Raw genomic sequence first — 57,671 nt, forward strand, 5'->3', positions numbered from 1 at the left:
CTACCGGTCGCCGGTAGCTATGGAGAAACTGGCGGCATGAAACCGTAACTGGTGTCCAAAATTAGTTGACCAGTTCAGACCGCCACCTGGAGACGCTGCTCAATGCGTCCATGTCGACGTTGGAAAGACGACGGCGAGGGCAAAAGAACCTTGATCCTGTCGCCTCCGAGCGTTTGGACCGAATTGCTACGGTCAGTCACTTGGCCGAGGAGATATTTGAGACACCAGTGACTGCCACAGATTGGATGTCGACACCGAACACAGCGCTCGGTGGGGATGCACCGATCATGCTCTGCGAAACGGAGCTAGGAGGCAAACAAGTTCGCCGTGTCCTTCAATCCCTTGAGTGGGGAGGCCCAGCCTGATGAGGGGCTGGCGCGGCACACACTCACAGCGAGCTTATGTCTTTCACGACTGACCGGAAATGGCCGTTAGCACAGGCCAAGCAAAAAGGTGGCGATCCGTGATCGCAGGACACAATGCTGTAAAGAATACGGCGCGAGCGGCTTCCCTATGGGCAGTGTTTTGTCGTTGTCTGGCGTCTAGTATGCTTCCCTGGTGGTTAATCATGACCACGGGAGGTAAGTGATGAGGATTAAAGAAAAGAGAGAAGTCGAGATCGTCAGCGACATCCTGTGCGATGTCTGCCTCGATAGTACCCGCGTCAGGGGTAATGGCCTTCAATATGCCTTATTGCAGGCTCAGTGGGGATATGGCTCGGCTCACGATGGCGAGCGCTATGAGATACACCTGTGTGAGCACTGTTTTTTCCAGACCATCGCTAGCCTCAAGCAAGAACGGCGTATCCGAACGATGTTCAGTGAAAATGACAAGGGTAAACTCACTGACAATTTCGGCATGGTTGCGACAGACGATTTTTTTAACGACGGCGGAAGCTCGACAGAGAAACCGTGAACGAGACAAAAGCTCACTGACCGATCAGGGCACTAACGACTGGCTCCTTTTGGCTGGGGATTCAACCGGTCGATGCAACACAACTAAATTCTGTGTAACGCAGAGGGAGTGTTACAGATACAGCCAGTTTCAAATTAGCGATTAACAGAGTCGAATGTAAAAGTCTGGGTCGATGAGGAGTTTCTCGGCGAATACGAGAAAGATGTTTTGCTATTGGGGGAGGGAGATATTTTTATTGCGTATAGGGCCTTAAATGCGAAAAAAGGTTGAATTTGAACCTGTCCTGCACTCTGGAAAAGTTGTCTATTCGCAAGGGCCTAAGGTCAAGCAAAAGGGTAACTATACCCGTTTCATTTATCCCGACGGCAATATAGTGGCTGACGGAAGTACCAAACCTAGCTTCGAAAAGTTGCAGACCATTCGGCTGGGGCGCAAGCCATGAGTGCCCGAACGTTGTCCTTGCTGACTGTCAGGCTGGGCCTTGCACTAGCCCTGACGGGGTGCAGCTCGCGCTACGAACTGACGCCGCCGCCCGGCAGCCCACAAGTGACCGTGGCGATCCAGGCGCCCGAGGGCGCCTCGGTCAAGGCCATCGAGGCGGAGTACCTGTCCGATCATTGCTTCCCGCCGCAGCGCGGTCCGCTCAATAGCTACGGCTCCGAAGTACTCAAGGTAAAGCCCGAGCGCCAGGGCGATAGCGACATCTATCAGGCTCGGCTGGACGTGGATGGCGGCAGTATCTGCCACTGGCGGCTGGTGTACTTCAAGGTAGGCGTCAAGTACTGGCGGGCGGGCAAGCTCGATCTGACCGGCACGGTGCGCCAGGACGTCACGGCTACCTTCCACGTTGACCGCAAGATCGACAGCGATGAAAAGCTGTCCGAGGCCGAGCGCACTGGCAAGGACGTGCTGCTACGCCCATCTACTACCCCTACGTAAACGGTGTGGGCTCGGGCAGCGCGGTGATCGAGTTCGTCGACAGCGGCGCAACCTATGCCCGAGCGCCGACGGCCGAACACTTAGTGTTTACCTGATGATGGCGCGGCCGGAGAAGGTCGATGCGACCTTCCTGACCAAGGTGCTGACCCGCGAGCAACCCTCTCGTCCTGATGTAGCACCGGGCCTCTGGCAAGGTTTGTCGCCAGGTCTTTGGGCTTTCTACGCACAACACCTGGCAACACACCCCGACTGGCGTATCGAAACCAAGCCCACCCTGGTGGCACAAGCCCGACAGGTATTGCTAGGGCAACTGGGGCGGCGCAACGGCGTGGCCAGCCTTTACCAGCAGGTGATCGATCAGGCGAGCAACAACTACGCCGACCTGACACTGATGGACATGGTCGGCGAAACTTATGCCTCGATGCTGTTCGATACGCCCAATAGCGTACCCGGCATGTTCACCCGCCAGGCCTGGGAAGGGCAGGTGAGCAAGGTGATCGAGGAGATGGCGGAGACGCGCCGGGAGGAGATTGACTGGGTGCAGAGCGACCAGCACAGCACCATCGACAGCGAACTGACGCCTGAGGTGCTCAAGGCCCAACTCGTGTGCGTCTGAAGTTGCAGCAGGTCAACAACGCCCCCAATCCCCGGGCAAGCACTCACCTGTGCCGCCACCTCAGCGTAACAGGCTGCTCATTCCGTTCATCGGACTGGTGCTGCTGCTCATTACGCTGCTAGCGGCCGGAAGCTATTGGTGGTTGAAAAAACACAGAGTGGCCGATGCTCCGCTGACGTCGTTAATGGGTCCAAGCGAATCGATTCGGTTGGATGAGCATCTATCGTTTGCGCCTGGCAGCGCCGACCTCAGGCCGGAGGCCACTAGGGTTCTGGTCAGCGCGCTGGCCCAACTTACCCCTAGGACCGACTGACTGGTGGTCATCACAGGGCATTCGGACAGTTCCGGGGATGACCAACAGAATCTGGAGTTGTCTCGCGCTCGGGCGGTGGCGGTCAAAGACTGGATACAGCAAACTCTGCCCAATAGCTGCTTCGTTGTACGCGGAGCCGGTGCTACTCAGCCCATTGCCGGAAACAGTACAGGGGAAGAGCGCGCCGCGAATCGTCGGGTAGATATCCAACTGGTCCAGCGCGTAGACAGAAAGGACCAGATGATGTCACCACTCGATTGACCGATACGCTATGCAGCACATCCTGAACTCTTCAAGGAACTGTTGATTCAGGAGGCTGACAGATACTTGTAATTGTATTTTGGGGAGGGAGCGGAGAGAACAAGTAATTGTTGCTTTGGCTTAGATGCTCGAAGCTCCCAGTTTCACCCAGCCACTCGCCAATGGTAAATAGGCTTACCAGTACAGTTTACTTGGCCTTCGAGATGAAGCTTATTATAAGTACTGTTGCGACAAGCTCGATCGCTGCGACAGCCGTTAAGCCTAGGGTGTACTGCCCCGTATTACTCTTGAAGTAAGCAAGCAGTTGTGGGGAAAAATACCCGGCAAGGTTTGCAGCAGAGTTAATGAATGCGATGCCTACAACCAGTGCGCCGGCTGAAAGATAGCGGCTTGGAATCTGCCAGTAGATTGGTAGCGATCCCATGGTTCCGGCTGAGGCTATGGACAACGATATAACCACGCCGGCTGCACTTCCTTGCTCTAGAAAGTGAGCTGTTAGTAATAAGCCAAAGGCGCCGAGTGCAGTAGTCATCGCGATGTTCCATTTTACTCCACATCCACGATCAGAAAAGTAACCACCCCCAACCATGCCAAGCCAACCCCAGGCATAGACTCCCGCCATGACCCAACCCAGTGTTCTGACGTCAGTTACTCCGACTTCACGCACAATGCTAGGGCCGTAGTAAACGAGTGTTGTATTGCTCGCAACGATGCAAAATAGAATCAACGTCAAAATCCAAAATCTGGCGTTGGCTATCGATGCGAAGAAGCGGTGCTCACGAGGTCCAAAATTCTGGGTTTCCTCTGCCAACTCAGTTTCGATGTGAGCTTTCTGTCTGGCGTTCAACCATCGAGCTTTCGAAGGTGAGTCGCAAAGGATAAAGTAAGCTGCGATGCCTGCCATGACAGACGGAAAGCCTTCAACGATAAAGAGCCACTGCCAACCCGAAAGTCCACCAGTGCCATTCAATGTCTCCATCAAATAGGCTGCGATTGGACTGCCGAACATAAGGGAAAGCGCGGAAGCTGACATGAACACTCCTAGCGCTTTACCGCGACGATGCGCCGGCAGCCAATAAGTTAAATAAAGAATTACTCCTGGCTGCAGGCCCGCTTCAAATACTCCCATCAAAAAACGGAGAATATAGAATTCCAGCGGAGAAGTCACCCAAGCCATAAGCACACATATAGCGCCCCAGCCGATGGTGATTCGCATTATGGTTTTTTTGGCCCCAATCTTCTGTAACAAAAGATTGCTTGGTACTTCGAATAGGAAATAGCCGATGAAAAAAATCCCGGCACCCACCCCATAAATAGTATCGGACCACTGTAAATCACTTATCATCGTCAGCTTTGCGAAGCTCACACTTACTCGGTCGATCCAAGCAAGAAACCAAACAAACATTAAAAATGGTATCAATCGCCAGATTACCCGGCTGAACGTACGGTCCCGCTCGGCAATTGTGCTTGTTTGCAATTCTAACTGGGAAGATGAGATTCTAGAGTTCATTCAGTATTCCTCAATCCGTAGAGGCGTGAATTCCAAAAAGTCGAGCCGGGCACGGCAACCATGAAAGCCCAGTGTCAACCATATGAAAACTTCAATTTATGCCCTATTGGTAAGTCTGGCGACGCTGGCTGTCCTAAGGCGTGCTTGGTGCGGAATTAATTATTTAATCCATTAGAAATTTAGAGGCACCACCTGATTTTCTGTTTGTAAATTATAAATATCATTGAGAATTGTCTCAAAAATTGGACGAGCTCAGCGAAAGGGAAAAAGTCCACATCTTCGGCGCGTAAATGCGTCGCCAATCGACCACTTACCTTAATCAGCTGGCGCTCATCATTCTGATCGAATCACCTTTGCCGAGCTGGCCGAGAATGTCGACAGAGAACGGTAAAGTAAATAGGCAATGCCTTCAATGGCCGTATTGGGCCTTCAGCTCTTGAGGTGCAATATCTCAACCACCGCAAAGGCGGCTAGGACTTCACTCGCTTACCTTTCGCTCCTCTGTTCGCCCGGTCCATCTAACGAGTTGACGTGGCAACAGCTGTTCTCTGTCGAGGAATAATGAGACGGAAGGTCCATAAAATGGACAAAAACGACCAATTTCTGAAGCTTTTTTATGCCGCTTTTGACCCGAAAAATGACAAAAATGACATTTTTAAATGACCAATTTTTTCTGAAAAATTCATGAAAATTAAGGGGGTAGATTAATCCAAACTTTCGGAAAATTGCCCTATCCCCCCTACTTTTGTACTCATTCCACAATTACTGGGTCAGCCAAGACTCAACGGTCGCGGAGCCGTGTTCTGCTTTCCATTCTTTCAACGTTTTGTGATTGCCGCCTTTGGTTTCGACGACTTCGCCGGTATGAGGATTCTTGTAAACCTTCACTTGGCGTGGCTTACGGGTGCCAACCTTGGAATCGACGGCGGAAGCGCGACGGCTCGATTGAGGATCTAGCAGGTTGATCACGTTTGGTAGGCTGTAGCCGTACTCGGCCAGCAGTGCACGCAGTTTGGTCTCGAACTCGATTTCTTTCTTGAGGCCTACGTCACCTTTCAGGGCTTCCAGTGCTTGGAGTTGTTCAGCCAAATGCTTTTCAAGCTGACGAAATTCTGCGAGTTTTGACATGTTAATTCTCTATGTTGTTAGTCAACTAACAATACACCAAAAACTACAATTTGAATCTAGGGTCAGGGAGCCCCACGTATGCGAGTCCAGTATCGCGGCCATGTTTGTTCACCCACCAGCGATGTATTGAGGTAAACATCAATCTAATCGACCAGCGCAATGATGCGGGCGACAAGGCGCGTATCTACAGGAAGCATTCATGTCAGCCGCCAAGATTAAGAGATTTAAAGATAGGGAAGGATGAGCCAATAGCAGACGTTGAAAGCTCAGTGCGCACCAACCTGAAATGACATCGCGGTTTAGCATTGATGCCCAGAGACTTTCACTTAGATGGATGCTGGTGGTCACAAGCAGTAAGCTCCCCAACGATCGGCAGCGCAGCATCAATGAGATATTCTTCGGAATCTCGTTCGGCTACGTCGATCAAGCTGCAGCGGCCAATGACCTAGTGGTCGGTCGTATTCCGGTTTCGGGTACCGATACTTGCTTGTAAGCTCCTGAATACCACTTTGTAAATAGGAAAACCTTATGACTATGCCTCACGAGCGTACTAGGGCGGTGATTGCCGCCGGAGTGTTTTTGCGAGAAATTTCGCAAGACAGCACTCTGAACTCTGAGTTGCGTGATATGGCAGATCAAATACTTCGCCACTACCCCAGCAGGAGCGAGGTTTTGATGCAAGGACAATTCGAAGCAGGCTATCCGGAGACATTTGGGGTGTCGCCATTCTTCAGCCCAAGCGCAAGGCTGAAATAGCTACCTAGACGTCTTTCACGAGCCTTCGAAAATGAACATTCGTGGGCGTGAGTGTCGGTTGATGACTATAGGCAATAAGGGCAGATTCCGGCCGATTCCGTTGAAAAAGTCGGCTTCGGTTTCCACGGCAGAAAAGTACGCACCTGAGATTGAAATCTGAGTTTTTGGTAGAAGGTTCAGGACTCAGATTTCACGTAGCAGCGTGCAAAAGAGGTGTTTTCACCCATCAATGTTCGAGCGTTTTGGGAAAACCGACTTTTTCAACAGAATCGGCCGACTGCTGCCCGTCACGAAGGGCAACAACCGACCCACTGCAACGGCAATCAACCACGAATCAAAAGTAATACCCAATATTGATATTGGTCCGGTAGTACCACTGATTACTGCCGACCGAACTTGTATTGGTAAACCCTGTACCGTTTTCCGCGCCGCCATAGGGGTTGGCGTTTTTCGCCCAGGTCAGATCGACCCACGCCATGATCGGCATCGCCAGGAACTGTGCGCCCACGGTGTACATTTGCGAGTCGTCCCAACTGCTCTCGTCCTTCATCATGCGGCTGTAGTCGTTGTACAGCTTGATTTTCTTCAAGGGTCCCAGTTTCGGCGTAGGGATGTCGTAGCTGACGTTCAGCGAAGCGATGGTGGCTTTGGCGGCAATCAGGTAAGCGGACGTCAGCCCGTTGCTGCCCATCAGAATTGAATTGTCACTGATGCCGGCCGGGTTTTTCGGGTCGTACTCGTAGCGAATGCCCTGGGTGCTGACGGTCCACTGGCCGGCGTTGATGATGGCGTGGACCCCGCCGGCCCAATAGTCGCCGTCGTCCTTGGTGGTGGCGTTATAGAGCTGGGCGGTGGCCAGCGATGCGCCGATTTCGGTTTTCCAGCCATCGTTGACAAAGGTCCGCGCGACGCGGGCGTTGAGCTGGTTGTGCTTCTCGTTATCCTGGCGCGACTGGGTGAAGGGAATGGCATTGTCCTTGAGGTCTGCGTAGCGCCCGACTTCCGGCGAGTAGCGAATGTCGGACGGCAACATGCGCGGGAAGTAGCCCAGTTGCAGGTCCCAGTCCTTGTCCTTGTAGCTGTATTTCAAACCGGTACCGGCGCTGACGCCGTAACCCATGAAGAAGGGCAGGTGATAGCTCCAGCCAAATTGCGGGTAGGGTTCCAGCCCGAACGGTTTGAACGGCGCACCCACTTGCAGATTGGAATTGCTGTTCAGGCGATAGCCAACGAAGCCGCGATCGATAGAGCGTTTACCGTCGTCCTGGAACCAGTAGCCGACATCACTGTAGAGGTTCTTGTAAGTCGCTTGCACATCGATACGGAAGGTGTCAAACAGAAACCGGCCGTTGTTTTCAGTGGTGTCCCAGTGCTCGTCGCGGTAATTGGTGCGCAAGGCGCCGCCAATGTCCAGGCTGCTTTGGCCGTCTTCGCTACGCCAGGCGATATGCGGAAACGGCTTCTTGCCGGTGGTCGAAGTCACGGGGGCGGCAGGACCGGGTTCGCCTGCGAAGCTGAGGCAACTGCTCATCATCAGTCCCAGACCTATAACGTAATTCTTCATGCTGACTTCCCCTGCGATGTTGAGCGCTACAAAGTGATCGGCAACACTTTCCCGCTTGCCTTGGAAGGGGCAACAAAAGGAAGGCCTCATGTGTTGCTGTTATGCAGTGCGATTTTGTTTTGATTGTTTCGTAGGTAATACGGCGTCTGACCTATGTATCTGATAGGGATAGAGCAGAAAACATGCCAGTCCGCACTTGCGCTGCTGGTCGGTAATAAATCCAGTAAAAACAATTGTTTATATGGGAAACGCATTTTTGCGTATAGCCTGCGAAACAGGGCAGTCAGGGGGTAACGAAACTGCACATTATCTGTGCGGCCTTACTTCACGCGCATAAAAAAGGCCGACTAATAAGTCGGCCTGTTTAATGGATGAAATAGAGCAAAGTGTCACAGATCGAGTACCAAACGCCGACTCTTGCATCCCGATACACATACCATCATGGATTTATTCGCGGCACGTTCGGCTTTTGTCAGCACCCCGTCACGATGGTCTATATCACCTTCCAGGACGCGTGTTTCGCACGAACCGCACACACCCTCGCGACAGCTGTGCTCAATGTCACACCCCGCCTCAAGCAGCACATCGAGCAAGCTCAGTCCCGGCTCGATGGACATTGTCTTGCCGGACTTTTTCAACTCGACGATGTAACTGCTCTGCGCGTCTTCGGACGGCGGCAGTTCAGCCGCGGCAAAACGTTCGATATGCGCATGGGGATAGCCGAGGCCTTCGCAGGTGCTTTCGAAGGCATCGAGCATCGGCGTCGGACCGCAGCAATAAAAGTGCGTATCGTCGGGCTGGCCGGCCAGATAGGTGCTCAGGTCCGGCGGCATACCTTTTTCGTCGTTGAAGTGGTAGACGACTTTGGCGCTCAGGCCGCTGAGTTCTTCCACCAGCGCGGCTTCCTGACGCGAACGGGCGCAATAGATCAACTCGGCGGATTTTCCCTGTGCCAGCAGTTGGCGGAACATGCAATAGATCGGCGTGATGCCGATACCGCCGGCCACCAGCACGCTGTGCCTGGCGCTAAGGTCGAGCTGGAAATTGTTGCGCGGCGACGAGATCGGCAGTTGCATGCCGACCCGCAATTGCCCGTGCACATATTCCGATCCGCCACGGCTGTTGCGATCACGCAGGATGCCGACCACATAGCGGTCACGATCGCTCGGCGAGTTGAGCAGCGAGTAGCTGCGTACCTGGCCGTTGGGCAGATGCAGATCGATATGCGAGCCGGCCTCGAACGGGGCGAACACGGTGTCGCCATAGGGCCGTAACTCGACGCTGATGATGCCTTCGGCTTCGTAGCGCAAGGTGTGCACGAGCGCGGTGATGGGGGAGGAATGGGACATCGGTCACCTCTTTTCGACAGTTCGCAAATCGACACACACGTCGGCCTGAACAGGATGCACGATCAGGTTCATGACAACTGCTTCGCGTCGATCAGCTCCAGTTGGGCCTTGGCTGCGTTTTTCAGGTAGCGACGCAGGCGCACCACACCGAGGTCATGCTGGTAGAGGTTTTCCCGCTGGTTGGCGTCAGGTTCCATGAATTCGAGCAGCACCCGATCCTGTTCCAGCACTGCCCAGTGACGGGCTTCCAGACGGTTCTTGTAGAGGAAGCGCCAGGTGTCGCGCTGCCAGCCGATCAGTGGCCGGCAACGCCAGTGAAACACGGCCGACAGGGAAGTGCTGCTCGGCGTGTAGCTGCCGATGATGGTGAAGTTGCCGCCCGGGCCGCCGGTTTTCGGATAGGGGATTTCCAGGCGTAGCCAGTGGCAGCTGTCGTCCATGAATTCGGTCCAGTCGAAGTTCACCCCGCGCTGGCCTTCCTTCTCGAAGAAGAAACCTTTGTCGGTGTCGCGGGTGACGAACTTGGCGGTAGCTTCGCCTTCGCTCATGGAGTGCGACATCTTGTGCAGGTAGGTGCCGTGCATTGGGTCCATGACATTGTCGATGACGTAGCGGTAGTCGCCTTTCCACTCGGCGTAGCAAACGAAGCTGCTCCACTCAGGCGACGTCAGTTGCTCGGGCAGCACCAGTTCCGGTGGATTTTCAACGTGCGGTTCGGCAGCGTTGTAGAGAAAGATCGCGCCGGCGGCTTCACGGGTGTGGAACATCCGGGTCGGGCGGCTGCCTTCGAGTTTGCAACCGGGGCTGCCGGGAACCTTGGTGACCGTTCCGTCGCAGCGCACTTCGACGCCGTGATAAGGGCATTGCAGACGATCGCCCAATACCGGGCCCTGGGATAGCGGCGCGCCGCGATGAGGACAATGATCTTCCAGGGCATGCACGCTGCCGTCATTGTCACGCCACAAGGCAATCTTGTAGCCCAGTCGACGGATCGACACCGGCTTCTCGCCCAGTTGGTCACTAGGCAGGACTGGGAACCAAAAGTTCTTCAAGCCATTTGCCAGGAGGTTTTCTACAGGATCGACGGTTGTGTTCATGTTCATTTCTTATTTACCTCCGGCGGGTCATTCGCCCAGCCGAGCCATCAGGGTTTTATAAGCGTCTGGTGTCCACTCACCGGTGGTCAGCGGGCAGGGCGGCCCGACCAGGTTCAGGTGCGCGAGCAACTCGGGCAACTCGGTGACGCCATTGCCAAAGGCGCGCTCGATGGAGTCGCCGAGCAAATCCTCGAACTGGGTGTTGGGGCGTTTACGGGCCTGATGAGGCTCCAGGTAGGGTTCGTTTTTTCTCATCTCATTGACCTCCATTGCGTACCCGTTCGCGGATCATTTCGCGCACGGGAATAAAGTCGTATGTCGGGAACACTTCAGTGCTGAACACACCCCAGGCCGAGCGTTCGAGCTCGACGTTGAGGGTCGGCAGCAGGCTGGGTGGCAAGCGCAGGGTGCCGATCTGGCCCAGGCCCATGGCCACGGTCCAGGACACCACTTCGACGCCCTGCGGGGGAAACCGCTCCCACCAATCCTGCTGCTTCATGTGCCGCTGAATATCTCCCAGGTTCTTCGATTGGTCGTGCTTGAGCAGTACGGTGACCAGCAAGGATTCGCTCATGCTCAAGCCACGTTCGGCATGGGCACGGCCCAGGCGTCATAGCCGTAGACCCAGTCGGCGTTGCCGCCATCCTTGAGCCATTGATTGCCGCGCGAACCGATCTGGATCTGACTGGTGCGCTGCAACCGAGCCTGCTCATAAGCCTGCAGGGCATCGGCAATCTCGGCAGTCCGGGTCAGGTCTTGCAGCTGACGTGCAAGCACCACGGCGTCCTCGATCGCCTGGCCAGCGCCTTGTGCCATGAACGGCATCATTGGGTGGCAGGCGTCGCCCAACAGTGTCATTGCACCCTTGGACCAGAACGGCAACGGATCGCGCTCGTACAGCGCCGTCTTGAGCACCTCGCTGCAGGCATCGAGCAGTGCCCGGGCATCCGCATGGAAATCCTGATAGTGACTGCGCAATTCATCGGCATCGCCCGCGCTGGTCCAGGATTCTTCGTGCCAGCTGTCCTGGGCGGTGGTGGCGAAAATGAAGATGTCCCGGCCCTGATTCAGCGGAAAAGTGACGATCTGGCTTTGTGGCGTCGGGCCCCACCATTTGGTAAATGCCTGGATGTTCGGCACGTGCGCCACGCGCTCAGTCGGTACGACCGCACGGTAGGCGACCACGCCGGTAAAGCGCGGCTGCTCGTCTCTGAACAGCGCGTTGCGCACCACCGAATGAATGCCGTCGGCGCCGATCAACAGATCGGTCACGTGGCGGCTGCCATCCTTGAAGCTCAGTTCGATTCCGTCGGTGGTTTGCAACACCCGTTCCGCGCGCTTACCAAACTGCACCTGGGCTTGGGGGAACACCACCGCCAGGGCTGCCAGCAAGTCGGCGCGGTGAATGGTCAGTTGCGGCGCGCCGTACTTCTGCTCGGCGGCGTCGGACATTTCCAGGCGCGAAGTTTCCTCGCCGCTGTCCCACATCCGGCTGATTCGGTGGGTCGGGCGAGCAGCGGGAATGCGCACCGCGGCACCTACGCCCAAACCGTCCAGGGCACGCACGGCGTTCGGCGTCAGGTTGATGTCGGCACCCACCCGCAGGAAGGCTTTCGACTGTTCGAACAGGGTAACGTTATGGCCCGCACGGTGCAGGGCGATGGCGGCGGTCAGGCCACCGATGCCGGCGCCGGCAATGGCGATATTCAACGAAGACATGGACGACTCCTGCTCAGGGTTTTGGCTTGTCGGTGAGGAATTTGCCTTGCGGCGCTTCCACGTTGTGCTGGCGTCGAGTGTTGCCATCGATGCCGCCGGCGATCGCCCATTCGGCGAAGACCGTGGGGCCAGGTTCGAAGGTGCGTGGCTCCCATTCGCCGGTCAGTTGATCCTCGTCGGCGTAATACTCGACCAGCGCGCCGGCAGGGTTCTTGAAGTACCAAAAGAACGCCGAAGACACAGGGTGCCGACCAGGGCCGATTTCCGTGGCCCAGCCACTGCGGGAAATGTGCATGCCACCGCCGAACACCTCGTGCACATCGCGCACAGTGAAGGCGACGTGGTTCAGGCCGGCGCGAGGGGCGGGCAGTTGCAACATGAACAGGTCGTGGTGACCACCTTCTTCGGCAGTGCGCAGAAATGCGCCACGATCCGGATAGCGATCCGAGGCCTGGAAACCGAAGCGCTCGTGATAGAACGCTTCACAGGCATTCACGTCCTTGACGAAAAACACCACATGCCCGACCTCTATGGGTGTGGCGCGTTCGTAGACGGGCGCAGCCTTGTTGATCCGGCCTTTGGTTTGCCAGGTGTTATGGCCGCTGCACTCGATCTGCAATTCGCGCTTGCGGGTCACTTGCAGGCGGATCGCCAGGCCATTGGGGTCGGTGCAACCGATACGGCCGTTCACTTCGATGAAGTCCGGATCGTTGGCGATACGCTCGCTGTAAAGCTTCAGGTCAGCGTCGCTTTCGACGCCCCAGACCACTTCGCGAACGGTCGAACCGGGTTCGATGGCCGGCGGCAGGCCAGCCTTGTTGATGTCGGCGAGCACCACGCGGCAGCCATTGAGGGTTTCGAAGATCACCTCGTCAGGTTGTTCACTGACTTTGCTCAGACCCCAGTCGCTGAAAAACCGCGTGCTGGTCTCGAGATCCTCGACACCGTAGGTGACTTCATCAATGCCTAAAACGCTCATAACCCTACCTCTCGTTGCACTCCGGCCCAGGCCAGTGGCTGTTCATTCGTGCCCCAATAGAGGCTTTTCTGTTCCATGTACTGCAGGATGCCAAGGCGACCTTTTTCGCGGCCCAGGCCGCTGTCGCGCCAGCCACCGAACGGGGTGGAAATCGAGAACTGTTTGTAAGTGTTGATCCACACCGTACCGGCCTGGATTCTTCGACCCAGCGCCCAGGCGCGTTTGTAGTCGCGGGTCCAGATACCGGCGGCGAGGGCGTACAAGCTGTCGTTGGCCTGTTCCAGCAATTGCGCTTCGTCGTCGAACGGCATGGCCACCAGCACCGGACCGAAGATTTCTTCCTGACACACCTGCTGGCGGTTGTTCAAACCTTCGAGGATGGTCGGCGGATAGTAGTAACCCTGGTCGTAGACACCGCCGTTTGGACGCTGGCCACCGAGCAGCAGACGTCCGCCTTCGGCCAGCCCGAGTGCCACATAGCGCTCCACCGACTCACGGTGAGCGGCGCTGATCAGCGGGCCCATTTGCGTACTCTCGTCCGCCGGATCACCGACACGCAGTTCGGCTGCTGCTGCCACCAGGCGTGCCATGAACGGCTCGTACAGTGCGCGGGCGACGAACAGCCGCGAGCCGGCGATGCAGGCTTCGCCCGAAGAACTGAAAATGCCGTACAACACACCGGCCACCGCGTGGTCGAGGTCGGCGTCTTCCAGAACGATGGTCGGCGATTTACCGCCCAGTTCCAGCGACACGGGCATCATCTTGTCGGCCGCGATGTGGGCAATGTGTTTGCCGGTTTTGGTGCCGCCGGTGAACGACACGCGCTTGACCAGCGGGTGACGGGTCAGTGCATCGCCGAGCAGCGAACCCTTGCCCGGCAGCACGCTGAGCAAGCCTTTTGGCAACCCGGCGTCTTCGCAGATGCGTGCCAGTTGCAAGGCCATCAGCGGCGTAATTTCCGCCGGCTTGATCACAACCGCGTTGCCAGCAGCCAGCGCTGGAGCGACCTTCTGCGCTTCGCTTGCTATCGGCGAGTTCCAAGGGGTAATCGCGGCAATCACGCCCATCGGCTCGTAAACGCTCATGCTGACGAAGTCACCACGGGACGGCGTGATGGTTTCTTCGAGGGTTTCACAGGCCGAGGCGAAGAACTGGAACGTGCCGGCGGCGCTGGCGACCAGGGCGCGAGTTTCATTGATCGGTTTGCCATTGTCCTGGCGCTGCAACTGCGCCAGTTCTTCGCTGCGCACGCGGATCAGCTCGGCAATGCGGTACAGCACGGTGGCGCGTTCATGGGGTTTGCGTTGCGCCCAGCCGCTGTGCAAAAACGCCTGATGCGCGCCTTGCACGGCGTCTTCAACGTCTTCGACGCTGGCGGCATTGAGCCAGGCAACCGTTTCACCAGTGGCGGGGTAGCGGGTGGCATAGCGCTCGCCGCGACCCAGGCGCCAGTCGCCGGCAATGCAGATCGGTAAAGTCTGTTCGAGAGTCATGGGCTGTCCCTTAAATCGAAATCGCGTGAGCGTGGTTGCCCAAGGCGCGGACCACGCTGTAAACGGTCAGCGCCGACGTTTTCGGGTTGGCCAGCAGCGGTTTGCCACGCAGGCTCAGTTCGAACCCGCCAAAGGCGCCACGGGCTTCGAAGTGATGGACGTTCTCCTCGCTCAGCGGGTCGGCGATCAGGGTCACATGGGTGCGATCCAGGCCGAGACCGGCCAGCGACAAGGTTGCCGCTACGTTGGCGTTCTTCGGGTAGAGGTGCGCCGCTTCACGGGCACTGCCCTGAAAAATCACCGTGGCTTCGGTGATGCTGTCCAGGTCACAGACCAGCTCACCGGGAGTGTTTTTCCAGGCGCGAGCCGGTTTGCGTCCGGTGTAATTGACCGAATCGAGCCCCCCGACCTTGGCCGCCGACAACGCATCGATGCCGCCGATGGCGCCGGGCAGCAATTCGATACGGGTCTGGCCGCGTTCGGCTGCCGCTTCCAGGCGTTCCACCAGGCCGACTTCGGACAGCGCGCCGACCGATACGATCAGACAGGCAATGCCACGTTCCAGCGCCGGCAACACATGCTCTTCGATGGCTTTGTGACCAGCACACTCGACCAGCAGGTCGGGGCGCGCGTCGGCCGGTAGCGTCGTCAGCACTTGCGGTGGCTGTTTGAAACTGGCCAGCCGCTGGCGTACCAGCTCTTCGGAACCGGCCGAGACGATGACGTAGTCGACGCGCAGCTGCGGGTCTTTCTCCAGCAACTCAAGCACGCCGACGCCAATCGCGCCGCAGCCGATCATGGTGATATGCAACATGACGAAGTCCTCAGGCGGTGGCTTTCTGCGCTTTGGTTTCGCTGTTGGGCGGACCGGCAAACTGGGTGGCGAAGCTGCCAACACTGAGCATGTCGACTTCCAGCAGGAACGGTCCGGGTTGCGCCAGCGCGCCGTCGACGACCTTGCCGAAATCCTTCAGGTCGGTGACCAGGCCGTGGCGCAGGTTCAGCGATTCGGCAAGTTTGGAATAATCCGGGGTGTGCAGGTCGACGTAGCAGTGACGGCTGCCGTACACCGCGTCCTGGATGTTGCGGATCACGCCGTAGCGCTGATCGTTCATCAGCAGGATCACTACGTTGGCGTTCTCTTGCACCAGCGTCGCCAGTTCACCGAGGTTGAGAATGAAACCGCCGTCACCGGCCAGGGCGAACACCTTGCGCTCAGGCGCGGTTTCCGCCGCCGCGACTGCCGCGCCGATACCCATCGACAAACCCTGGCCAATGCCACCGCCCAATGCATGCACGCCTGCACGCGGGTGGAACAGCGTCAGCAGGCGATTACCCCAGATGCTGTTGGACAGCGTGACGTCGCGCACCCAGGAGAAATTGCGCCCTGTGAGGGCTTGCAGCTGTTCGACCATGGCCGAGTACGGACCGAGATCGGCAATCAGTTGCGTGCGGGATTTTTCACGCACTTGCTTGAGCTCGGCGAGGAACGTCGGGTCGATTTGCAGACGACCTTCCAGACGATTCGCCAGACCTTCCAGCGCCAGTGCCGAATCACCGCAGATGAACAATTCGCTGTTGTAGCTGCGACCTTCGATGGCCGGGTTGGCGTCGATGCGCAAGGTGTTGCGGGGCAGCTTCAGCGCGTATTTGAACGTCTCGTTGCTGCGCAGACGGGAGCCGGCGATCAGCAGGGCGTCGCAGCGTTGCAGGAATTGTTCGACCAGTTTGTTTTGTGAGAATGCACCGAGGCAGCGCTCGTCATCTTCGTTGACCACGCCGCGACCTTGGGTCGAGGTGATCACACCGACGCCCATGTCCAGCAGGCGTTTGACTTGCGGGCCAGCGTGGCGCGCGCCGCCGCCGAGCCACAACAGGGGACGGGTGGCCGTGGCCAGTCGCTCGGCCACCAGGTCCAGCGCTTCAGGTGCGGGCACGGCAACTGGAACCGGCAGCGGAGAGAGGTCGCTCGGCATTGGGATGAAGGTCGACTGGATGTCGATCGGGATTTCCACGCTGACCGGCCCGGTCGGTGCGGTCAAAGCGGTTTGCACCGCCAGCTTCATGGTGCTGAGTGCGGTTTCGACGCTGCGCACGCGGAACGCCGCCTTCGACACAGCCTTAAGCATGGTCAGCTGATCGCGGGCTTCGTGAATGTAAGCGAATTCCTGATCCAGGTACGGCGTTTCGATTTGCCCGGTAATGTGCAGCAGCGGCGTGCCAGCGGTCAGCGCTTCGACCATCGCGCCGGCGGCGTTACCGGCTGCGGTGCCGGTGGATGTCAGGCAAACGCCCAGGCCACCGGTGGTGCGGGCATAGGCGTCAGCCATGTTGGTGGCGCCAGCCTCACCGCGGGCCATGACGAAACGGATGTTGCCGCGCACGGCGAACGCATCGAGGATCGGCATGTTGTGGATCGAAATCACGCCGAACGCGGCTTTGACGTCGCACTGTTCTAGAAACGCGGTGATGGCAGCGCCAACGGTGACAGTATTTTCATTACGCATGGCGGGACAGGCCTCCAGAAACATCGATATGGCTGCCCGTGGTGTAAGCCGACAGAGGCGAGGCCAGAAACAGGATCGCGCGGGCCGCTTCAATCGGCAGGCCGAGGCGCCCCAAGGGAATGTGTTTGCGTTGTGCGAGTTGGGTGGTCCATTGGCTCCAGTCCAGGTCACGCTCTTCGCGGGCTTCGAAACGGCGGCGCCATTGCCCGGACTCGACCAGGCCAATGAGAATGCCATTGACCCGAATGCCGTCATCGGCAAATTCGGTGGCCATCGAGCGCACCAGGTTCATCACCCCTGCACGGGCGGCTGAAGTGGCGACCATGTGCGGTTCCGGCTGGCTGGCCAGCAATGAGTTGACGCAGACGATGGCCGCATTCCGTTCACCTTGCAGCTGTGCCTTGAAGGCGCGGACCGGATTGATCACCGAGAAGAATTTCAGGTTCAGCTCTTCGGTCCAGGCGCTGTCCGTGGTGTCTGCGAATGTCGAGACCCGACCTTGCCCGGCGTTGTTGATCAGCACGCTGGCCGGCCCCAATGCAGCAAGGCTGGCGGCGGCAAAGGCGTTGACCGAGTCGGCGTCAAGGACGTTGCAGACCTGAGCCAGCAACCGCGCCTCGGGAAAACGTCGACGTAACTTGTCTTCAGCGCTGCGCAGACGGTCTTCGTCGCGACCGCAGAAGGCCACGGCTGCGCCGGCTTCGAGCAACAGCTCAACACAGGCCAGGCCAATCCCCGAAGAACCACCGGTAACAATCGCGGTATTGTTTTGCAGTTGATAGAGACTCATCTCAATCCCTCATCAGAGCCGTAACGCGGTTTTGTCCGTCGTGGCTGGCAGCACTGTTGTAGTCGAGCAACCGCGACAGTTCGTCGGCGCTGCGACGTACTTGCAGGAGCATTTCGTTGAAGTTGATGTGCACGATCTGAGTGGTAGGAATCGTCACACCCAGAGCGGCAACGATTTTTCCGGATTGATCGCGCACCGGCGCAGCGATGGTCGATATGGTCGACTCGAAGAAGCCTTCACTGCTGACAAAGCCGCGCTGACGATCGGCCTGAACCATGTCAAACAGCTCCAGCACGGTTTTCGGTGTACCGGGAGAGAACTGTTCCAGGTGATCTTCCGGGTACAGCTCACGCAATTCGGCGAGCGACAGGTCTTCTAGCAGGATGCGCCCCAGGACGGTGGCGTGGGCGGGCAGGCGAGTGCCGACAGTCACGGCGCTGGAGAACACCGACGGGGGCGAGACTTTGGCCACGTAGACGATCGAGCGACCATCACGTACCACCAGATTGCTCGGGTAGTTGAGGCGGTCGCACAAGCGGGCCAGCAACGGCTGACCGAGTTCGGTCAGTTCCAGCGAGGCCAGATATTCGAAGCCCAGGCGCAGCACCGACATGCCGAGGCGGTATTCATTGCCGTTGCGGGTGACGAAGCCCATGGTTTCCAGCGTGGTCAGGAGACGAAAAATCGTCGAACGCGGTAGCGCCAGACGTCGTGCCAGCTCCGGTGCGGTCAGCGTACGGTTGCGCCGGCTGAACTCGCAAAGCAGTAGCAGGCCGCGCTCCAGGCCCGGCACGATGTATTTGTCCTGAGCGTCCTTCAGCAGATCTGAATCGGTCATAGCGATGCACCTGTCAGGGAATCTTTGATAGCGAAGGCCAGACGGCCCGCTACTACACAAGGTTGTTCGATGGGGCTGGCGTGCCCGGCATCGGCAATAAGGTTGAATGTGCCGCCCAGAGCGTTGGCCAGAGTCAGGCAGCTTTCGGGTGAGGTGATGCCGTCGGCTTCACCGCAATGCACTTCGCAAGGCATCGACAGCGGCGCATGCCGCAGCAAGTCTTCGCCGCACAGCAGTTCTATGGCCTGGCGGTAGCCGTCGGTGTTGAGCCGCGCCATGTTCCACTGCACCCAGGCCTGAGCTTTCGGGCTGGCTGCAGGGGAGAGCATGTAGGGGCTGCGTTGTTCGGCCATGTGATGAATGCCCAGCTGTTCCAGGGCGTGCAGACGTTTGCTGCGCACTTCCTGGCGCTGCGAGGCGCGCGATGGATGACCGTAGCCTTGCGTCGGGCTGATCAATACCAGCCGACTGATTCGCTGTTGCTGCACGCCGCTGGCGAACGCGACGGCGGTGATGGCCCCGAGCGAGTGCCCCACCAGCACGCAGCGCTGGATACCCAGGGCGTCAAGCATCTGCAGCAGCCGCTCGGCATAATCCGAAGCATCCGGAGCCAGGGCTCGCAGCGGCGAGGAGTCGCCGTAGCCGGGCGCGTCCCAGGCGATCACCCGGGCGCTGCGGCCAAGCTCCTGCGCCAACTCCAGCCACGACGCCGAGCCAGAGCCGATCCCGTGCAACAACACGATGGCCGGCCCGCTTCCGCATTCGCGAAAGGCCTGGCGCGCACCTGCGATCTCAAGCAGGCGCTGCGGGAAGTGCAGAGTCAGCTGTGCCTGAAGATCGGCGGTGAGCGACGGAGCGCGATTATCGATGGCGTGCGACATGGGCTTATCCGCGCTTGATTGAGGCCAGGGGGTGTTCTGGCGGGTAGGTCGGAGTCAGGGGTTTTTTCGCACCGAGCATCACGCACATCAGTGCGTCCTCATCGCCGATGTTGATCTCTTCGCGGTATACGCCGGGCGGCACGGAAATCACATCGCGGTCGGTGAGGATGGTTTCGAAACGCTCGCCGTCCTTTTCGATAATCACTTTGAGTTTGCCGCGCAGTACGAAGAACACTTCTTCAACGTCGGTGTGCAGGTGCGGCGGACCTTCATGACCGGCCGGAATCACCATGGTCGAAAACGTGAAATTCTCCGACGGGATAGTATTCATGTCCGAGGTCACGCCGGTGCCACCGGTGCCGATGTAGCGCATTTGCGCGCGGCGGAATTTCGGGTCGTAGTCGGCCTGGAATTTCAAGGCGTTCCAGTCGTACTTGCGGGTTTCATAGCGGGCGATGCGGGTTTTCATCCAGCTTTCGAGATCGCTGCCGGCAGGCTGCTCCCAGCTTTTCGGGGTGTCTTGCTGTGCATTCAGGTTTGCAGAAAGGTCGGTCATGGCAGTCTCCAGTATCAAGGCATGACGAACCCGCCGTTGACCGGCAAGGTTTGTCCAGTAATAAAGCGGGCGAGGTCGGACAGCGCGAACAGCACGGCACCGCTGACGTCTTCGGGAAGTTGCGGGCGTTGAATGGCGCGTTGATCGTTGTACAAACGGTGACGGGCTTCAGGCACATACGCCGTGGCCTCGACCAGCACCAGGCCAGGTGCGATAGCGTTGACCGTGATGTTGTCAGTCCCCAGTTCGCGAGCCAGGCTGCGGGTCATGGCGATGATTGCGCCCTTGCTCGCGACATACGCCAGCAGGTTCGGCGCGCCCCACAGTGGCGTGTCGGAGGCCAGGTTGACGATGGCGCCATGATCGCTGGCGCGCAGGGCCGGCAGACAGGCCTTGGTCATCAACCAGGTGCCGCGCACGTTGACCTGCATCACCTGATCCCAGGTGTCCAGGCTCAGCTCTTCGCAGGTCTTGCCGCCGGAATTGGTGATCGAGGCATTGTTCACCAGTCCGTCGAGCCCGCCGAGCAAACGGAGGGTTTGCGCAATGCAGGTGTCAATTGAATCCGGTTGCGCCAGGTCGACCGTCACGCCATGCACGGTCAGGCCTTCAGCGATCAGTTCGGCGGCCGATTGCTGCACGCGTTCAGCGAGAATGTCGGCGATGACCACGCGGGCACCGGCCCGGCCGATGGCCTGGGCAAAGGCGTAGCCCAATCCACGGGCGCCACCGGTGACCAGCACGCGACGGCCTTCGAGCAAGCGATTGAAGGTCGTCATCATTGGGTGCTCAGCATGGCTTTGGGCAGGTAGTGCAGGACGCGTTTTTCGGTCCAGACCACCGCGCCGTAAGCGAGTACACCGATCAGCGTGAGCATGACAATGGCCACGAACACGCCAGCGGTATTGCCCTGGCCTTCGGCATCGACCAGCAGGAAACCCAGCCCCTGGTTGCCGCCAACCAGTTCACCGACGGTGACGCCGATGACGGCCAGGGTCGAAGCAATGCGCAGACCGGAGAACAGCGCGGCCATGGCCGAGGGAAATTCCACCAGGCGAAAGATCTGCCAGCGGCTGGCGTTCATGGTTCGCACGAGGTTGATCATGTCCGGGTCAACGGTGCGGATGGCCGACAGCACGTTGATCATTACCGGGAAGAACACGATCAGGATGGCGATCAGGATCTTCGGGTAAATGGTGTAGCCCAGCCACATGACAAACAGCGGAGCAAAGGCGACTTTCGGGGCAATCTGCAACGAGAGGATGTACGGCGACAGCATGGCCTCGGCGGCGGGCGAAAGCCCCAGTGACACACCGATCATTACGCCGAGCAGTGCGCCCAGGCCGAAGCCGACAATGATTTCGAAAGCGGTAATCAGGGTGTGTTGCCACAGGTTGCCGGAGTGCCACATCACCAGGCTTTCCTGGGCCACGCGGCTCAGTGGCGGCATGACGAATTCAGGCATGCCAAGCAATCCAGGACCCCACTGCCAGAGCACCAGGAACAGGATCAGCAGGGCGACGCTGCCGAGCATGGAGTTATTGAGGTTTTTCATCGTGTCGTTACCTTGTTGTCACTGGCCGTCATTGCGCGGCTGTTTGGGTGTCGATGAACTGGTTGGTGTACAGGTCGTCGAGCTTGGGCTCCTGGGTCACGATGCCTTCGCTGACATAGAACTGACGGACCGCTTCGAGTCGCGCCGGATCGATGCGGCCCAATACGGTCTGGTTGGCGTAGACATGCTCGACGTAGAGCTTGAAGATTTTCTCCAGCGAATCTTCCTTGCCGGCATAGGCGGGAACGGCCTTGGCAAAGGTCACTGCGGCAGCTCGAGGGTCGGCAATGATGTCGCGCATGCCCTGCAGCGTTGCCTGGACCGCGCCGCGAACGATAGCCGGGTGGTTCTTGATGGCGTCATCGGAGGCGAGGATCGACTGGGCCATGCTTTCGAAAATCTGCGATTGCGGTATCAGCTTGATCTTCAACCCGGCTTCTTCGGCGTTGACCACCCAATCCGGCACACCGGCCATCGCCTCGGCTTTGTTGGCCGAGAACAATTGCCAGACACCCGATGGGCCGGCCGCCTGGATATTCACATCGTTTTTGCTCAGGCCGGCTTTACGCAGCGAGGCGAGCAGGGCGTAGTAGGTGGTGTCCGAGTAGGACATCACCGTCATGGTTTTGCCCTTGAGATCGCTGATCGAATTGATGTTTTGCGCCGCATTGGTGGCAATCATGGTCACGCCGCCGGCACCGAGCACTGCCACCGCGCGCACCGGAATCCCGTTGGCCCGCACCACGATAGGGGTATCACCGAGGGCACCGCCGAGCATGGCGTTACCGGCGCCGATCTGTTTTGCCACGTCCACGCCGCCCTTGGCGGCGATGAAGGTCATGTTCAGGTTTTGCGCGGCGTAGTAGCCCTTCTGCTGCGCAATGATCCATGGAGCGAACGCCGGCAGGTTCGGTGGTGCCGGCAGCAGGTAAGTCACGTCGGTCGACTGCGCCTGGGCTGCGAAAGCCATGCCCAGGCCGAGCGCGATGCCGGTGACCTGGCTGAAGCGTTGAAACAGGGACTTGAACATGCGTACTCCTCAATCGGTTGCTGGCTACACAGGCGTGATCAATGCAGTTCGGTGTTTTCGCTGACTTGCAGCAACTCCATCAGGCGACCGACCAGCGGGCCGATCTCAGGCAGCTTGCGGCGCTCCAGCGGGTTGTCGCGAAACGGCAGGTCAATGTTGATTTCTTCGATGATGGTGCCGGGGCGGGCGCTCATGACCAACAGCCGGTCAGACATGGCGATGCCTTCGATCAGGTCATGGGTAATGAACAGCGCGGTTTTCTTTTCATCGAACAGCATTCGCGCCATGTCCTGTTGCAGGATCATCTTGGTCTGCGCATCCAGCGCCGAGAACGGCTCGTCGAGGAACAGCACTTGCGGGTCGATTGCCAAGGTCCTGGCCAACGCAGCGCGCTGACGCATACCTCCCGATAGCTGGAACGGGTAATGGTCGGCAAAGCCTTGCAGGTGGCAACGATCAAGCAGATCTTTGGCCACGGCCTGACGTTTGGCGGCCGCTACACCTTGTATTTCCAGGCCAAGTTCAACGTTGCGGCGAATACTGCGCCAAGGCATCAACAGGTCTTTTTGCAGCATGAATGCGACCTGACGGACTGGCCCGGTGACCGCTTCACCGCCGACGAACACTTCGCCTTCAGAAGGGCGGTAGAGGCCGGAACCCATATTGAGGATGGTGCTTTTGCCGCAACCGGAAGGGCCGATGATCGACACCACTTCACCACGGCGAATCTTGAAGTTGACCCCGCGAATGGCGAACGGCGCTTCGGGCTTGCCCTTGGCCGGGAAACATTTACCGACATTGCGAAATTCAATTTCAGTTGGCTCCAGGTCTTCCTTGGGAGCGGGCTTGTTCCATTGAGGGGCGAGGGCGTACATCTCTTTCACAGCCATTGGGAAGGGTCTCTGGTCTGTTTTATAGGTGATACGGTGTTTAGTGCATGAACAATGCCAGCGCGTGATCAGGTCGCAACATTGTTTGAAAGTCTTTTAAAATTAATAAGTTAAGTAATACGTTCAAATTTAGTGGCGTTTTATATATGAAACGTTATTTCTTATATGGCACGAAATTGCACATCGATCGTGCGAGGCTCAGGAATTTACAAGAAGGCGGGGCTGTTTCAGGTAACGCTGAGGGCGGGAAAATGACGAATTTGTTTCAAATGTGGAACGAAGTCTGCTGGAGGAAAAAACGGGGCCCCGTCAGGCGCCCGCAATTGGCCGAGAGTGTGTAAAAACGTCTGCGCGAACCCTTGCTATGATTTCTGAGGATTTCATCGCAGGGATCGCCCATGGAGGGCGTTATCCAAGGTGAAAGTCGAGGCCAAGGCACCTTGCTTCCCCAGAGCCTCGAAGATTACGTCAGCGATACCAATCCGGTGCCTGTAGTCGACGTCTTTGTCGACGAACCCGGCCTGGTCAATCTGGGTTGTGAAGGTTCCATTGGAGCGATACTGGCCGGCCTGCTTACCACCCCGCGATCTTGCTGAAGATCTACATCTACAGCTATCTCAACCGCCTCCAGTCGAGCCGACGTTTGGAGCGAGAAGCTCGACGCAACGTCGAGTTGATGTGGTTGACCGGGCGCTTGATGGCGGATTCAAGACCATCGCCAACTTCCGAAAAGACAACAGCAAGGCCATCCGAGGCTTCTGTCGCCAGTTCGTCGTGCGGTGTCAGCAGTTGGGGCTGTTTGGAGAAAATCTCTCCATCGCGAAGGCATCCTGTACCCGGCCCCCGGCAGCTTTCTGCATTCCTCAATATTCAAGATTAATCCTAATCTGACAGGTCTTTTTCTTGTGTGTGACGTTAGTGAATTACTCTGGGATTGAATGGAATCACCAAGCGCCGGGCGCAGCACCAAGCTGCACAAGTCAACTGGCTCCAGGGCACGCTCGACGCATTATCGGCGCCGGCGACCGAGAATTGAGCGTACTGGCGGCCTGTCAGGGCAATGCCTAAGAAGTCTCTACACCGAGGTGAAAAAGAGCGACCGGAAAGGATTCGCCAACATCCAGTGGCCGACTGCAATCGACCTTTGCAACCCGGAATCCTAAACGCAAAAGATAAAAACCTGACGCAGTATGTCAAGTTTCAATGTGAGGCGGATTGCATACTCAGTCCTCCCTTCCGGTGCGAATAGCGTAGATAAGCGCATTCTGATGTAACGAATCGTTGGTAGCGAACCGAAGCCCAAGCATTTTTCGCACAGCGGATTTGGAAAAGGCAAACGCTCTTCTACAAGCGCCGGCAGGCAACTTCAAAAAAACAAAGAAACTTGAGGGTCACGATGAAAGATCTGATGATGGCGGATCAATTGAGTATCGCCATGATGATGCATCACGCAGAACAGATCGCTGCGGATGTAGAAATTGTTTCGGTGCTCAGCAACGGCTCTAGACATCGTTATACCTATGCGCAAGCGTTTGCCCGCAGCCGCCAGCTAGCCAATGCCCTTGATCGGCTGGATGTATCTGCGGGGGATCGAGTAGGAACCCTGGCCTGGAACGACTACCGTCACTTTGAGTTGTATTACGCCATTCCGTGTTCCGGGCGTGTGTGCCATACGATTAATCCGCGACTTTTTGCGGAACAGATCATCTTCATAATTAATGACGCTCAAGACAGGGTTCTGTTCGTCGACCCTCAGTTTGTACCGTTGCTGGAAAGTATTCAGACCCAGATATCAGGCGTGCGCAATTTTATCGTTTTGTGCGACGAAGCCGAACTGCCGGCGTCGACCCTGCCAAATTTAAGCAGCTATGAAAGACTGCTTGCCGCTGAATCCAGCGACTATGAATGGCCAATGCTGGATGAACGTACACCCAGCAGTCTTTGCTACACATCGGGCACGACGGGCAATCCTAAAGGGGTGCTTTACAGTCACCGCAGCACGGTGCTGCACAGCCTGGCAGGCAACTTGGGCGAAGCAACCAATTTGTGCGCGCAAGATGTAGTGATGCCGATCGTGCCTATGTTCCATGTCAACGCATGGGGTGTACCGTACAGCGCGGCGATGGTCGGGGCAAAGCTGGTATTGCCGGGGCCTAAAGCCGGTGATGGTGCCACGCTGGAGAGCTTGATCAATAATGAACGGGTCTCCTATGCGTTGGGTGTTCCGACCGTTTGGCTGGCGCTCGTCAATTATCTGGAAAGCACCGGCTTGCAGATCGCGAGCCTCAAGCGTGCAGTGTCAGGCGGGTCGGCATGTCCGCTTGCATTGATCGAGAATATGGCTCGCCATGGAGTGCGTCTCGAGGTTGGTTGGGGGATGACAGAAACCAGTCCATTGGGTGCTTATAACCGTCATCAACCTTGGTACGAAACGCTGAGTCCGCAGGACCAGGCTCGTCAGAAGGTCATGGCTGGACGGCAGGTATTTGGAGTGAGTCTGCGGCTTGTTGACGACAAGGGAAATATTCTGCCGCGCGACGGCAAATCCTCGGGAAGTTTGCAGGTTAGAGGCCCTTGGGTTTGCAGCGGATATTTTGGTGGGGAAGCGACTGATGGCTGGTTCGATACGGGGGATGTCGCGATCCTGGATGCTCGTGGTTATTTGCAGATTACTGACCGCACCAAGGATGTGATCAAGTCAGGCGGGGAGTGGATCAGTTCCATTGAAATCGAGAATGCGGTGATGGCGCATCCTGGTGTGGCAGAGGCCGCGGTGATCGGCGTTTATCACCCAACCTGGGGAGAGCGGCCGTTGCTATTGGTGGTGCCACGTTCGGGGCATTCTCCAACGTCTCCCGAGCTCATCACGTTTCTGGTTGGAAAAATCGCGAAGTGGTGGTTACCTGACGCATGCGAATCAATGCCGGAGCTACCGCACACTGCCACGGGTAAAGTGAGCAAGAAAGACCTGCGCGAGCGCTTTGTAGATTACCAATGGCCCAGCATTAAATGAGAACTGTCACTTAAGCCTCGGTTTGAGGCAGTTGAAAGGGCCTGCCAGCCTGGTCTGGCGGGCTGCTGTCATTTGAAGTGAATTCAGGCAATCGGCCGACTCCCCCTCAAAAAATGCGTTCAACGCACCCTCGACAACTATTCCTGAAGAGCTTGCGACGATAAGCCGTTCCCGCGTGTTGATCCGAGGCCATCGTATGCAACACGGCAATTGTTCAGCGCCAGGAAGGTTAAACACCCGCTTGAACCTTCCGAAGATCGTTGCCCTTGGTGTCGCTAAATGTCAAGTGCGTGGCACTTGTCGTCAAGAATAGTTGGGGCAGGCAACGCAAGATGTAAGTGCTCGCGCAAACCGGTGAGCTCAAGTGAACACTGGTCAGGCCGTGTTGACACTCCTTAAACAGCCCCAGATACGTTGCCTGGACGCGGTCGTGTTGGGTCCGATCATTTGAAAAACCGATTGCTTCATACAGCCATCCGGATAGAGCGCCGAAGGACGACGCCTACGTGCATTGAACTCATGAAAAGCTTTCGTGAATCACAGAGAAGGTGAGCAAGTTAGATGAATAAAAATAATAAGATCTGTCATCCAAATCTGCGACGCGGATTGCTGGCATCAGCGGTATTAACCGGGCTCGGGATGACGCCTGTGCAGGCGTTCGAAATCGATACGGGGAATGAGGATGTTTCGGTCCGTTTCGACAACACCTTGAAGTTCAACTATGCCCAAAGGGTCGAGGCCCCTAATAGTAAGTTGGCGAATTCGTGGAACAACAACGACGGCGATCGTAATTTTTCATCTGGCAGCCCCGTAGCCCAACGCGTTGACGTGTTGTCTGAGCTGGATGTGGTTTACAAAAAACAGCTGGGTTTGCGGGTCAGTGCCAATAGCTGGTACGACCATGCCTATGACGATGTTGGCAGTTTCAACCCTTCGACCAACCAGCTCAACAATGGTAAGCCCGACTCGAATCATCAGAGTGGCTATGCGGACCGTTATTACAACGGCCCGTCTTCGGAAATTCTCGATGCCTTTGTATTCGGCAGTACGGAAATTGGTGACCAGTCATTGCTCAGTGGCAAGGCCGGCAAGCACACCCTTTATTGGGGGGAAAGTGTATTGGCCTTTGCTCATGGCAACAGTTATGGACAGTCGGGTCTGGACTTGTCCAAAGCGCTCGCTGTTCCGGGCACCGAAGCCAAAGAGCTCTTCATGCCGCGCAACCAGTTGTCCGCCAGCTTCACCGTTAACCCTGAGTTGACCCTGGCCGCCCAGTATTTTCTGGACTGGAATGCCTCCCGACTGCCTGAATCCGGCACGTACCTGGGGTTTAACGACGGTCTGCAGAATGGCGGCCACAATCTGTCGCTCGTCGCGGCACGGAACCCTTTTTTCGGCACACCGGGTCCCTTGGGTGTCCATCAGTTTTTACGCCTGAGTAATGGCCATACCTACACGCCAGACAATCGTGGCGATTTTGGCTTGATGGCCAAGTGGAGCCCGGAATGGCTCGACGGTACATTGGGCCTTTACTACCGGAAAACCGCGGATACCTTGCCCAACGTGGTCTTGCAACCGGTCGCCGTCGGCGCAACCCAGTTGGCTTCTGGTAACGTCGGCAGCTACAACCAGTTCTACGTGGACGACATTGATGTCTACGGCATTAGTCTTTCCAAAAACATCGAAGGAGTGAGCGTCGGTTTCGACCTCAACTATCGCCACAACATGCCCCTGGCGAGCGTGGCGGCCACTGTCAATCCAATCCTGGGCGCAGCGCAGGCTCCCGGCTTCATCAGCAGCTTCGATGGCGAAAACGGCGTGGCGCGCGGCAATACCTTGCATGCGGTACTCAACGGCCTGGCCACGTTCGCCGAAACACCGGTCTGGGACGGCGCGTCGTTGCTGGTTGAGGTCGGTTATAGCCGCTGGCTGGATGTGACCGACAACAAACAACTGTTCAAGGGCGAGGACTGGTATCACGGTGTTGACAAGGTCACCAAGGACAACTACGTGCTCGGCGTGAACTTCAACCCGGTTTGGTATCAAGTGTTTCCCGGTATCGATATGTACCTTCCAGCCACCTACAACGTAGGTCTTGCGGGTCAATCCTCCGTGCAACTGGGTGGTAACAAAGGCTCGGGCAGTTACTCGGTGGGCGTCGGAATGGACGTTCAAAACCAATACCGTTTCGACCTGAAATACGTCGACAACTTCGGCGATTTCGATACCTGCGGGACTGCGGGCAACGCGTCGACACACGGGGACGGTGCCGCTCCCGGCGCCAACGGCCAATACAACTGCGTTCCAGGCCAGACCACTGCATTTGCCGGGACACAGCCCCAGCTCAAGGATCGCGGCATGGTCACTCTTACTTTTAAAACCACCCTCTGATCTTCGAGTCGTGAGTTAACTGGAGGCACCCCATGAATTTCGTAAAATCACTATTGACCACTGCCGTGGCGTTGACGATCGCAAGCTCCGCGTATGCAGCGGTCAACACCGAACAGGCCGCGAAACTGGGCACCAGCCTGACTGCCATAGGCGCAGAAAAAGCCGCCAATGCTGATGGAAGTATTCCTGCCTATACAGGAAGTCTAATCGCGCCTCCGGCCGATTTTAAACCCGGCGACTCGTTCCGCCCCGACCCATTCGCCAATGACAAGCCGCGCATGGTTATCACGGGTAAAAACGCTGCGGAGAATGCGGACAAAATGTCTGCTTCTACATTGGAACTGCTCAAGCGCTACCCGACTTATCGCGTGGATGTTTATCCAACTCACCGTTCTGTGGTGTTGCCGCGCAACGTGTTGGAAAACAGTGTGGCAAACGCTGTGGGAGCAACAACGGGTGAGGGCGGCTTGACGCTGGAAAATGCTCTGCCGGGTGTGCCGTTCCCAATTCCTTCCAATGGCAATGAAGCCATGTGGAACCACCTTTTGCATTATCAGGGGGTGGCCATGAGTAATAAATACGATACCTGGCTTGGCGATAGCTCTGGCGCCGTAAACCTCAGTTCCACGGGTGTCATCGATATCGAATTCCCTCTGTTCGATCCCAAGCGTCCAGCAGGTCCGGCTGCCATCGATGAAGCTATCTACAAGGTCAAGTTGCAATACACCGGGCCGGCTCGCCGTGTCGGTGAAGCACTCTTGCTCATCGACTCAGTCAATCCTATGAAGCAGCCACGCCGTGCCTGGCAATACCTGCCAGGGCAGCGTCGAGTGAAGCTGGCGCCTGACCTGGCGTACGACACGCCGAATCCAGGCACCTCCGGAGTCATGACTTATGACGACGCGTTCCTGTTCAACGGCGCCATGGACCGTTATGACTTCAAACTGGTTGGCAAGAAGGAAATGTATGTTCCGTACAACACCTACAAGCTGAACTATCACAAGAACGCTGCCGAGGTTGTTACCGCGCACCATTTGAACCCTGATCTGCTGCGCTGGGAGCAGCATCGCGTATGGGTGGTCGAGGCAACATTGAAGCCCGGCAAGCGCCACATCTATAGCAAACGTACTTTCTATCTGGACGAGGACAGTTGGACTATTTTGGCCTCGGATGAATATGACGCGCGTGGACAGTTGTACCGGGGAGGTTTTACTCACTTGGCTTATAGCTATGACGTGCAGGCGCCGGACACGATCAACCACATGATCTATGACTTTGTCGCCGGCTCCTACAGCCTGAGTGGCTTTTACGGCCCTTATGGCGGCCTGAAATACACCGATCCATTGTCCAAGGCACAGTGGTCCGCCGAGTCTTTGGCCGGCAGCGGCATCCGCTAGCACCCGCGATCCCTCTGTAGGAGCTGCCGCAGGCTGCGATCTTTTGATGTTTTAAAGATCAATAGATCGCAGCCTCGTTTCTCTCGACAGCTCCCGCAGGGCACCCGAGATAAGAATAATGACGATGATCAAATGGTTTCTGCTCGCCACACTGGCGGCTGCCATGGCGGTGCCGTTTACCCGACCGGTGATTGCCGGAGAAATTGCCGATGTGCTCGATACGCCGGCACTGCGCAGCGAGCTGGCCGTCAACTCACTGATGACCGGGGTCACTCGAGCCGGCGATCGGCTGGTTGCCGTGGGCCAACGGGGGCACATTCTGTACTCCGATGACACTGGCCAGCACTGGCAACAGGCCGAAGTACCAGTCAGTTCCGATCTGGTGGCCGTGTACTTTTCGACCCCGGAACGGGGTTGGGCCGTAGGTCACGACGGCGTGGTTCTGCACAGCAGCGATCGTGGTCAGACCTGGAACCGCCAACTGGATGGGCGCCAGGTCGGCCCGATCATGCTCGCCTATTACCAACACCAACTCGATAGCCATCCGGATGACGCTGTCCTTAGGACGCGGGTCGCCGAGGCGCAGCGCATGGTCGATGAGGGGGCCGACAAACCGTTCCTGGATGTCTGGTTCGAAAACGAGCGGGTCGGCTACATCGTCGGCGCATTCAACCTGATTTTCCGTACGGACGATGGAGGCCTGCGCTGGACGCCGTTGCTTGATCTGACCGAGAACCCTGGCGCCCTGAATCTGTACGCGTTGCGCTCGGTGGGTGGCGAGTTGTTCATCGTCGGCGAGCAGGGCCTAGTGATGAAGCTCGATCGCGTCAGCGGTCGTTTCGAAGCGCTGCCAACGCCGTACAACGGCAGCTTCTTCGGTGTCACCGGAACACCCGGCGCCGCGTTGGTGTTTGGCCTGCGCGGCAATGTGTTTCGCAGCACCGACGGTGGGGAAAGCTGGAACAAGGTCAACCTTGGCCTGCCGCTGAGCATCACCGCCAGCAGCGTCACCGTCGATGGGCGCATCGTCCTGGTCAGTCAGGCCGGTCATGTGCTGGTCAGCGCCGATGACGGCGCCAGTTTTCAACTCCAGCCCAACACAACACCTGCTCCAGTCGCCGCGGCACAGGTGGCTAGCGACGGCTCATTGGTACTGGCGGGCACTCGTGGCCTGCGGCAACTGCCCCTCGACTGAGCCCGGCTTCACAAAGAGAACAACATGATGGGTCACTACGAACTCCAAACAATGCCGGTGGTGCGCGAGCTCAAGAGCTTTGATCCGTGCTCCGGAAACCTGTTGGAACGGCTGATTTTCAATAACCGCCTGTGGGTGGTGCTGGCCTGCCTGATGGTCACGCTGACGCTGAGCTACTTTGCTGCTACGCGGCTGACGCTCAACGCCAGCTTCGAAAAAATGATCCCGCTAAGCCAGCCCTTCATTAAAAACTATCTGGAAAACCGCCAGGCTTTGCGTGGCCTGGGCAACGCGGTACGGGTAGTGGTGGAGAGCGGTAACGGTGATATTTTCGATCCGCATTACCTCGATGTCTTGAAGGAAATCAACGACGAGCTATTCGTGACCCCGGGCGTGGACCGTGCCTGGATGAAGTCACTGTGGACCCCGGCCGTGCGCTGGGCCGAGGTGACCGAAGAGGGCTTCCAGGGCGGACCGGTGATGCCCGACTCCTATGATGGCTCGACGCAGAGCGTGCAGCAGTTGCGGCAGAACATTGCCCGTTCGGGAATTGTCGGCAGCCTGGTCGGCAACAACTTCAAGTCGAGCATGATCTTCGTACCGCTGCTGGAGAAAGACCCGGTTACCGGCCTGGGCATTGACTACCACCAGTTCTCGAAAACCCTCGAAGAGAAGCTGCGCGACAAGTACGAGTTCGAAAGCAGCGTTCGCGTCGCGGGAGAAGAGGGCAAAGGCCCGATCAAGATCCGCGTGATCGGTTTCGCCAAGCTGGTGGGTGACCTGATCGACGGTCTGATGCAGGTGATGTTGTATTTCGGCGCTGCCGCGCTGATCGCCACTGCCATCATTTTTTACTTCACCCGTTGTGTGCGCAGCACAGTTTTGGTGATTCTCTGTTCAGTAGTCGCCGTTGTCTGGCAATTGGGATTGGTGGCACTGTTCGGTTTCGCGCTTGATCCATTCTCGATCCTGGTGCCGTTCCTGGTGTTCGCCATCGGCGTGTCCCACGGGGCGCAGAAGATGAACGGGATCATGCAGGACGTCGGGCGCGGCACCCATCAATTGGTCGCTGCACGTTATACATTCCGTCGCTTGTTTCTTGCGGGCCTCACAGCATTGCTGGCTGATGCCGTTGGCTTTGCAGTGTTGATGCTCATCGATATCCCTGTTATTCAGGATTTGGCGATGACTGCTAGCCTGGGTGTCGCGGTGCTGATCTTCACCAACCTGGTGTTGCTGCCAGTACTTCTGTCCTATTGGGGCGTCAGTCACAAGGCCGCCGAGCGCAGCCTGCGGGCTGAGAACAAAGAGTCGCACGGTAAGGGCATGGGGGCGATCTGGATTTTTCTCGACAAGTTCACCGAGCGCAACTGGGCCACCTTCGCCATCATCATCGCAGTAGTGTTGGCGGCAGGTGCGACGGTCGTCAGCCATCAGTTGAAGATCGGCGACCTCGATCCCGGCGCTCCGGAGTTGCGCGCCGATTCGCGTTACAACCGCGACAACGCCTACATCACCGCTAATTATTCGCTGTCCAGCGACCAGTTCGCGATCATGCTCAAGACGCCGAGCGAAGGCTGCCTGAGATACGAAAGCCTGGTGGAAGCCGATCGCCTGGGCTGGCTGTTGCAGCAGCAACCGGGTGTCCAGACCACCGTGTCGCTGGTCGACGCCGTGCGACAGATCACTGCGGGTTCCTATGAAGGCAATCCAAAAATGCTGACCATCTCGCGCAACCAGAACGTGCTCAACTACGGCGCGCAACAGGCGTCGGTCAGCAGCCCGGACCTGTTCAACAACGATTGCTCGATGATGCCAATCATCGCGTACCTGTCGGACCACAAGGCCGAAACCCTCGACCGTGTGGTGCAGGTGGCCGAAACCTTCGCCCGTGAGCACAGCAATGGCGAACGTCAGTTCATGCTGGCTGCCGGCAGTGCCGGGATCGAAGCGGCGACCAATATCGTCGTGCGCGAGGCTAATCGAACCATGTTGTTATACGTGTACGGCGCGGTGATCGTGTTGTGCTTCATCACCTTCCGTAGCTGGCGCGCGGTGGTGGTGGCGGTGCTGCCGTTGATGCTGACTTCGATCATGTGCGAGGCGCTGATGGTCTGGCTGGGGATGGGCGTGAAAGTCGCGACCTTGCCAGTGATCGCATTGGGTGTGGGGATTGGCGTGGATTACGCGCTGTACCTGCTGAGCGTGCAATTGGCGCAGCAGCGTGCCGGGCTGTCATTGACTGAGGCTTATCGCAATGCCGTGGCGTTTACTGGCAAAGTGGTGGCATTGGTCGGCATTACCTTGGCGGCCGGCGTGATCACCTGGGCCTGGTCACCGATCAAATTCCAGGCGGACATGGGCATCCTGCTCACCTTCATGTTTATCTGGAACATGCTTGGGGCACTGGTACTCATTCCTGCGCTGTCGCACTTTCTGCTCAAGAATTTCACGGGAAAAGAGGTTCCTGAGACTCTGGATGGGAAGGTAAGCGTTTGCTAGACCTTTATTAGGATTTCTTATCGGTTTTAGGACAGACGCTATCGATACCAGGGTGAGTCTTCAGCAGAAAAAAAAACGGGCACTGTACAGTGCCCGTTTTGATTTATGACCCTTGATCAGAATTGTGATTTCCTCAATAAAATCGCGATAAAACAATGCTTTATGTAAATTTGTAACCGCTATCAAAGGTGTTTTTTACTCACGACAGGTCTCACTTCCCGTTAATATTCATACGTGGATGAGCCTATATTGAGCCTTTGCAGAGACCTTGAACGGAGTCGTTAACCAAAGGACCTGACAGGTAAAATGGGATCGCGTCATTCTGTGAAAGTTGACAGAATGCGTCTACGAGTAGTCAATTACTGCCAAGAAGGCGCGAATGATGGTTCGACGACATTAGCCTGATGGATATCAAACAAGATGATCCCTGCAACCGATTTCGTACGCGCTTCTGCCTTACATGGGCTTGCCGAGTTCGCCGCCACCCAGAACCTGTGCGCGCAGGATCTTATAAAAGAGGTGGGCCTTCCAGATGACGTGCTTGAGCATCCAGAGAGTCTCGTTCCTTATCGCAAGTTTGCGGCACTGCTGGCGCTTGGCACACAGCGCTCAGGCAATCCGCTTTTCAGCATGCGATTCGGTATGCATCAAGGCGTCAGTTCTTTGGGGCCTCTGCTTTATCTCATCCGAAACGCAGGTAGCGTGGGTGTCGCTATCAACGAGTTAAGCCACTATTTCCATTTGCATGCGAGCGTCGCACAAATACGACTGGAGGTAGAGGGTGACCACGCGCTGTTTCACTATGACTCAGCTGACGTCAAGGATGTTGTCAGCCATCGATTGACGGTGGAACTGGTCGTGGGCGCCGCCATGCAGCTGATGCGTACCTTGCTGGGTAGTCGCTGGCAGCCGCGAGCTTTGATGCTGCGGGCGGCACCGCTGTGCGATACGCAGGCCTATACAAGGTTGATCGGGCTGACACCGCAGTTCAATGCCCCGTGTAATGCCTGGCTTTTTGATGCCAAACTCCTGGACACGCCTTTGAGCTCCGGTGATCAGGAGTTGTACAGGTTGATTCAGCACCACCTGGATGCGCTGGATCAAATGTCGGTACAGGAGTTACCGGCCTATGTTCGCCAATTATTGCGTAACCTGCTTCCCAGCGGTCGCACTACGATTGAGCAGATCGCAGGCTTTATGGACCTGAATCATCGTACGCTGCAACGCTATCTGGCAGAGGAGGGTACCTCTTTTCAAGTGCTGCTGGATGAGACGCGTCAATCGATGGCTCAGCGCTATCTGGGAGACTCGACCATCAATCTGACCCAACTGGCTGCCATGTTGGGGTACTCGGAGTTGAGCGCGTTTTCCCGTGCCTTTCAACGGTGGTTTGGTTGCAGCCCGCGGGAGTGGCGGGCGCAACAACACCCGACTGGTAAATCCCGGCAACGACTGCGTGTGCATCTGCAGCGTCGCCGATCACCAGAGGTTTGAGCGTTCAGGGTGTCAGATTTTCCCTGACACCCTGGCTGCCGCCCAAGGTCTCAATCCAGTCGACGACTTGCTGGGCATGACCTTGCCAGCCTGGCTCCCCTAATAGCCAGTGACCCTGTACTGGGTATTCGCGATACTCGAGCTGGTTGCCGTACCAGCGTGACATTCGACGGCTCACCGAGCGGGGAATAATTCGATCTTTCCCCCCTGCCAAGGCCAACATTGGGCAACCGATTTGCTCCTTTTGGACCCGGTTGGTACGCGCCAGGTTGAGTACACCAAACCCCACTTCGTAGGCCACTTTTCCGGACTCAGCAATTAGCAGTTTGCGGTAACCCGCCCGTTCTCCCTGAGGCACCCGATTGAATATAAGGTAGTCCGCTTCCCAGGCAGATAAACGGAACGTCTTTCTCCATAACGCCCATTTGCAGAAGTGCCGAAACAACCCGGGCAGCATGCGCAGGCGCATCGGAAATATCTGGGCGGGTGCCGCGCTGTTGATCAGTATCAACCCGGCAAGGTCCAGATGTTGGGCAGCCAGTTGGCCAATGAGTCCTCCTAGGGAATGGCCGATCAATACCGGTCGTTTCTTGCCGTCCGCCGCTTTGACCACTGCATCGACGTAACTATTGAGTGCAACTCTCGCAAGCGACGTATCCGAGCCATGTTCCACGTGGCCCGGAAGATCAAGCATCAAACAATTAAGGCCCCGAGCCCTGAAGAAAATTTCCCAATCACGCCACACCGTATGACGTGACCACATACCATGGATAAAGATAATGTCTGGATTCAATTGTTGACCGTCCGCCTGGCAGCTCAAAAGAAACCCGTCGCGACGAGCATTGACGAGACGACGGGCCATGGTTCGAAAAAGGGGCGGGGAGCCCCTTCTGTTCGCTTCAAGCGCTTCTGAATTCCAGACTTGGGTCTACGACTGATTGCTTGAGTAGCATCACTTGGTCGCTTTCAAAGTTATGCAGTACGCGCCAGGGCAGTTGGCGTCCTTGGCGCGGTAGTACTGCTGCCGAGCGTTGGATGTAGCCTGACTGCATCGAGCCGAGGACCGTCTCGTCAGCTTGCATTTCTCCAGTGGGGGCTCGGGGAATCACCACGCCGATGTTGTTCTGTTTCATATGATTGAAAAGACGGCACAAATAGCTGGCGGTCATGTCGACCTTAAGCGTCCAGGGTGCGTTGGTATAACCGAAGACAAACCCCATGTTCGGAACGTCCTGAAGCATGGAGCCCTTGTAAGTCATCAGCTCGTTAAGCTGTTTCTGCTTACCATCCACCACTAGATCCATGCCCCCGCATGTTTGAAGTTTCAAGCCAGTGGCCGTGATGATGATGTCCGCCGGTAGTTCCTGACCTGACTTGAGCTTGATGCCGGTCTCCGTGAAGCTTTCGATCTGGTCGGTGACCACGGACGCCTTGCCAGCCTTCAGGGCTTTAAACAGATCTGCGTCCGGGACCGCGCAGATGCGTTCGTCCCAAGGTTGATAGCGTGGAGTGAAGTGGCGCATGTCGACGTGTTCGCCAACCTGCTTGCGCACACCAGAAAGCAGCCAGGAGCGTACGAGTCCGGGCCAACGTTTGGACATCTTGTAGATAAAGCGCTGCAAGACAATGTTGCGCTTGCGAGCTAAGGCAAACACCGCTCGCTTTGGCAGGAATCGTTGTAGCACTTCAGACAAACGATCATGGCCGGGTACGCTGAATACATAGCTGGGTGAGCGCTGTAGCATCGTTACGTGCTCAGCGTCAGGTGCCATTGCTGGCACCAGCGTTACCGCAGTCGCGCCGCTGCCAATGACAACCACACGCTTGCCGCGATAGTCCAGGTCTTCTGGCCAATGTTGTGGATGCACGCGCTTGCCCTTGAAGCGCTCCTCTCCTGGAAAATCGGGTAGATAGCCTGCGTCGTAGTCGTAGTAACCGGTGCAACTGATCAAATACTTGCAACTAAAGGTATCGGTTTTGCCGCTGGCTTCTTCCAGGCAACTCACGGTCCAGCGTTGCTTTTCACTGCACCAGGAGGCGTCGGTCGTTTTAAGGCCGAACAGAACTTTTTTATCGACCCCGTACTCGCGGGCGGTCTCGGTGACATAGCGACGAATTGACGGTCCATCGGCAAGGACTTTCAAATCGTGCCATGGGCGGAACGAGTAGCCGAAGCTGAACATGTCCGAGTCAGATCGGATACCAGGGTAGCGGAACAGGTCCCATGTCCCGCCGATTGCTTCACGGCGCTCAATTAGCCCGACTTTGGCGCCGGGCATTTCCATAGCCATGCGGCAGGCAGTACCAATTCCCGAAAGACCGGCACCAATGATCAAGACGTCGTATTGATTCTGCATGGAACACTCTCATTGCTATTATTCTGAGCTCAGGAGTATTGCGAAGTGCAGGTATACATAACCTGACCAAATATGACTTGCAGTTGACATTTTGCGACAAGTTGAACGACAGTCTTCTATTGCGTGAGATCGCGAACTATCGCTTTGCGGACTGTCGTTTTATGTCAAGTAATGGTCTGGAAATGTCCATCACTTCGATGAGCACCAGGCGATACTCTGCTGGTAGCACACACCGATGCTGTATATGCCGGCCACGCACCTGCACATTCAGCATCGGTGTCTCCCGACTTTTCGAAACCGCCGGGATTGCCTGCGCGGTTACAGGCTGCTGACCAGATGCCCTCCATCTACTGCCAGCACCTCACCTGTCATGAATGATCCAGCTTCGCTGGCGAGTAACAGGAAAGGTCCTTCTAACTCCTCAAGGCAACCCAGGCGGCGCATCGGAACAGCATTGCGGATGTAGGATTGTCCGTTGTCCCCGTCAAAGTAGGCGTCGTTCATTTCCGTCTTGAAGTAACCGGGAGCGATGGCGTTGACGCGGATCTGGTAGCGTGCAAATTCCAGTGCCAATGACTTGCTCAGTTGCACAACACCAGCCTTCGCTGCGCAGTAGTGGCTGTAACCCGTACCAACACGCAGCCCGAGTATCGACGCGACATTGACGATGCTGCCACCACGACCGGCCTTGACCAATCGTTGTGCAGCGCACTGGGCAACGCGCCAGACACCGTCGAGGTTGGTCGACAGCATGTTGCGCCATTGTTCTTCGCTTATGTTCAGCGCACCCATAGCGTTGCCGATTCCGGCATTGTTGAGCACGACGTCGACTACACCGAAATGCACTTCGGCCGTATCGAAGGCAGCTTCGACACTGGCCCGGTCGGTAACATCGAGAGCAACGACCAGCGCCTCGCCACCGAGCCACCGAATGTCCTGAGCGAGTTGTTCCAAGCGCTCAATGCGACGTGCCCCAATCACCACGTGTGCTCCCGCCAGGCTCGCAAGCCGAGCCAGGTGGGCACCAATTCCGCTGGAGGCACCCGTGACCAGTATGGTTTTACCGGAGAGCGAAAATATCGACCGGACGTCCATCAGAGCACCTCGAACAACCCGGCGGCGCCCATGCCGCCACCAACGCACATGGTGACCACCACGAATCTGACACCCCGACGCTGACCTTCCAGAAGGGCATGACCAACCATGCGAGCACCACTCATGCCGTAGGGATGTCCGATCGAGATGGCGCCTCCGTTGACGTTTAGCCTCGCCGGGTCGATACCGAGTTTCTCGGCGCAATAAAGGACCTGGCAGGCGAAGGCCTCGTTGAGTTCCCACAGGCCGATGTCCTCGACAGTCAGGCCGTGCTGCTTGAGCAATTTTGGTACGGCAAGCACCGGACCGATACCCATTTCCTCCGGTGCCAGACCGACCACGCTGATGCCACGGTACAAGCCCAGTGGTTCGAGGTTGCGTTTTTCAGCCAGTTGCGCATCCATCATCACGCAAGCACTCGCGCCATCGGACAGTTGGCTGGCGTTACCGGCAGTGATACAGCCGCCTTCAATCACTGGCTTGAGTTTGGTCAGGTCCTCCAGCACGGTACACGGCCGGTTGCCTTCGTCGCTATCAAGAGTCACATCGATGAAGCTGGCCAAGCCGGTTTCCTTGTCGACCACTTTCCTGGACGCAGTGACCGGCACGATTTCATTGTTGAACAACCCTGCGGCCTGGGCGCTTGCGGTACGCTGCTGCGATTGAAGAGAGTAGGCGTCTTGCGCTTCGCGGCTGATGTTGTAGCGTTGGGCAACGATCTCTGCTGTCTGCAGCATCGGCATGTAGGCATGTTGCGCATGGCCAATGACCATGGGGTCTTTCTCGGTCATCGCCCACTCAAGATAATGGCCCTGCACCAGGCTGATATGCTCTTGGCCGGCACCGACAGTAACTTTCATACCGTCGACCATGATCTGCTTGGCAGCGGTGGCAATTGCCATGAGCCCCGAGGCGCATTGGCGGTCGATGGTTTGCCCGCTCACGCTCAGCGGTAGCCCGGCAGCCAGTGCGCTCATGCGGCCGAGGTTCCAGCCGGCCGTGCCACCTGCCATGCCGGTGCCCATGACCAGATCCTCAATTTCCGTGGTCTCGATACCCGCGCGTTCCACAGCTGCGCGTATCGCATAGCTGGCCATGCTCGGCGAACTCAAGTTGTTGAATGCTCCGCGGAATGCCTTGGCAATCGGGGTGCGAGCAGTTGAGAGAATGACGGCTTCTTTCATGGTGTCGATGTCCTGTCTTTGGTCTTCGGGAGGGAATGCCCCATTGGGGACACCCTCCTTTTCTATGGGTCAGAGTTTTTCGATGCGGGTCTTGCCAGCAGCGACAAGGCGTTCGAGCATCGGTGCGGGTTGGAACCACATCTCACCGTGCGAGCCCAGCGCTTGGCGGTAGTGTTCAAGGCGTGACAGCAAATGACTCAGCCCGATGCATTCGGCCTCATGCATCGGACCGCCTCGCCAGGCAGGGAAGCCGTAGCCATTGATGAACACCAGATCGATGTCGCTACTGCTTAAGGCGATGCCTTCGTCGAGTAACTGGATGCCTTCATTGATCAGACTGAACAAGCACCGCTCAAGGATTTCCTGATCCGGAATATGCCGACGTTGAATGTCCAGTTCATTCGCAAGTCGCGCGGCGAGTGAAATGACTTCGGGATCATCCTGACGGTCTCGTTCTTCATAGCGATAAAGCCCGGCGCCAGTCTTCTGTCCGTAGCGGCCCAACGCGTAGAGTTCGTCTCCCAATTTGCAGTAGCTAGGGTCGTGACTGATTTCGCTGCGACGTGATTCGCGGATCAAGTAGCCGATATCAATGCCGGCGAGGTCCTGCACCGCCAGCATGCCCATGGCTAAACCGTGATTGGTGAGTACTTTGTCAATTTGAGAGGGGGTAGCGCCCTCCAGCACCAGGCGGTAGGCCTCACGGCCATAAGGCTCGAACATGCGATTGCCGATGAAACCGAAACACACCCCCGACACCACCGCAATTTTACCGATCTGGCGTGCCAGCTTCAGTGTGGTCAACAGCACATCAGGTGCAGTCTCTCGGGCACGCACCACCTCGAGCAGACGCATGACATTGGCCGGGCTGAAGAAGTGCAGGCCAATAACATCCTGGGGGCGCCGGGTGACGGCAGCGATGGCGTCAACATCCAGTGTCGACGTGTTGCTGGCAAGAATGGCGCCTGGTTTGCAAACCTTGTCCAGCGTACGGAATACTTTCTGTTTGATCTCGAGTGATTCATATACAGCTTCGATCACCAGATCGGCATCGATCAGATAGCCATAATCAAGCGTGCCCTGGATTCGCTCCATTCGCCGCTCAAGCTGCAAGTGGGTCATCTTTCCACGCTGTACGCTGATCTCGTAGTTGTGGCGGATCTGCATCAGTCCACGGTCCAGCGCATCAGCCCTGGCTTCCAGCAAGATGACCGGGATACCGGCGTTGGCGAAGTTCATCGCAATGCCTCCACCCATGGTGCCAGCACCGATGATTGCCACTTGGGAGACCTTCCGCAGCGTGGTGGTGGCGTCTATTCCTGGAATCTTTCCCGCTTCGCGTTCGGCGAAGAATACATGACGCAGCGCGCTGGATTCGGCCGAGGCTTCAGCCTCTTTAAATAGCTCGCTTTCGCGAATTAGCCCTTCGTTGAGCGGCAGTTCGCAAGCCGCCTGGACTGCAGCAACAACGCGTTGCGGGGCTTGGCGCCCCTTCCAGCGCGAGGCGTTTTTTGCTTGGAAATCCTTGAAGAAATCGACTTCGAGATGTTTCCCCGGTGCAGCGTTCGGATCGATCGGACGCACAGGAGCGCCGGATTCGAGCAGTTCGCGGGCAAAGGCAAAGGCATCTTCCAGCAAGCTGGAGGGAGCCTTGGATAAACGATCGAGAATGCCGAGGCTTGCAGCTTTGTCTGCGGTGATTGATTGTCCTGAGATGATGAGATCCAGGGCTGCTTTGGCGCCAATCAGGCGCGGCAGTCGTTGGGTGCCTCCTGCTCCCGGGAGCAATCCAAGGTTGATTTCCGGCAGGCCGACGCGTGCATCAGGCGTTGCAATTCGATAAGCGCAGGCCAGGGCTAGCTCAAGGCCGCCACCGAGTGCAGCGCCTCCAATTGCTGCAATCAGCGGCTTGTCGATTTGACTCAAACGTACCAGCATGTCAGGCAAGGAAGGATCGGCATGACTGGCAGCGCTGCCAAACTCGCTGATGTCTGCACCGGCGCTGAATGGCGTACCGTGCAGGATAATCGCCCGTACGGTCGGGTCGGCGACAGCACGCTCGCAGGCCTCGTTCAAGGCGGCACGAAGCGCTTGGCCCAAGGCATTGACCGAGGGGCGATTCAGGCCGATCAGGGCCAGGCCGTCGTCGCATTGGTAGTGGATGAGGTCGCTCATAAAATTCCTTTTGGTTATGTCGTGGGGTAGGGGAGGGTCAGAACCAATCGTTCTGCATGTCGAAGCAGACGCGGTTGCCAGTGCTGAGCAATCGTGCTTGGCCTTGTAAACCGGCCAGTTCCCACTCCATGAAGTAACGCGCTGCATGGAGCTTGCCTTTGTAAAAGTCGGCTTCGCTGCCCACGGCACCGGATGTCAGCGCACGGCTGGCGGCAAGTGCCTGACGCAGCCAGATCCAGCCGACGACCAGCTTGCCGAACATATCGAGATAGGCAGTGGCATTGCTCAGGCCAAGAGCGGGGTTGGCGGATACCCTGATCTGCATTTCGATCGTGACTCTTTCGATGACCTGCATTGCTGTGCGCAGTGCAGTGGCGAGCGAGGCGCAGTCGTGGCGTGCATGCCCCTCGTTCAGGCTGGCCTTGAGACGTGTGAGGAACAATGCAAAACCGTCCCCACCCTGTGGGCCCAGCTTGCGTGCGAGCAAATCAATGGCCTGAATGCCTTCAGTGCCCTCGTGTATCGGGTTGAGGCGATTGTCCCGATAAAACTGTTCAAGCTGGTATTCACGGGTGTAACCGGAACCTCCGAGCACCTGAATACCAATCTCGGACGCCAGCAGGCCGTACCGTGAAGGCCATGATTTGACCACGGGCGTGAGCAGGTCGAGCATCTCGGCGGCCTGATGGCGTTGGTCTGCGTCTGGTGCGGTGTGGCTATCTTCGACCAGGGTGCTGGCATACAGACACAACGCCATGCTGCCTTCGGCGTACACCTTCTGTTGCAGCAGCATTCGCCGAACGTCGGCGTGCTCGACAATGCGTACCTGCGGGGTTAGCGGATCCTTATTGCCAGGAAGACGTCCCTGTGGCCGGTTGCGGGCATAGTCGAGTGCATGGATGTAGCTTTGATACCCAAGGCTTGCGGCACCAAGGCCGACCCCGATGCGGGCCTCGTTCATCATCTGAAACATGTAGCCAAGGCCCTTATTGGCTTCACCCACGAGATACCCGACGGCCCCGTCTTTTTCACCGAAGTTGAGCACCGTGGACGTGGCGTTGCGATAGCCCATCTTGTGTAACAAACCCGCCAAGGCCACATCATTGCGCCCTCCGACGCTGCCATCGGCATTGACCAGGTACTTGGGCACGAGAAACAACGAAATGCCTTTCACGCCGGCAGGTGCACCTTCAATGCGGGCCAGCACCAGGTGCACGATGTTTTCGGTCAGTTCGTGATCGCCGCCGGAAATGAACATCTTGCTGCCGCTGATGCGATAGCTGCCGTCTTCGGCCGCACGAGCGCTGGTGCGCAGATCCCCAAGCGCCGAGCCCTGACCTGGTTCGGTCATCGCCATGGTGCCACTGAAACGCCCCTCTAGCATCGGCGGCAGGAAGCGCTGGCGCAGCTCGGTACTGGCAAAGGTTTTTATAAGGTTGGCAGCGCCAATACTTAGAAACGAATAGCCAAGGGTCGCAATATTGGCTGCATTGAAATAGGCCATACAGGTGCGCAGTACCACTTCCGGCAACTGCTGCCCACCGTCTTCGAAGTCGTGGTGAGCGGCGAGAAAACCTGCCGAGGCAAAAGCGTCCCAGGCAGCTTTGGTTTCTGGAATGAGGGTGACCTTCTCGCCATCGAAGGTAGGCTCGTTAGCATCACCTTTCTGGTTGTGAGGTGCGAAGTACTGGGCGGCAACGTCGCGTGCCGTCTGCAGTGTTGCATCAAGTACTGTCAGGTCCAGCTCCGCGTAACGGGGCCTTTTCAGGAGACCCTCGGTGTCTAGTATTTCAAAGAGCTGGAAGCGAAGGTCGCGGTCGTTGAGCAACTGGTCGGTCATAGCGTTCTCGTTTGGCGGAATAAACCAGGCGGTTTTGTAACAAAGACCGATGACCATGCGCGCCCAACCACGGGTGGAAATTGGGGTGGAGCAAGGTGGGGAAAAAACGGGGAGGGTGGAGCGAAGCTCCGAAGCGCCTCAGTTCAACAGTTTTGTCTCTCGCACCACTTGAAGTGCGCCTTTGCGATCGACCACATCGAGTTTGCGGAACAGATTATTGATGTGGCTTTTCACTGTACTGAGGCTGATGTACAGGCTGTCGGCAATCTGCTGATTGCTTTGGCAATTGACCATGCGCTGGAGTACGTCTTGTTCACGGCGAGTCAACGGGTCGAGTAATGGTTGGTAGGACTGACTCTTTGGCGTCAATCCTTGCAATAGCTGTGCGAGTTGCGCGCGCGAGGGTAATGAAGCTTCGATACCGTGTTGACGGCGGATCTGAGGAGAGATCAGTTGGCGGAACAGTTCAAGTAGCTGACGCCCCTCCAAGTGCAGCAAGTTAGTAAAACCGTGCTTCGCTGCCTGCTGCAACGCCGCATCCAGGCTGCGCAGGGCTGCTGTGTGATTCGCAGCGTCCAGATACAGGCTGGCATCGAGCAAATGCAGGTCGATGCTGAGTTGGAGATTGTCCTCAGTCATGGATTGCGACCATAGGTAGTGGGAGATGCTCGTTGCCGATGCGCGTTGGCCCAGATGACGTTGAACCCAGGCATAAGCCTGCCATTCTTCAGGCATCAGGTTCGTACCGTAAAGGCGATTGCACCAGCGCCATTCCTTGAGCCAATCATCAATGAAGCCCTGATCGTGTTCGCGAACGGCCAGGCGCACGCGAGAGGCGCCAGCCAGACGATAGAGGGTGAATAGTTTCAATTGACGGGCGATTTTGCGTGCTTCATCCCAGCGCTCTCGTGCGCAAGAAAGCCGACCTTGGGCAGCAAGGCAAAGCGCTTGATAATGCAGTACCCAAGGCAGACCGGCGCTGTGGGTAATGTCGAAGGCAATGGTCTTGGCATGAGCAAGATGCTCTGCCGCTGATTGCAATTTGTTTTGCTGCAACAGCAAGACGCCTTTGCCCAGGTATTGGAAAAGGTCGTAAAATCCGTGCGACGCCCCTGTGGCACGATTTTGAATCATCTGGGTAAAGCGCTCCTCAGCCTTGAGGGGGTGACCTTGAGCCAGTTCGATCATGCCCAGTTGTAAATGAAGCAGGTTGGTGTAGCCACTGAAGTTCATGGCAGTGAGTTCGCAAAGTGCCTGCTCTGTGTCATGTCGGGCCCGATGCAGCTGGCCCAGCGCAAACAAGCAGCTGGCTCGATTGAACAACAGCACGGTAGTGGCGGCATTCATCTGCGGGTATCGCCGCAGCGCCTCATCGACAAGGGCGATACCGTGATTGAAATTGCCGCCGAGAAATGCCAGCCGGCTACGCAGGAAAGCGAACGTCTGATGTGATCGCTCGTTACGCTGTTCGGGCGTCTTTTGGTCTCTTGACAGGCGTTGAAGTCGACGCAGGCACTCCGCAGCGCGGTCAATATCGTTAGTGACGATGACGGTGCTGGCTTCGGTAATTGCCAGGGTGAAATGATCTTCCATGCTTTGCCCAGGCATATCGGCAAGAAAGTCGACCATCGCGTTGACCTGGCCTTCCCGTAGCAGATCAAAACTGTGCCGGTCGATGGCAGCCAGCAGGGCGTCAAAGTCCAGGGCGCGCCCGAGCTGGTACACAGCCTCGGCGTAACATTGCTTTTGAAGCAGATGCTTACCTGCCTTTTGATGCAATTGCGTCAGGGCACCGGGAGTGCGCAGGCGTAGCTGTTGATAGAGTGCCTGCCGCATTTGTTTATGAAGCCTGTAATGCAATTGTTCATCGTCGCATTGCTGGACAAACAGGTGCTTTCGCACCAGTCGGTCGAGGAGCGTCGCGGCGTCGGAGCGCCCCGTCAAGCAGGTGGCGAGTTCGACATTGAAGGTGTTGACCACGGACAGCTGTTCAAGGAAGCGCAAAATCTCGTGAGGCAATGAACCTAAAATTTCTTCATTGAAAAATTGTGCGGTGAGAGCATGAAAACGTCTGGCGGTAGCGGCTGAAATCTGTGTGTCAGAAGACGACAAAGTCGGCTGCTCGGTCTGTGCGCTGAGACCCAGCAATACGCTGCTGATCCAGCCCTCGCTGTTGGCACGCAGCAGGTACGCCGCATCATCGCTGAGTTTCACTCCGCGAGCAGACGCAAGTGTCTTTATCTCGCTACTGTCCAATGCCAAGCAGTGCGTGTCCAATAATTGCAAACGTCCATCCCGGCGTAGATGGCTGAGCCGGAGTGCTGGCAGGCCCTCGCTGGCGGCAATAATGTGCAGATTCTCGGGAGCGTGGCGCAGCAGTTCGTCGAAGTAACGGCAGGCGGCCGGTGCGCGTAAGCAATGCAAGTCATCGATGATCAGGGTGTAGGGAGTCTTTCGTTTTTCCAACCCGTCGATGATCGCAGCCCACAGCGTTTCTTCGTTGACCGTGTTTAAACCGGGTACTGGCGTAGCTAGGCCCATTGCTTGATGCAAATGCATGAGCAGAATCAGGGGCCGGTTGTCGCCACTATCACAACGGAGCCAGGCCCAGGGTGTCCTGAGGTTTGCGACGTACTGGGCCAGTAAGATGCTTTTGCCATAACCAACTGGGGTGCTGAGCAGGCTCAGCAAGCAATCCCGTTCGGTTGCCTCGTTTAGCATCTGCAAAAGCTGTGGTCGAGAAATGGCCGTAGTTGGTATGGCAGGTGGGCGCAACTTGCTCGGTTTTAGCGTCGGATAATGCATAACGGCTGACGGCTTCTCTTTTCGCACATTGGCATTAAGCAGTGTTACGGGATGGAGGGTCGGAGTTCGAACGCATAACGAGTCAGAGCCGTTGTGTCAGGCGAAGCGAGCGGCCAACTTCATGCCGATTGTCACCAGCGGTTGGTAGAGAACCGGCAGCAGACGCAGCATCAGATCAATGCTCCGAGCGTCCGATCCGATCAGAATGCGTCGATGGTTGCGTTGCACACCGCGCAGAATGACTTCGGCGGCTTTCTCCGCCGTGGTTCGCAGCAGCTTGTCGTTGAATCTACTGCGGGCGTCGTCCGCATCCTGCCCTGTGATGCTGGCCATGCTCTGGTTCATGCGGGCGTGTGCAGCAATTCCGGTCTTGATCCCACCTGGATGCACGCAACTGGCAGATACACCGCAATTCTCCAGGTCCAGTTCCTGACGCAAAGACTCAGTGAAGCCGCGGACGGCAAATTTGGTGGCGTTGTAGGCGCTCATGCCAGGTTGGGCAAACAGGCCGAAGATGCTGGAGATATTTACAATGTGTCCATCGCCAGAAGTTTTGAGGTGCGGCAGGAATGCCTTGGTGCCGTGTACCACCCCCCACCAATTGATGTCGGTTATCCAGACATACTCTTCATAGCTGCTGCCTTCGACGGTGCCAGCGTGTGCGACACCCGCATTGTTAATGATCAGGTTGACCTTGCCATGTTCCTCAGCAACCCGATTTGCCCAGGCGTGCATCTGCTCGCGATTGGCGACGTCCACTACCGAAGTGGAAACGCTAACGCCGGTGAGTTCCAGTGCCTGCCGTGTGCGTTCCAGCCCTTGCGCGTTGACATCGGATAGTGCCAGGTGACAACCCCGCTCGGCCAAGGCCAATGCAAGTGCGCGCCCAATACCTGATCCAGCTCCCGTAATGGCTGCAACTTTGTCTGTGAAGGATTTCATGCCGTGCACTCCGGATAGCGGCTAAATGCTTCGACGAGACTAGTGAAATTGTCAGCGAATTAATTGACATTCCGCGACATGAACAAGACCTTTAACGTCGTCATGCTGAGCAGAACGCCAACAAGCACAACAGCAAAGAAAAGTCTTGGTTGCGGGCGACGCGCTTCCTTTGGCAATGCGCATGCAAACCTGTTGATGCTGGCTCTATCGCCGCGATCGCTCGCCAGTTGGGCTGCGACGACATTCTCATTTGATCAGGCAACGACATCAGTGGCGGCGAACAAGGCCGCAACTGCGGGCCGCATCACCTGCGGAGCGTGGGCATTCCCTCCGTCTACAAAATTCAGGACGTTCCTGATAACGCCTCGATCAGGGAGGTAGGGAAAGACAAAACATGATGATGCGGATGAAACGTTGGCAGGGGCGACACAATGTAATTCATTACACTGATAAATCAGAAAATTCTTAATGTATGGACAGTTTCGAATAGCGTATTCAGATTTTTGTCCCGCACCCCTGAGGGTGGACTCGTTAATGATCAACAAATCAAAATCATTGAGCGCATAATCTATCACTTGAAGTAAATCACGTTGGGATGCGAACGGGGCCACACAACTGTAGCCAAGACTGGCGAGATTTTTTTCTATGCCCAGGCGCCTGGAGTGTTTCTCATCAACCAGCAAGATACGCAGCCGTGGATTGATCATGAATTGTTCTCCTCTATCCGTTCGGTTGGCGAAAAAATATTTTATAAGTGGAGCGGAAGCAGTCGAGCGAGTAGTCAACCCCATACATTAAACGCTGTTGAGATTTACGCGGTTTGTATCCAGCCAGAGTAGTGATTGCTTACCGCTCATAGGTCGAGCGCAGAGGTATCCTTGAGCGTGGATACATCCAAGTTTTATCAATGACTCGCGCTGACTTTCTGTTTCAACCCCTTCCACGACTACCGACATATTCAAGGATTTACCCAGAGCGAGCGTGTTGATGACCACTGCTCTGTTGTTAACGCTGTTATCAAGGTCGTGAATGAAACTGGCGTCGAGTTTTATCTCTGTGAATGGCAAGCGGCAAAGCCGTTCCAAGGATGAAAACCCGGTGCCAAAATCGTCAATAGACAACCCGGATCCCATGATTCGTAATTGAATCAGGTTCTTAAGTACAGTCGGAGATGACTCTAGCAGGCCACTTTCGGTGATTTCGAAGATCAAGCGATATGCCGGTAATTGATACCTGTGAAGCAAGTCGGTGATTTTTGTGACTAGCTCTGGGTTGCTAAGCTGTTCCGCTTGCACGTTGAATGCAAGGCGCATTGAGGGTTCGGTATGTGAGATTTTTTCCAGGAAAGACAGACCCTGCTCGATCAGTGCAAACAGCAAGTCGTCCATCAAATCGAAGCTGTTCAGAAACGGCAGGAAGTCCGACGGATACAATATTCCATGAAGTGGGTGCTCCCACCGCACCAAAACTTCAAGACTGTCGACAGCATTCGTGACGAGATTGAATTTCGGCTGGAAGAATGCCCTGAACTCGTTAGCTGAAATGGCTTTCTTCAGATCCGTTTCATTAAAGGACCTGATGCTGGTCGGCTGTGGAATTTTATCTCGGGGTAACTCTGTGCTTCGCTCGAACTGTTCCAGCAGGGGCATAATCGTGTGTGGGCGAACCGATGCATCAACGTATCCCAGCACCTTCACCTTATGCATGGTTAGCATCCGATCTATAGCACTGTGCAAGTCAGCCGAAAGATTACTGCAAATAATCATCGAATTGACTAATCCACTGGCACACAGCTCCTCGATGGCAGCGAGGCTTTGCATACACTTCTCCCTCAGACTGCATAAGGCCACATCGGCCCGCCCTTTGCTTTTGAGTATTTCCATGGCAGTGGCACTGTTGGTCACAGATATGACGTCATCACATCCAAGGTCCTGAAAGGCTCGCGTCGCAACGATTCGCTTGAGGGGATGCTCTTCGATGACAAGACTGCGTATCGGTAGTAAAGACATGGCAGCTATACATTTGATGGGAGTGCCTGAATTATTGTGATGCGCCAGCACCGTGTATTTAGGAATCGTCCCAAGATTGTCGGGAGTGCTGCCTACAGCTTTCGAAAAGTCAGCGCGAAAAAAACGGTGGCCTGAAGGCGCTGTTTGAAAGCTTACCCGTCGGTCGGTTTTGTATCGGCGCTGACACCTGTAAGCCAAATTCGACATCCACTTACGCCTGTCGTTGGTCGTGGGCGGTGACGCTCGATGGAAAACTTCAGATTGATGCGCTTTTGTGATTTTCGAGACAAATCTCATCGCCTCCACTTTGGTCGCATGGATAGGATCTAGTTGCCGCCTTCGTAACGAGTGAGTGGCTAAGTAGCCTGGGCCGCATTTTTGAATGAGCTGCAGGTTCAGGCGCAGTTATCCAAGGAACAAGAAATGGAATTCACGCACTCTGTTCGGACTCGCGATACGAGCGTCGGCTCGGCTGTGGTCATGAGTTCCAGCTTAACGGGTTCTATCTGACCTCCCGTTAGGGAGATATCTGGAGTGGTCATGGCATCGAACAGCTTCCAAAACGAAGTGCCCAAGGCGCGGGTCAACATCAAGCTTGATTTGCACACCGGTGGCGCACAAAAAAACGTTGAATTGCCGCTCAAACTCATGGTGATGGGTGATTACAGTAATGGTCACGAGCAGCGTCCGTTATCTGAAAGAGGCAAGGTCGGGATCAACAAAAACAACTTCGACAGTGTGCTCGCCGAGTTTTCGCCGAGCCTGAAACTAACGGTGGAAAATACCTTGACCGACGCCAGCGTCGACACCGCTGTCGCGTTGAGTTTTCAGGGCATGAAAGACTTCGAACCTGAACAGGTAGCGCGGCAGATTCCACAGCTGCGAGCCCTGCTTGCGATGCGCAACCTGCTGCGCGACCTCAAATCCAACCTGTTGGATAACGCCACCTTTCGTCATGAACTGGAACGCATCCTCAAGGACGACGCGCTGAGTGACGAGCTACGCGCCGAACTGGCCGCTCTGACGCCACAAGAAGCATGTTAATTGCCCTCGGTTCGTTAATAAGGAAGTTCTCATCATGTCCGTAGCACAATCATCCGCATCCTCGCAGCAGGCCAAGACCCACGACGCAGACAGCAGCCAAGGTGTCTATGGCGCCTTGTTCGCCAAGATCAATCTCAGCCCGGTTGCGCAGCTGAGTGGCATCGAATCGTTTCAAAACGCCGAGGCCCTGTCCGAGGCGTCTGCGGATGAACGGGTAACGGCGGCCGTTAGTGTTTTCTTGAGCCTGCTCAAGCAGTCCTCGCATAAAGTCGAGCGCCTGGACAAAACCCTGTTGGATGAGCATATCGCGTCGTTGGATGCACAGATCAGTCGCCAACTTGATGCGGTCATGCACCATCCGGACTTTCAGCGCGTGGAATCAACCTGGCGCGGCGTGAAGTCTCTGATCGACCAGACCGATTTCCGCCAGAACGTGCGGATCGAGCTGCTGGACATCAGTAAGGATCACCTGGTCCAAGACTTCGAAGATGCGCCGGAAATCGCCCAAAGCGGCCTGTACCTGCATACCTACACCCAGGAATACGATACCCCGGGCGGGGAACCGATTGCGGCGGCCATTTCCAACTACGAGTTCAGCCGCAGTCCGCAGGATATTGCCCTGCTGCGCAACATTGCCAAGGTGTCTGCGGCCGCCCACATGCCGTTCATTGGTTCTGTAGGTCCGGCGTTTTTTGGCAAGCAGACGATGGAAGAAGTGGCCGCCATCAAAGATATCGGCAACTACTTTGACCGTGCCGAGTACATCAAATGGAAGGCATTCCGCGAAAGTGACGACTCTCGTTACATCGGCCTGCTCATGCCTCGTGTGTTGGGTCGCCTGCCATATGGCCCGGACACTATCCCCGTGCGCAGCTTCAACTATATCGAAAGCGTCAAGGGTCCCGATCACGAGAAATACTTGTGGACCAACGCCTCGTTCGCTTTCGCGGCCAACATGGTAAAGAGCTTTATCAACAACGGTTGGTGTGTGCAGATTCGCGGACCGCAATCAGGTGGCGCGGTTACCGAACTGCCGATTCACCTGTATGACTTGGGAACGGGCAACCAGGTGAAGATCCCCTCCGAAGTGATGATCCCGGAAACCCGCGAGTTCGAATTCGCCAATCTCGGTTTCATTCCCTTGTCGTACTACAAGAACCGCGATTATGCGTGTTTCTTCTCGGCTAACTCGACTCAAAAACCAGCCCTGTACGACACCGCCGACGCCACGGCCAACAGCCGAATCAATGCGCGCCTGCCGTACATCTTCCTGCTGTCGCGTATTGCCCATTACCTGAAGCTGATCCAGCGCGAAAACATCGGGACCACCAAGGACCGTCGTATGCTGGAGCTGGAGTTGAACAAGTGGATCGGTGGCCTCGTCACCGAAATGACCGACCCCGGCGACGACCTGCAGGCCTCCCACCCATTGCGCGATGCCAAGGTGACGGTAGAAGACATCGAGGATAACCCCGGCTTCTTCCGCGTCAAGCTGTACGCCGTACCGCACTTTCAGGTCGAAGGCATGGACGTCAACTTGTCGCTGGTTTCGCAGATGCCCAAGGCAAAAGCCTAAACCACTTCGTAGGGAAATGATGGCATGAAGATCGACCGTCCCCTTTGGGCTGCGGGGGCATTGCTGTCCCCGCAGCAATTCCAGCAGCAGGCGCGCTGGGAGGCGTGGGCTAATGAGAGTCTGGCACATCTGTCGCTGGTACACCCCTGGGGTGTTTTGGGGGTGGCGTTTGACCTGCAAGCCCTGCGCCTAGGCAAGCTAAAGGCCACTCAAGTACGCGCACGCCTGCCCGATGGTACCTTGGTCGATACCGATCACGTGGATCGTCTGCCGCCCGCGCTGGAGTTGACCCGCCTGCTGCCCGATGACGCCCAGGACGCGACGTTGTTACTGGCGTTACCGCTGGAACATGCCAATGGCAACAACTGTGTGTTCGAAGGTGCGAGGGCCGACCGGCCAACGCGCTATCACCAGGATTGGCGGCAAGTGCAGGATATCTACGCCGACGAAGTGCAGTCGATGGGGGTGCTGGAGTACGCCCTGACCCTGCGCCTGGAGAGTGACGAGAACGCCGATTACCTGACCTGCCCGGTCGCACGCCTGGTGCGCGACGGACAGGGTGCCTGGCATCTTGATCCGGACTATGTGCCGCCGTTGCTCAGCTTCGCCGCCCATCCAGGGCTGCTGACCCAGTTGGACAACCTGTTGACCCAGTTGTCCGCCAAGCGGCAACGGCTGATGGGGATGCGCCGCGAAAGCAACCAGCGCATGGCCGATTTTGCCGTGGCCGATGTGTCGTTGTTCTGGCTGCTCAACGCATTGAACACCTATCAGCCAGTATTGGCCGACCTCAAGGCACACCCGGCACGGCACCCCGAGCAGGTATACCTGGAGTTGATCAAGCTGGCCGGCAGCCTGCTGACCTTTTCGCTGGAACACGATATCGACAAGATTCCGGTCTACCGGCATGAACACTTGGAAAGCGTGTTCCCACCCTTGATGCGCACCATTTCCACGTTGCTCGAAGCCAGCCTGCCGTCACGGGTTATCGCCCTGGAGCTGGACGAGGTGGGGGCCAACCGCTGGCAAGTCACGCTCAACGATGCACGCCTGCGTGAGCGTGATGGTGCCGATTTTTATCTGTCGGTACGTTGCCGCATGCCGGCGGCGCAGTTGCAAAACCAGTTCCCACGCCTGTGTAAGGTGGGGACGCCGGACGAGGTTGATCATCTGGTCAACGCCGCGCTCGATGGCGTTCCGTTGCAGCCGCTCAGTCATGTGCCGGCGGCCATTCCGCTGCGCCTTGAGAACCAGTACTTCGCCCTCGATCTGGGGCATGCCAAGGGGCAAGCCATGCTGGCCGAAGGGACCTGCGCCTTCTACGTGCCGAGCACGTTGCTCGACATCAAACTTGATCTGTTTGCGGTACTGCGCGCATGAATCTGATCGCCCCCCAAAAAAATACCGTTACTGCGCAGGATCTCGATGCGTTGTTGCAAGACAGCTACCTGCTGGTCGTCGAGCTGCGTCAGGGCGCTTCGGTACAAGACAGCCCAGACCTGTGGAAACGTTGTGAGCAGTTGGTCGAGCAGGTTCAACAGCGCCTCAAGGAGGCTGACGTAAACGCCCGCAGTATTGAGCTGATCAGTCATGCCCAGTGTGCCTTGCTGGATGAGACCGCGCTCAACTGCGCTAAGGGCGATGCCCATGCCGACTGGGCAAGCCAGCCCTTGCAGGCCAGATTTTTCAGCAGCCATCAGGCTGGTGAGTTTCTGTATGAAGATATACGCGAAGCACTTCGCCAACCCGCGCCTGATGTGCTGGTACTGACAGCATTCCAGCGGGTGCTGATGCTCGGTTTTCAAGGCCGCTACCGCGACGTGAATGACCCCGAGCGTGAGCAAGTGTTGGCCGCCCTGAATGCTCGGGTCGCTCCCCTGGGACTCAATCAGGTGGTCATGACACAAGGCATTGACCGGCGAATGAACCCACTGCGCGGGCTGCGTTCGCCCCTGGTTCATATCCTCATCGCGGGCTTGCTGCTGGTCGGTGCCTGGTGGGGTTTGGATCACTGGCTGGGCGGTCTGATCGCCACGCTTGTTCCTGAGCAGGCGTGAGGGGTGTGATGACGCTCAAGCTGACACGTGGCCTCTGCTTGTGGGCCGGTGTGCTGGTACTGACGCTGTTGATGGTCATACCGTTCGCCGTCTGGACCCGTATCGTGACGGCCTTGGTCGTCGTGATCGTGCTCGCTTGGGCTTGGATTCGGGCAGGGCACCGTTTTGCACGGCAGAGTCAGTGGCTGGTGCTGGCCGGTGGTACATCCCTGCCGCCGTCTGCCTACCGTCAGTCGGTGGTGTTGGTCTGTGGTGATGGTCTGACTGGCCTGTTCGGCGCGGTGCCCGCTGAGCAATTGGCCCTGCGCACCACTTCACAGGGCTGTTACGTGCGCGTACCCGCCTTGGATCAACTCCTCTCGGTGACCATGGGCCTACAGGCTCAGCGCCCGGATTGGGGTGGACAACTCAGCGTGATGTTCGTCGTCAGCCCGGGCGAACACACCGACTCAGCTGAACTGGCCGGTCGGTTGCGCGCCTTTTGTCATCAGCTCGCGCTGGTACGCAAGCGTGGTATCGCACTACCGCTGATGCTGATGAGCTATCTGCAAGCCGCAAAAGGCGAAGGGGCCTGGTTCAGTTGGGACACCGGCCAACCTAACCCTCTCGTACGCGAAGCCGGCGCCTGCGTCAGTCTCACTGACTGGCAGCGGCAAGCCGCCAACGGTGCAACCTACGCCGCACGTTTGTGCAGTAGCGTTCAGGTCAGCAGCGCTGCGACCTGGCTGAAGGAAACACTACTCCCGTATTTCGAGCCTCGTGATGCCTACCATCCACTGGCATGTGTCATTACCCTGGTGCCGGTGCTGCCCCAGCGGGTCTCCGGCAATCTGTGGCAGCAATGGCTACGTGACAAAGTGGGATTGATGGGCGCCGGGCAACCGTTGTCGGTACCCAGTTCCGCCTTGCCGTTTCCCGACCCCTTGCTGAGCCTGTTGCCGCTCCACACTCGACGCCGCCCGGTCCTGTGGGCGATTGCCGTAGCGGTGTGGCTGTTCGCAGTGGCCGGCGTCGTGGCCCTGGCCAGCTCAGCCTGGCAGAACAACCTGCTGTTGCGCCAGGTCAGTGATGACCTGCGACGCTATACCTCCATTCCCTCGGTCGAACATCGTGACCAACCTCAATTCCTCATGCGCGAGAACGCTGTAGCCGTGTTGCGCGAGGACGCCGGGCGCCTTGACGGCTACTACCGGCAGGGCGAACCACTGGCACTAGGCCTGGGCCTGTATCGCGGGGAGTTATTGCGGCTGCCGCTGCTGGCGACCATCGCCAGCCATACGCAACCGCCCGAGGCACTCATCATGACGAAGATCCCCGACCCGGTGCGACTCGACAGCCTGTCGTTGTTCGGCACGGGAAGCGCCGAACTCAAACCAGGCTCGACCAAAGTGCTTATCGGTGCGCTGGCCACCATCAAGGCACAGCCGGGCTGGTTGATCGTCATCACCGGACATACCGATCTCACCGGCAGCCCTGAGCAAAACCTTGAGCTGTCCCGAGCCCGGGCTGCTTCGGTACGCGACTGGATGCAACGCATGGGCGACATCCCCGACAGCTGCTTCGCCGTCCAGGGCTTTGGCGCGAAACAGCCGGTGGCCAGTAATGACACCGAGGCTGGGCGAGCCGCCAATAGGCGCGTCGATATCCGTCTGGTGCCGGAGGTGGGAGCGTGCTTGCTACCCGCTGCGGCACTGGGCACACACCCCCTGTCGCATCCCGCGGCATTTATATTTTGAGAAAAGGAGCTTCACATGGCTATTCCCGTTTACCTGTGGCTACAAGATGACGGCGGTGCTGAGATCAAAGGGTCTGTGGACGTACAAAAGCGCGAAGGCAGCATCGAGGTGATCGCCCAGGACCACAGCCTGTACATCCCTACCGACAACAACACCGGCAAGCTGACCGGCACCCGGGTGCACACCCCGTTCCTGTTTTCCAAGGAAATCGATGCCTCCAGCCCGTACCTGTACAAAGCAGTGACCACCGGTCAGACCCTCAAGACTGCCGAGTTCAAGTGGTACCGAATCGATGACGCCGGTCAGGAGGTCGAGTACTTCAACACCAAACTGGAAAACGTCAAGGTCGTAAAAGTCGCGCCAAAAATGCACGACGTCAAAGACCCGAACAAGGAAAAACACAACCACCTGGAACAGGTTGAACTGCGCTACGAGAAGATTACCTGGACCTATAAGGACGGCAACATCATTCACTCTGATTCCTGGAACGAACGCCAAAGCGCCTGAAGCGAGAGGACTGGCAGGTGGCTTGCCGCCTGTTGGTTCTCGGTGTGCTGGGTTGAGCGTCCGTTCGCGGGCGCTCAGCCAAACACATCGAACTGCATGTTTCTTTGACGATACGCCAAGAATCCAGAACAGGGATGTACCCGATGGCCCAGAACTCCACCCGTTTGCTCCGCCGCCTCAACCCCTATTGCGCCCAGGCACTGAGTGCGGCGGCATCCTTGTGCCAGAGCCGCGCCCATGGGGTGATCAGCATTGAACATTGGCTGCTCAAGTTGCTGGAGCAGGGCGAGGGGGACCTGTCCCTCATCGCCCGTCGGTACGAATGGGATATGGACGCGATCTGGCGTGGCCTTCTTGATCACCTCGACACCCTGCCACGCAGTGTACAGGCCAAGCCGCAGCTGTGCGGCAAGCTGCAACAACTGATCAAGAACGCTTGGTTACAGGCATCCCTCGACGGCAGCAATGACACGTTGCGTTCGGCACATTTACTCGGTGCGCTGTTGGAGACTCCTGGCCTGCTCGACTGTGAAGCTGCTTGGCCGCTGCTCAGTATCAGTAACACCCAGTTAGAGCGCCTGTTTGTACTGCTCGACCAACACTCCGAAGAGCGCCCTCGGATTCAGCAGGAAGCTGCACTGGAACGCACCGAGATGCCAGTCACAT

49 protein-coding genes and 1 pseudogene (1 of these 50 running past the window's edge) are annotated in these 57,671 nt (G+C 57.0%); 20 read left to right on the forward strand and 30 right to left on the reverse strand.

The window, feature by feature from the left end:
- Positions 1-65 precede the first annotated feature (65 nt).
- The 5 genes from AC07YV_RS17390 to AC07YV_RS17410 all read left to right on the forward strand — a co-directional run bounded on the left by AC07YV_RS17390 (position 66) and on the right by AC07YV_RS17410 (position 3,044).
- Positions 66-365 carry an Xre family toxin-antitoxin system antitoxin gene (locus AC07YV_RS17390; RefSeq protein ID WP_102701324.1) on the forward strand — a complete coding sequence of 100 codons (300 nt, stop codon included), beginning with the start codon at positions 66-68 and terminating at the stop codon, positions 363-365.
- Between the two features lie 223 nt (positions 366-588).
- Positions 589-915, forward strand: coding sequence for a hypothetical protein (locus AC07YV_RS17395; RefSeq protein ID WP_102615149.1), 327 nt, complete (start codon positions 589-591; stop codon positions 913-915).
- 438 nt (positions 916-1,353) lie between these two features.
- Positions 1,354-1,854: a hypothetical protein gene (locus AC07YV_RS17400; protein WP_146025391.1), complete on the forward strand. Its 501-nt coding sequence runs from the start codon at positions 1,354-1,356 to the stop codon at positions 1,852-1,854.
- Complete coding sequence (locus AC07YV_RS17405; protein ID WP_102701322.1) at positions 1,784-2,470, forward strand: ImcF-related family protein; 687 nt, start codon at positions 1,784-1,786, stop codon at positions 2,468-2,470. Before AC07YV_RS17400 ends, AC07YV_RS17405 begins: the two co-directional genes overlap by 71 nt.
- Before the next feature lie 316 nt (positions 2,471-2,786).
- Positions 2,787-3,044: an OmpA family protein gene (locus AC07YV_RS17410; RefSeq protein ID WP_158248457.1), complete on the forward strand. Its 258-nt coding sequence runs from the start codon at positions 2,787-2,789 to the stop codon at positions 3,042-3,044.
- Between the two features lie 187 nt (positions 3,045-3,231).
- Here the strand turns inward: AC07YV_RS17410 and AC07YV_RS17415 are convergent, their stop codons facing one another.
- Positions 3,232-4,554, reverse strand: a complete 1,323-nt coding sequence (locus tag AC07YV_RS17415) for an MFS transporter (RefSeq protein ID WP_102701320.1) — start codon at positions 4,552-4,554, stop codon at positions 3,232-3,234.
- 762 nt (positions 4,555-5,316) lie between these two features.
- Positions 5,317-5,682: a histone-like nucleoid-structuring protein, MvaT/MvaU family gene (locus AC07YV_RS17420; protein WP_102701319.1), complete on the reverse strand. Its 366-nt coding sequence runs from the start codon at positions 5,680-5,682 to the stop codon at positions 5,317-5,319.
- 534 nt (positions 5,683-6,216) lie between these two features.
- Here AC07YV_RS17420 and AC07YV_RS17425 point away from each other — a divergent pair.
- Complete coding sequence (locus tag AC07YV_RS17425; protein ID WP_305885249.1) at positions 6,217-6,438, forward strand: BPSL0761 family protein; 222 nt, start codon at positions 6,217-6,219, stop codon at positions 6,436-6,438.
- 334 nt (positions 6,439-6,772) lie between these two features.
- On the opposite strand, the gene AC07YV_RS17430 is transcribed toward AC07YV_RS17425, so the two are convergent.
- From AC07YV_RS17430 to AC07YV_RS17515, 18 genes are all read right to left on the reverse strand, one after another.
- On the reverse strand, positions 6,773-8,002 hold the full coding sequence (locus AC07YV_RS17430) for a putative porin (protein WP_102701318.1): 1,230 nt from the start codon (positions 8,000-8,002) through the stop codon (positions 6,773-6,775).
- Positions 8,003-8,391: 389 nt separating this feature from the next.
- Positions 8,392-9,351 carry a PDR/VanB family oxidoreductase gene (locus AC07YV_RS17435; protein ID WP_102701317.1) on the reverse strand — a complete coding sequence of 320 codons (960 nt, stop codon included), beginning with the start codon at positions 9,349-9,351 and terminating at the stop codon, positions 8,392-8,394.
- Between the two features lie 68 nt (positions 9,352-9,419).
- Positions 9,420-10,454, reverse strand: coding sequence for a Rieske 2Fe-2S domain-containing protein (locus tag AC07YV_RS17440; protein ID WP_102701316.1), 1,035 nt, complete (start codon positions 10,452-10,454; stop codon positions 9,420-9,422).
- Positions 10,455-10,475: 21 nt separating this feature from the next.
- Positions 10,476-10,703: a recombinase-like helix-turn-helix domain-containing protein gene (locus tag AC07YV_RS17445; protein ID WP_102701315.1), complete on the reverse strand. Its 228-nt coding sequence runs from the start codon at positions 10,701-10,703 to the stop codon at positions 10,476-10,478.
- Position 10,704: 1 nt separating this feature from the next.
- Positions 10,705-11,022 carry a hypothetical protein gene (locus AC07YV_RS17450; protein ID WP_102701314.1) on the reverse strand — a complete coding sequence of 106 codons (318 nt, stop codon included), beginning with the start codon at positions 11,020-11,022 and terminating at the stop codon, positions 10,705-10,707.
- A 2-nt stretch (positions 11,023-11,024) separates the two neighbouring features.
- Entirely contained in the window at positions 11,025-12,167 is a 1,143-nt protein-coding gene (locus AC07YV_RS17455; RefSeq protein ID WP_102701313.1) for an FAD-dependent monooxygenase, read from the reverse strand.
- Between the two features lie 13 nt (positions 12,168-12,180).
- A complete protein-coding gene (locus AC07YV_RS17460; RefSeq protein WP_102701312.1) occupies positions 12,181-13,146 on the reverse strand; it encodes a VOC family protein in 966 nt (321 codons plus the stop codon).
- On the reverse strand, positions 13,143-14,639 hold the full coding sequence (locus tag AC07YV_RS17465; RefSeq protein WP_102701311.1) for an aldehyde dehydrogenase: 1,497 nt from the start codon (positions 14,637-14,639) through the stop codon (positions 13,143-13,145). The genes AC07YV_RS17460 and AC07YV_RS17465 overlap by 4 nt, the downstream gene beginning before the upstream one ends.
- Positions 14,640-14,649: 10 nt before the next feature.
- On the reverse strand, positions 14,650-15,453 hold the full coding sequence (locus AC07YV_RS17470; RefSeq protein ID WP_102701310.1) for an aspartate dehydrogenase: 804 nt from the start codon (positions 15,451-15,453) through the stop codon (positions 14,650-14,652).
- Positions 15,454-15,463: 10 nt separating this feature from the next.
- Complete coding sequence (locus AC07YV_RS17475) at positions 15,464-17,146, reverse strand: thiamine pyrophosphate-binding protein (RefSeq protein WP_102701309.1); 1,683 nt, start codon at positions 17,144-17,146, stop codon at positions 15,464-15,466.
- The gene (locus AC07YV_RS17480; protein WP_102701308.1) at positions 17,139-17,936 is read right to left on the reverse strand and encodes an SDR family oxidoreductase; all 798 of its coding nucleotides are present in this window, start codon (positions 17,934-17,936) and stop codon (positions 17,139-17,141) included. Before AC07YV_RS17480 ends, AC07YV_RS17475 begins: the two co-directional genes overlap by 8 nt.
- A gap of 1 nt (position 17,937) precedes the next feature.
- Positions 17,938-18,774, reverse strand: coding sequence for an IclR family transcriptional regulator (locus AC07YV_RS17485; protein ID WP_102615132.1), 837 nt, complete (start codon positions 18,772-18,774; stop codon positions 17,938-17,940).
- Entirely contained in the window at positions 18,771-19,655 is an 885-nt protein-coding gene (locus AC07YV_RS17490; RefSeq protein ID WP_102701307.1) for an alpha/beta fold hydrolase, read from the reverse strand. The genes AC07YV_RS17485 and AC07YV_RS17490 overlap by 4 nt, the downstream gene beginning before the upstream one ends.
- A 4-nt stretch (positions 19,656-19,659) precedes the next feature.
- Entirely contained in the window at positions 19,660-20,211 is a 552-nt protein-coding gene (locus AC07YV_RS17495) for a cupin domain-containing protein (RefSeq protein ID WP_102701306.1), read from the reverse strand.
- A 14-nt stretch (positions 20,212-20,225) separates the two neighbouring features.
- Positions 20,226-20,993, reverse strand: a complete 768-nt coding sequence (locus AC07YV_RS17500; protein ID WP_102701305.1) for an SDR family oxidoreductase — start codon at positions 20,991-20,993, stop codon at positions 20,226-20,228.
- Positions 20,990-21,766: an ABC transporter permease gene (locus tag AC07YV_RS17505; RefSeq protein WP_102701304.1), complete on the reverse strand. Its 777-nt coding sequence runs from the start codon at positions 21,764-21,766 to the stop codon at positions 20,990-20,992. Before AC07YV_RS17505 ends, AC07YV_RS17500 begins: the two co-directional genes overlap by 4 nt.
- Before the next feature lie 28 nt (positions 21,767-21,794).
- On the reverse strand, positions 21,795-22,796 hold the full coding sequence (locus AC07YV_RS17510; protein ID WP_102615127.1) for an ABC transporter substrate-binding protein: 1,002 nt from the start codon (positions 22,794-22,796) through the stop codon (positions 21,795-21,797).
- 38 nt (positions 22,797-22,834) lie between these two features.
- Positions 22,835-23,671 carry an ABC transporter ATP-binding protein gene (locus AC07YV_RS17515; protein WP_256581163.1) on the reverse strand — a complete coding sequence of 279 codons (837 nt, stop codon included), beginning with the start codon at positions 23,669-23,671 and terminating at the stop codon, positions 22,835-22,837.
- A gap of 413 nt (positions 23,672-24,084) precedes the next feature.
- On the opposite strand from AC07YV_RS17515, the pseudogene AC07YV_RS17520 reads away from it, so the two are divergent.
- The 7 genes and pseudogenes from AC07YV_RS17520 to AC07YV_RS17550 form a co-directional block, all read left to right on the forward strand.
- A pseudogene (locus AC07YV_RS17520) lies at positions 24,085-24,499 on the forward strand (transposase); the annotation flags it as partial.
- Between the two features lie 583 nt (positions 24,500-25,082).
- Positions 25,083-26,699, forward strand: coding sequence for a long-chain fatty acid--CoA ligase (locus tag AC07YV_RS17525; protein WP_102701303.1), 1,617 nt, complete (start codon positions 25,083-25,085; stop codon positions 26,697-26,699).
- 561 nt (positions 26,700-27,260) lie between these two features.
- Complete coding sequence (locus AC07YV_RS17530; RefSeq protein WP_102701302.1) at positions 27,261-29,090, forward strand: DUF1302 domain-containing protein; 1,830 nt, start codon at positions 27,261-27,263, stop codon at positions 29,088-29,090.
- 32 nt (positions 29,091-29,122) lie between these two features.
- Positions 29,123-30,487: a DUF1329 domain-containing protein gene (locus AC07YV_RS17535; RefSeq protein ID WP_102615123.1), complete on the forward strand. Its 1,365-nt coding sequence runs from the start codon at positions 29,123-29,125 to the stop codon at positions 30,485-30,487.
- Between the two features lie 118 nt (positions 30,488-30,605).
- Positions 30,606-31,682 (forward strand): WD40/YVTN/BNR-like repeat-containing protein, encoded by a 1,077-nt coding sequence (locus AC07YV_RS17540; protein ID WP_102615122.1) that lies wholly within the window; start codon positions 30,606-30,608, stop codon positions 31,680-31,682.
- Positions 31,683-31,709: 27 nt separating this feature from the next.
- Complete coding sequence (locus AC07YV_RS17545) at positions 31,710-34,184, forward strand: efflux RND transporter permease subunit (RefSeq protein ID WP_102701325.1); 2,475 nt, start codon at positions 31,710-31,712, stop codon at positions 34,182-34,184.
- Positions 34,185-34,604: 420 nt separating this feature from the next.
- On the forward strand, positions 34,605-35,678 hold the full coding sequence (locus AC07YV_RS17550; RefSeq protein ID WP_102701301.1) for an AraC family transcriptional regulator: 1,074 nt from the start codon (positions 34,605-34,607) through the stop codon (positions 35,676-35,678).
- 4 nt (positions 35,679-35,682) lie between these two features.
- Here AC07YV_RS17550 and AC07YV_RS17555 read toward each other — a convergent pair whose 3' ends face one another.
- The 10 genes from AC07YV_RS17555 to AC07YV_RS17600 form a co-directional block, all read right to left on the reverse strand.
- Positions 35,683-36,540 carry an alpha/beta hydrolase gene (locus tag AC07YV_RS17555; protein ID WP_102701300.1) on the reverse strand — a complete coding sequence of 286 codons (858 nt, stop codon included), beginning with the start codon at positions 36,538-36,540 and terminating at the stop codon, positions 35,683-35,685.
- A 37-nt stretch (positions 36,541-36,577) separates the two neighbouring features.
- Positions 36,578-38,035 (reverse strand): flavin-containing monooxygenase, encoded by a 1,458-nt coding sequence (locus AC07YV_RS17560; RefSeq protein WP_102615120.1) that lies wholly within the window; start codon positions 38,033-38,035, stop codon positions 36,578-36,580.
- 318 nt (positions 38,036-38,353) lie between these two features.
- Positions 38,354-39,130 carry an SDR family NAD(P)-dependent oxidoreductase gene (locus AC07YV_RS17565; protein ID WP_102701299.1) on the reverse strand — a complete coding sequence of 259 codons (777 nt, stop codon included), beginning with the start codon at positions 39,128-39,130 and terminating at the stop codon, positions 38,354-38,356.
- Positions 39,130-40,314, reverse strand: a complete 1,185-nt coding sequence (locus AC07YV_RS17570; RefSeq protein ID WP_102701298.1) for an acetyl-CoA C-acyltransferase — start codon at positions 40,312-40,314, stop codon at positions 39,130-39,132. Before AC07YV_RS17570 ends, AC07YV_RS17565 begins: the two co-directional genes overlap by 1 nt.
- Before the next feature lie 69 nt (positions 40,315-40,383).
- Positions 40,384-42,489: a 3-hydroxyacyl-CoA dehydrogenase NAD-binding domain-containing protein gene (locus AC07YV_RS17575; RefSeq protein WP_102701297.1), complete on the reverse strand. Its 2,106-nt coding sequence runs from the start codon at positions 42,487-42,489 to the stop codon at positions 40,384-40,386.
- A gap of 37 nt (positions 42,490-42,526) precedes the next feature.
- Complete coding sequence (locus AC07YV_RS17580; protein WP_102701296.1) at positions 42,527-44,329, reverse strand: acyl-CoA dehydrogenase; 1,803 nt, start codon at positions 44,327-44,329, stop codon at positions 42,527-42,529.
- A gap of 138 nt (positions 44,330-44,467) precedes the next feature.
- Positions 44,468-47,020 carry a winged helix-turn-helix domain-containing protein gene (locus tag AC07YV_RS17585; RefSeq protein ID WP_158248456.1) on the reverse strand — a complete coding sequence of 851 codons (2,553 nt, stop codon included), beginning with the start codon at positions 47,018-47,020 and terminating at the stop codon, positions 44,468-44,470.
- A 210-nt stretch (positions 47,021-47,230) separates the two neighbouring features.
- Positions 47,231-48,076 (reverse strand): SDR family NAD(P)-dependent oxidoreductase, encoded by an 846-nt coding sequence (locus AC07YV_RS17590; RefSeq protein WP_102701294.1) that lies wholly within the window; start codon positions 48,074-48,076, stop codon positions 47,231-47,233.
- A gap of 254 nt (positions 48,077-48,330) precedes the next feature.
- Positions 48,331-48,783: a histidine kinase gene (locus AC07YV_RS17595; RefSeq protein WP_178085959.1), complete on the reverse strand. Its 453-nt coding sequence runs from the start codon at positions 48,781-48,783 to the stop codon at positions 48,331-48,333.
- An 87-nt stretch (positions 48,784-48,870) separates the two neighbouring features.
- Positions 48,871-50,292 carry an EAL domain-containing response regulator gene (locus tag AC07YV_RS17600; protein WP_494990329.1) on the reverse strand — a complete coding sequence of 474 codons (1,422 nt, stop codon included), beginning with the start codon at positions 50,290-50,292 and terminating at the stop codon, positions 48,871-48,873.
- Between the two features lie 333 nt (positions 50,293-50,625).
- Between AC07YV_RS17600 and tssB the strand changes: the two genes are divergently transcribed.
- The 7 genes from tssB to tssH all read left to right on the forward strand — a co-directional run.
- Entirely contained in the window at positions 50,626-51,129 is a 504-nt protein-coding gene (tssB, locus tag AC07YV_RS17605; RefSeq protein ID WP_102615112.1) for a type VI secretion system contractile sheath small subunit, read from the forward strand.
- Positions 51,130-51,163: 34 nt separating this feature from the next.
- Positions 51,164-52,705, forward strand: a complete 1,542-nt coding sequence (gene tssC / locus AC07YV_RS17610) for a type VI secretion system contractile sheath large subunit (protein WP_102701292.1) — start codon at positions 51,164-51,166, stop codon at positions 52,703-52,705.
- A 24-nt stretch (positions 52,706-52,729) separates the two neighbouring features.
- Positions 52,730-54,085 carry a type VI secretion system baseplate subunit TssK gene (gene tssK / locus AC07YV_RS17615; RefSeq protein ID WP_102701291.1) on the forward strand — a complete coding sequence of 452 codons (1,356 nt, stop codon included), beginning with the start codon at positions 52,730-52,732 and terminating at the stop codon, positions 54,083-54,085.
- A complete protein-coding gene (gene tssL / locus AC07YV_RS17620) occupies positions 54,082-54,762 on the forward strand; it encodes a type VI secretion system protein TssL, short form (RefSeq protein WP_102701290.1) in 681 nt (226 codons plus the stop codon). Before tssK ends, tssL begins: the two co-directional genes overlap by 4 nt.
- 8 nt (positions 54,763-54,770) lie before the next feature.
- On the forward strand, positions 54,771-56,498 hold the full coding sequence (locus AC07YV_RS17625; protein ID WP_173900839.1) for an OmpA family protein: 1,728 nt from the start codon (positions 54,771-54,773) through the stop codon (positions 56,496-56,498).
- Positions 56,499-56,513: 15 nt separating this feature from the next.
- Positions 56,514-57,005 (forward strand): Hcp family type VI secretion system effector, encoded by a 492-nt coding sequence (locus AC07YV_RS17630; protein ID WP_102701288.1) that lies wholly within the window; start codon positions 56,514-56,516, stop codon positions 57,003-57,005.
- Between the two features lie 143 nt (positions 57,006-57,148).
- Positions 57,149-57,671, forward strand: the 5' portion of a protein-coding gene (gene tssH, locus AC07YV_RS17635; RefSeq protein WP_102701287.1) for a type VI secretion system ATPase TssH. Its footprint extends 2,126 nt past the window's final position; only the first 523 of its 2,649 coding nucleotides appear in the window; it begins with the start codon at positions 57,149-57,151; its stop codon lies off the right edge, out of view.

The organism is Pseudomonas sp. GW456-E7 (genome assembly GCF_059424105.1).

Bases quoted from the DNA above. Each gene is read 5' to 3' on its own strand.
- AC07YV_RS17395 (WP_102615149.1), top strand. From the start codon at position 589: ATGAGGATTAAAGAAAAGAGAGAAGTCGAGATCGTCAGCGACATCCTG.
- AC07YV_RS17400 (WP_146025391.1), top strand. From the start codon at position 1,354: ATGAGTGCCCGAACGTTGTCCTTGCTGACTGTCAGGCTGGGCCTTGCA.
- AC07YV_RS17405 (WP_102701322.1), top strand. From the start codon at position 1,784: ATGAAAAGCTGTCCGAGGCCGAGCGCACTGGCAAGGACGTGCTGCTAC.
- AC07YV_RS17415 (WP_102701320.1), bottom strand. From the start codon at position 4,554: ATGAACTCTAGAATCTCATCTTCCCAGTTAGAATTGCAAACAAGCACA.
- AC07YV_RS17420 (WP_102701319.1), bottom strand. From the start codon at position 5,682: ATGTCAAAACTCGCAGAATTTCGTCAGCTTGAAAAGCATTTGGCTGAA.
- AC07YV_RS17425 (WP_305885249.1), top strand. From the start codon at position 6,217: ATGCCTCACGAGCGTACTAGGGCGGTGATTGCCGCCGGAGTGTTTTTG.
- AC07YV_RS17430 (WP_102701318.1), bottom strand. From the start codon at position 8,002: ATGAAGAATTACGTTATAGGTCTGGGACTGATGATGAGCAGTTGCCTC.
- AC07YV_RS17435 (WP_102701317.1), bottom strand. From the start codon at position 9,351: ATGTCCCATTCCTCCCCCATCACCGCGCTCGTGCACACCTTGCGCTAC.
- AC07YV_RS17440 (WP_102701316.1), bottom strand. From the start codon at position 10,454: ATGAACATGAACACAACCGTCGATCCTGTAGAAAACCTCCTGGCAAAT.
- AC07YV_RS17445 (WP_102701315.1), bottom strand. From the start codon at position 10,703: ATGAGAAAAAACGAACCCTACCTGGAGCCTCATCAGGCCCGTAAACGC.
- AC07YV_RS17450 (WP_102701314.1), bottom strand. From the start codon at position 11,022: ATGAGCGAATCCTTGCTGGTCACCGTACTGCTCAAGCACGACCAATCG.
- AC07YV_RS17455 (WP_102701313.1), bottom strand. From the start codon at position 12,167: ATGTCTTCGTTGAATATCGCCATTGCCGGCGCCGGCATCGGTGGCCTG.
- AC07YV_RS17460 (WP_102701312.1), bottom strand. From the start codon at position 13,146: ATGAGCGTTTTAGGCATTGATGAAGTCACCTACGGTGTCGAGGATCTC.
- AC07YV_RS17465 (WP_102701311.1), bottom strand. From the start codon at position 14,639: ATGACTCTCGAACAGACTTTACCGATCTGCATTGCCGGCGACTGGCGC.
- AC07YV_RS17470 (WP_102701310.1), bottom strand. From the start codon at position 15,453: ATGTTGCATATCACCATGATCGGCTGCGGCGCGATTGGCGTCGGCGTG.
- AC07YV_RS17475 (WP_102701309.1), bottom strand. From the start codon at position 17,146: ATGCGTAATGAAAATACTGTCACCGTTGGCGCTGCCATCACCGCGTTT.
- AC07YV_RS17480 (WP_102701308.1), bottom strand. From the start codon at position 17,936: ATGAGTCTCTATCAACTGCAAAACAATACCGCGATTGTTACCGGTGGT.
- AC07YV_RS17485 (WP_102615132.1), bottom strand. From the start codon at position 18,774: ATGACCGATTCAGATCTGCTGAAGGACGCTCAGGACAAATACATCGTG.
- AC07YV_RS17490 (WP_102701307.1), bottom strand. From the start codon at position 19,655: ATGTCGCACGCCATCGATAATCGCGCTCCGTCGCTCACCGCCGATCTT.
- AC07YV_RS17495 (WP_102701306.1), bottom strand. From the start codon at position 20,211: ATGACCGACCTTTCTGCAAACCTGAATGCACAGCAAGACACCCCGAAA.
- AC07YV_RS17500 (WP_102701305.1), bottom strand. From the start codon at position 20,993: ATGATGACGACCTTCAATCGCTTGCTCGAAGGCCGTCGCGTGCTGGTC.
- AC07YV_RS17505 (WP_102701304.1), bottom strand. From the start codon at position 21,766: ATGAAAAACCTCAATAACTCCATGCTCGGCAGCGTCGCCCTGCTGATC.
- AC07YV_RS17510 (WP_102615127.1), bottom strand. From the start codon at position 22,796: ATGTTCAAGTCCCTGTTTCAACGCTTCAGCCAGGTCACCGGCATCGCG.
- AC07YV_RS17515 (WP_256581163.1), bottom strand. From the start codon at position 23,671: ATGTACGCCCTCGCCCCTCAATGGAACAAGCCCGCTCCCAAGGAAGAC.
- AC07YV_RS17525 (WP_102701303.1), top strand. From the start codon at position 25,083: ATGAAAGATCTGATGATGGCGGATCAATTGAGTATCGCCATGATGATG.
- AC07YV_RS17530 (WP_102701302.1), top strand. From the start codon at position 27,261: ATGAATAAAAATAATAAGATCTGTCATCCAAATCTGCGACGCGGATTG.
- AC07YV_RS17535 (WP_102615123.1), top strand. From the start codon at position 29,123: ATGAATTTCGTAAAATCACTATTGACCACTGCCGTGGCGTTGACGATC.
- AC07YV_RS17540 (WP_102615122.1), top strand. From the start codon at position 30,606: ATGACGATGATCAAATGGTTTCTGCTCGCCACACTGGCGGCTGCCATG.
- AC07YV_RS17545 (WP_102701325.1), top strand. From the start codon at position 31,710: ATGGGTCACTACGAACTCCAAACAATGCCGGTGGTGCGCGAGCTCAAG.
- AC07YV_RS17550 (WP_102701301.1), top strand. From the start codon at position 34,605: ATGATCCCTGCAACCGATTTCGTACGCGCTTCTGCCTTACATGGGCTT.
- AC07YV_RS17555 (WP_102701300.1), bottom strand. From the start codon at position 36,540: ATGGCCCGTCGTCTCGTCAATGCTCGTCGCGACGGGTTTCTTTTGAGC.
- AC07YV_RS17560 (WP_102615120.1), bottom strand. From the start codon at position 38,035: ATGCAGAATCAATACGACGTCTTGATCATTGGTGCCGGTCTTTCGGGA.
- AC07YV_RS17565 (WP_102701299.1), bottom strand. From the start codon at position 39,130: ATGGACGTCCGGTCGATATTTTCGCTCTCCGGTAAAACCATACTGGTC.
- AC07YV_RS17570 (WP_102701298.1), bottom strand. From the start codon at position 40,314: ATGAAAGAAGCCGTCATTCTCTCAACTGCTCGCACCCCGATTGCCAAG.
- AC07YV_RS17575 (WP_102701297.1), bottom strand. From the start codon at position 42,489: ATGAGCGACCTCATCCACTACCAATGCGACGACGGCCTGGCCCTGATC.
- AC07YV_RS17580 (WP_102701296.1), bottom strand. From the start codon at position 44,329: ATGACCGACCAGTTGCTCAACGACCGCGACCTTCGCTTCCAGCTCTTT.
- AC07YV_RS17590 (WP_102701294.1), bottom strand. From the start codon at position 48,076: ATGAAATCCTTCACAGACAAAGTTGCAGCCATTACGGGAGCTGGATCA.
- AC07YV_RS17595 (WP_178085959.1), bottom strand. From the start codon at position 48,783: ATGATCAATCCACGGCTGCGTATCTTGCTGGTTGATGAGAAACACTCC.
- AC07YV_RS17600 (WP_494990329.1), bottom strand. From the start codon at position 50,292: ATGTCGAATTTGGCTTACAGGTGTCAGCGCCGATACAAAACCGACCGA.
- tssB (WP_102615112.1), top strand. From the start codon at position 50,626: ATGGCATCGAACAGCTTCCAAAACGAAGTGCCCAAGGCGCGGGTCAAC.
- tssC (WP_102701292.1), top strand. From the start codon at position 51,164: ATGTCCGTAGCACAATCATCCGCATCCTCGCAGCAGGCCAAGACCCAC.
- tssK (WP_102701291.1), top strand. From the start codon at position 52,730: ATGAAGATCGACCGTCCCCTTTGGGCTGCGGGGGCATTGCTGTCCCCG.
- tssL (WP_102701290.1), top strand. From the start codon at position 54,082: ATGAATCTGATCGCCCCCCAAAAAAATACCGTTACTGCGCAGGATCTC.
- AC07YV_RS17625 (WP_173900839.1), top strand. From the start codon at position 54,771: ATGACGCTCAAGCTGACACGTGGCCTCTGCTTGTGGGCCGGTGTGCTG.
- AC07YV_RS17630 (WP_102701288.1), top strand. From the start codon at position 56,514: ATGGCTATTCCCGTTTACCTGTGGCTACAAGATGACGGCGGTGCTGAG.